At 66.6% G+C, this 56417-nt stretch carries 59 protein-coding genes, 1 tRNA gene and 1 pseudogene (2 of these 61 running past the window's edge); 39 read left to right on the forward strand and 22 right to left on the reverse strand.

Going from position 1 to position 56417, the window contains the following annotated elements; translation table 11 throughout:
• The 4 genes from cydD to MELE44368_RS20175 all read right to left on the reverse strand — a co-directional run.
• Positions 1 to 798 carry the 5' portion of a thiol reductant ABC exporter subunit CydD gene (gene cydD / locus MELE44368_RS20160; protein ID WP_128110222.1) on the reverse strand. 753 nt of this gene lie to the left of the window's left edge, so only the first 798 of its 1551 coding nucleotides appear in the window; it begins with the start codon at positions 796 to 798; its stop codon lies beyond the left edge, outside the window.
• 29 nt (positions 799 to 827) lie between these two features.
• Positions 828 to 1862, reverse strand: a complete 1035-nt coding sequence (gene cydB, locus MELE44368_RS20165) for a cytochrome d ubiquinol oxidase subunit II (RefSeq protein ID WP_128110130.1) — start codon at positions 1860 to 1862, stop codon at positions 828 to 830.
• Between the two features lie 14 nt (positions 1863 to 1876).
• Positions 1877 to 3334, reverse strand: a complete 1458-nt coding sequence (locus tag MELE44368_RS20170; RefSeq protein WP_128110131.1) for a cytochrome ubiquinol oxidase subunit I — start codon at positions 3332 to 3334, stop codon at positions 1877 to 1879.
• Between the two features lie 64 nt (positions 3335 to 3398).
• Entirely contained in the window at positions 3399 to 4010 is a 612-nt protein-coding gene (locus tag MELE44368_RS20175; protein ID WP_164890173.1) for an HdeD family acid-resistance protein, read from the reverse strand.
• Positions 4011 to 4233: 223 nt separating this feature from the next.
• On the opposite strand from MELE44368_RS20175, the gene MELE44368_RS26750 reads away from it, so the two are divergent.
• The 9 genes from MELE44368_RS26750 to MELE44368_RS20220 all read left to right on the forward strand — a co-directional run bounded on the left by MELE44368_RS26750 (position 4234) and on the right by MELE44368_RS20220 (position 11943).
• Positions 4234 to 4563: a DUF732 domain-containing protein gene (locus MELE44368_RS26750; protein WP_164890174.1), complete on the forward strand. Its 330-nt coding sequence runs from the start codon at positions 4234 to 4236 to the stop codon at positions 4561 to 4563.
• Between the two features lie 102 nt (positions 4564 to 4665).
• The gene (locus MELE44368_RS20185; protein WP_206613815.1) at positions 4666 to 5583 is read left to right on the forward strand and encodes an ABC transporter substrate-binding protein; all 918 of its coding nucleotides are present in this window, start codon (positions 4666 to 4668) and stop codon (positions 5581 to 5583) included.
• A gap of 10 nt (positions 5584 to 5593) precedes the next feature.
• Entirely contained in the window at positions 5594 to 6526 is a 933-nt protein-coding gene (locus MELE44368_RS20190; protein ID WP_046754271.1) for an amino acid ABC transporter permease, read from the forward strand.
• A gap of 5 nt (positions 6527 to 6531) precedes the next feature.
• Positions 6532 to 7284 (forward strand): amino acid ABC transporter ATP-binding protein, encoded by a 753-nt coding sequence (locus MELE44368_RS20195; RefSeq protein WP_206613821.1) that lies wholly within the window; start codon positions 6532 to 6534, stop codon positions 7282 to 7284.
• Between the two features lie 5 nt (positions 7285 to 7289).
• Entirely contained in the window at positions 7290 to 8417 is a 1128-nt protein-coding gene (macS, locus tag MELE44368_RS20200; RefSeq protein ID WP_206613816.1) for a MacS family sensor histidine kinase, read from the forward strand.
• Positions 8390 to 9055 carry a response regulator gene (locus MELE44368_RS20205; RefSeq protein WP_128110134.1) on the forward strand — a complete coding sequence of 222 codons (666 nt, stop codon included), beginning with the start codon at positions 8390 to 8392 and terminating at the stop codon, positions 9053 to 9055. Before macS ends, MELE44368_RS20205 begins: the two co-directional genes overlap by 28 nt.
• Before the next feature lie 45 nt (positions 9056 to 9100).
• Positions 9101 to 10879 (forward strand): DUF2339 domain-containing protein, encoded by a 1779-nt coding sequence (locus MELE44368_RS20210; RefSeq protein WP_128110135.1) that lies wholly within the window; start codon positions 9101 to 9103, stop codon positions 10877 to 10879.
• 55 nt (positions 10880 to 10934) lie between these two features.
• Positions 10935 to 11426, forward strand: a complete 492-nt coding sequence (locus MELE44368_RS20215) for a Dps family protein (RefSeq protein WP_128110136.1) — start codon at positions 10935 to 10937, stop codon at positions 11424 to 11426.
• Positions 11427 to 11490: 64 nt separating this feature from the next.
• Positions 11491 to 11943 (forward strand): SRPBCC family protein, encoded by a 453-nt coding sequence (locus MELE44368_RS20220; protein WP_128110137.1) that lies wholly within the window; start codon positions 11491 to 11493, stop codon positions 11941 to 11943.
• Here the strand turns inward: MELE44368_RS20220 and MELE44368_RS20225 are convergent.
• A complete protein-coding gene (locus tag MELE44368_RS20225; RefSeq protein WP_409366142.1) occupies positions 11915 to 13231 on the reverse strand; it encodes an adenylate/guanylate cyclase domain-containing protein in 1317 nt (438 codons plus the stop codon). The two genes, MELE44368_RS20220 and MELE44368_RS20225, sit on opposite strands and share 29 nt — an antisense overlap.
• Before the next feature lie 683 nt (positions 13232 to 13914).
• On the opposite strand from MELE44368_RS20225, the gene MELE44368_RS20230 reads away from it, so the two are divergent.
• The gene (locus MELE44368_RS20230; RefSeq protein WP_164890175.1) at positions 13915 to 15786 is read left to right on the forward strand and encodes a cellulase family glycosylhydrolase; all 1872 of its coding nucleotides are present in this window, start codon (positions 13915 to 13917) and stop codon (positions 15784 to 15786) included.
• Positions 15787 to 15826: 40 nt separating this feature from the next.
• On the opposite strand, the gene MELE44368_RS20235 is transcribed toward MELE44368_RS20230, so the two are convergent.
• Positions 15827 to 15900 (reverse strand) — tRNA-Leu (locus MELE44368_RS20235).
• 85 nt (positions 15901 to 15985) lie between these two features.
• Here MELE44368_RS20235 and MELE44368_RS20240 point away from each other — a divergent pair.
• The 6 genes from MELE44368_RS20240 to MELE44368_RS20265 all read left to right on the forward strand — a co-directional run bounded on the left by MELE44368_RS20240 (position 15986) and on the right by MELE44368_RS20265 (position 21899).
• Positions 15986 to 16609 (forward strand): two-component system response regulator PdtaR, encoded by a 624-nt coding sequence (locus tag MELE44368_RS20240; protein ID WP_128110139.1) that lies wholly within the window; start codon positions 15986 to 15988, stop codon positions 16607 to 16609.
• A gap of 197 nt (positions 16610 to 16806) precedes the next feature.
• Positions 16807 to 18018, forward strand: a complete 1212-nt coding sequence (locus MELE44368_RS20245) for a branched-chain amino acid ABC transporter substrate-binding protein (RefSeq protein WP_128110140.1) — start codon at positions 16807 to 16809, stop codon at positions 18016 to 18018.
• Positions 18019 to 18099: 81 nt separating this feature from the next.
• On the forward strand, positions 18100 to 19146 hold the full coding sequence (locus MELE44368_RS20250; protein WP_276050343.1) for a branched-chain amino acid ABC transporter permease: 1047 nt from the start codon (positions 18100 to 18102) through the stop codon (positions 19144 to 19146).
• A complete protein-coding gene (locus tag MELE44368_RS20255) occupies positions 19143 to 20348 on the forward strand; it encodes a branched-chain amino acid ABC transporter permease (RefSeq protein WP_128110141.1) in 1206 nt (401 codons plus the stop codon). The genes MELE44368_RS20250 and MELE44368_RS20255 overlap by 4 nt, the downstream gene beginning before the upstream one ends.
• Entirely contained in the window at positions 20345 to 21172 is an 828-nt protein-coding gene (locus tag MELE44368_RS20260) for an ABC transporter ATP-binding protein (protein ID WP_128110142.1), read from the forward strand. The genes MELE44368_RS20255 and MELE44368_RS20260 overlap by 4 nt, the downstream gene beginning before the upstream one ends.
• The gene (locus MELE44368_RS20265; RefSeq protein WP_128110143.1) at positions 21156 to 21899 is read left to right on the forward strand and encodes an ABC transporter ATP-binding protein; all 744 of its coding nucleotides are present in this window, start codon (positions 21156 to 21158) and stop codon (positions 21897 to 21899) included. The genes MELE44368_RS20260 and MELE44368_RS20265 overlap by 17 nt, the downstream gene beginning before the upstream one ends.
• Positions 21900 to 21984: 85 nt before the next feature.
• Here the strand turns inward: MELE44368_RS20265 and MELE44368_RS20270 are convergent, their stop codons facing one another.
• Genes MELE44368_RS20270 through MELE44368_RS20280 form a run of 3 tightly spaced genes read right to left on the reverse strand, consistent with a single transcriptional unit; the run spans position 21985 to position 23907 of the window.
• The gene (locus MELE44368_RS20270; RefSeq protein ID WP_128110144.1) at positions 21985 to 22245 is read right to left on the reverse strand and encodes a DUF167 domain-containing protein; all 261 of its coding nucleotides are present in this window, start codon (positions 22243 to 22245) and stop codon (positions 21985 to 21987) included.
• 28 nt (positions 22246 to 22273) lie between these two features.
• The gene (locus tag MELE44368_RS20275) at positions 22274 to 23473 is read right to left on the reverse strand and encodes a lipid-transfer protein (RefSeq protein ID WP_128110145.1); all 1200 of its coding nucleotides are present in this window, start codon (positions 23471 to 23473) and stop codon (positions 22274 to 22276) included.
• The gene (locus MELE44368_RS20280; protein ID WP_164890176.1) at positions 23470 to 23907 is read right to left on the reverse strand and encodes a Zn-ribbon domain-containing OB-fold protein; all 438 of its coding nucleotides are present in this window, start codon (positions 23905 to 23907) and stop codon (positions 23470 to 23472) included. Before MELE44368_RS20280 ends, MELE44368_RS20275 begins: the two co-directional genes overlap by 4 nt.
• A gap of 239 nt (positions 23908 to 24146) precedes the next feature.
• On the opposite strand from MELE44368_RS20280, the gene MELE44368_RS20285 reads away from it, so the two are divergent.
• From MELE44368_RS20285 to coaE, 5 genes are all read left to right on the forward strand, one after another.
• Positions 24147 to 24446: a hypothetical protein gene (locus MELE44368_RS20285; RefSeq protein WP_128110146.1), complete on the forward strand. Its 300-nt coding sequence runs from the start codon at positions 24147 to 24149 to the stop codon at positions 24444 to 24446.
• A gap of 65 nt (positions 24447 to 24511) precedes the next feature.
• Positions 24512 to 27244: a DNA polymerase I gene (gene polA / locus MELE44368_RS20290; RefSeq protein ID WP_128110147.1), complete on the forward strand. Its 2733-nt coding sequence runs from the start codon at positions 24512 to 24514 to the stop codon at positions 27242 to 27244.
• An 18-nt stretch (positions 27245 to 27262) separates the two neighbouring features.
• On the forward strand, positions 27263 to 28480 hold the full coding sequence (locus MELE44368_RS20295; RefSeq protein WP_128110148.1) for a threonine/serine exporter family protein: 1218 nt from the start codon (positions 27263 to 27265) through the stop codon (positions 28478 to 28480).
• 151 nt (positions 28481 to 28631) lie between these two features.
• Positions 28632 to 30077, forward strand: a complete 1446-nt coding sequence (gene rpsA / locus MELE44368_RS20300; protein WP_128110149.1) for a 30S ribosomal protein S1 — start codon at positions 28632 to 28634, stop codon at positions 30075 to 30077.
• Between the two features lie 9 nt (positions 30078 to 30086).
• Positions 30087 to 31247 (forward strand): dephospho-CoA kinase, encoded by a 1161-nt coding sequence (gene coaE, locus MELE44368_RS20305; RefSeq protein WP_128110150.1) that lies wholly within the window; start codon positions 30087 to 30089, stop codon positions 31245 to 31247.
• Between the two features lie 4 nt (positions 31248 to 31251).
• Here coaE and MELE44368_RS20310 read toward each other — a convergent pair whose 3' ends face one another.
• Positions 31252 to 31806, reverse strand: a complete 555-nt coding sequence (locus MELE44368_RS20310) for a hypothetical protein (RefSeq protein WP_128110151.1) — start codon at positions 31804 to 31806, stop codon at positions 31252 to 31254.
• An 82-nt stretch (positions 31807 to 31888) separates the two neighbouring features.
• Positions 31889 to 32395 carry a ribonuclease FAU-1 family protein gene (locus tag MELE44368_RS20315; RefSeq protein WP_164890182.1) on the reverse strand — a complete coding sequence of 169 codons (507 nt, stop codon included), beginning with the start codon at positions 32393 to 32395 and terminating at the stop codon, positions 31889 to 31891.
• A gap of 81 nt (positions 32396 to 32476) precedes the next feature.
• Here MELE44368_RS20315 and uvrB point away from each other — a divergent pair, with 81 nt between their 5' ends.
• From uvrB to MELE44368_RS20340, 5 genes are all read left to right on the forward strand, one after another.
• On the forward strand, positions 32477 to 34639 hold the full coding sequence (uvrB, locus tag MELE44368_RS20320; RefSeq protein WP_128110153.1) for an excinuclease ABC subunit UvrB: 2163 nt from the start codon (positions 32477 to 32479) through the stop codon (positions 34637 to 34639).
• 114 nt (positions 34640 to 34753) lie between these two features.
• Positions 34754 to 35215 carry a hypothetical protein gene (locus MELE44368_RS20325; protein WP_128110154.1) on the forward strand — a complete coding sequence of 154 codons (462 nt, stop codon included), beginning with the start codon at positions 34754 to 34756 and terminating at the stop codon, positions 35213 to 35215.
• Positions 35216 to 35289: 74 nt separating this feature from the next.
• Positions 35290 to 36075, forward strand: a complete 786-nt coding sequence (locus MELE44368_RS20330) for a ribosome hibernation promotion factor (RefSeq protein ID WP_128110155.1) — start codon at positions 35290 to 35292, stop codon at positions 36073 to 36075.
• A gap of 64 nt (positions 36076 to 36139) precedes the next feature.
• Positions 36140 to 37573 carry an MFS transporter gene (locus tag MELE44368_RS20335; RefSeq protein WP_128110156.1) on the forward strand — a complete coding sequence of 478 codons (1434 nt, stop codon included), beginning with the start codon at positions 36140 to 36142 and terminating at the stop codon, positions 37571 to 37573.
• Positions 37574 to 37837: 264 nt separating this feature from the next.
• Positions 37838 to 38098, forward strand: coding sequence for a hypothetical protein (locus MELE44368_RS20340; RefSeq protein ID WP_241566703.1), 261 nt, complete (start codon positions 37838 to 37840; stop codon positions 38096 to 38098).
• On the opposite strand, the gene MELE44368_RS20345 is transcribed toward MELE44368_RS20340, so the two are convergent.
• Entirely contained in the window at positions 38095 to 38760 is a 666-nt protein-coding gene (locus MELE44368_RS20345) for a UdgX family uracil-DNA binding protein (protein WP_128110158.1), read from the reverse strand. The two genes, MELE44368_RS20340 and MELE44368_RS20345, sit on opposite strands and share 4 nt — an antisense overlap.
• A gap of 368 nt (positions 38761 to 39128) precedes the next feature.
• On the opposite strand from MELE44368_RS20345, the gene MELE44368_RS20350 reads away from it, so the two are divergent.
• Entirely contained in the window at positions 39129 to 39572 is a 444-nt protein-coding gene (locus MELE44368_RS20350) for a universal stress protein (RefSeq protein ID WP_128110159.1), read from the forward strand.
• Here the strand turns inward: MELE44368_RS20350 and lnt are convergent.
• The 3 genes and pseudogenes from lnt to MELE44368_RS20365 form a co-directional block, all read right to left on the reverse strand.
• The gene (lnt, locus tag MELE44368_RS20355) at positions 39517 to 40947 is read right to left on the reverse strand and encodes an apolipoprotein N-acyltransferase (RefSeq protein WP_128110160.1); all 1431 of its coding nucleotides are present in this window, start codon (positions 40945 to 40947) and stop codon (positions 39517 to 39519) included. The two genes, MELE44368_RS20350 and lnt, sit on opposite strands and share 56 nt — an antisense overlap.
• A 26-nt stretch (positions 40948 to 40973) precedes the next feature.
• Positions 40974 to 41858 (reverse strand): fructose bisphosphate aldolase, encoded by an 885-nt coding sequence (locus MELE44368_RS20360; RefSeq protein ID WP_128110161.1) that lies wholly within the window; start codon positions 41856 to 41858, stop codon positions 40974 to 40976.
• A gap of 115 nt (positions 41859 to 41973) precedes the next feature.
• Positions 41974 to 42159, reverse strand: a pseudogene (locus tag MELE44368_RS20365) (hydrolase); the annotation flags it as partial.
• A gap of 15 nt (positions 42160 to 42174) precedes the next feature.
• Here MELE44368_RS20365 and MELE44368_RS20370 point away from each other — a divergent pair.
• The 11 genes from MELE44368_RS20370 (at position 42175) to MELE44368_RS20420 (ending at position 51065) form a co-directional block, all read left to right on the forward strand.
• A complete protein-coding gene (locus MELE44368_RS20370) occupies positions 42175 to 43611 on the forward strand; it encodes a recombinase family protein (RefSeq protein WP_128110163.1) in 1437 nt (478 codons plus the stop codon).
• A gap of 683 nt (positions 43612 to 44294) precedes the next feature.
• Positions 44295 to 44537 carry a zinc finger domain-containing protein gene (locus MELE44368_RS27605; protein ID WP_441338870.1) on the forward strand — a complete coding sequence of 81 codons (243 nt, stop codon included), beginning with the start codon at positions 44295 to 44297 and terminating at the stop codon, positions 44535 to 44537.
• Positions 44530 to 46659: an AAA family ATPase gene (locus MELE44368_RS20385; RefSeq protein WP_241566704.1), complete on the forward strand. Its 2130-nt coding sequence runs from the start codon at positions 44530 to 44532 to the stop codon at positions 46657 to 46659. The genes MELE44368_RS27605 and MELE44368_RS20385 overlap by 8 nt, the downstream gene beginning before the upstream one ends.
• 165 nt (positions 46660 to 46824) lie before the next feature.
• The gene (locus tag MELE44368_RS20390; protein ID WP_128110229.1) at positions 46825 to 47133 is read left to right on the forward strand and encodes a WhiB family transcriptional regulator; all 309 of its coding nucleotides are present in this window, start codon (positions 46825 to 46827) and stop codon (positions 47131 to 47133) included.
• The gene (locus MELE44368_RS20395) at positions 47082 to 47495 is read left to right on the forward strand and encodes a helix-turn-helix domain-containing protein (RefSeq protein WP_164890163.1); all 414 of its coding nucleotides are present in this window, start codon (positions 47082 to 47084) and stop codon (positions 47493 to 47495) included. Before MELE44368_RS20390 ends, MELE44368_RS20395 begins: the two co-directional genes overlap by 52 nt.
• Positions 47488 to 47727, forward strand: a complete 240-nt coding sequence (locus tag MELE44368_RS20400) for a hypothetical protein (protein ID WP_128110166.1) — start codon at positions 47488 to 47490, stop codon at positions 47725 to 47727. Before MELE44368_RS20395 ends, MELE44368_RS20400 begins: the two co-directional genes overlap by 8 nt.
• Positions 47728 to 47764: 37 nt before the next feature.
• Entirely contained in the window at positions 47765 to 48643 is an 879-nt protein-coding gene (locus MELE44368_RS20405) for a hypothetical protein (RefSeq protein WP_128110167.1), read from the forward strand.
• Positions 48640 to 48777, forward strand: a complete 138-nt coding sequence (locus MELE44368_RS26755) for a hypothetical protein (protein ID WP_164890177.1) — start codon at positions 48640 to 48642, stop codon at positions 48775 to 48777. The genes MELE44368_RS20405 and MELE44368_RS26755 overlap by 4 nt, the downstream gene beginning before the upstream one ends.
• Positions 48778 to 48927: 150 nt before the next feature.
• The gene (locus tag MELE44368_RS20410) at positions 48928 to 49344 is read left to right on the forward strand and encodes an HNH endonuclease (protein WP_128110168.1); all 417 of its coding nucleotides are present in this window, start codon (positions 48928 to 48930) and stop codon (positions 49342 to 49344) included.
• An 87-nt stretch (positions 49345 to 49431) separates the two neighbouring features.
• Complete coding sequence (locus tag MELE44368_RS20415) at positions 49432 to 49659, forward strand: hypothetical protein (RefSeq protein ID WP_128110169.1); 228 nt, start codon at positions 49432 to 49434, stop codon at positions 49657 to 49659.
• Between the two features lie 2 nt (positions 49660 to 49661).
• Positions 49662 to 51065 (forward strand): terminase large subunit domain-containing protein, encoded by a 1404-nt coding sequence (locus MELE44368_RS20420; protein WP_128110170.1) that lies wholly within the window; start codon positions 49662 to 49664, stop codon positions 51063 to 51065.
• A gap of 119 nt (positions 51066 to 51184) precedes the next feature.
• On the opposite strand, the gene MELE44368_RS20425 is transcribed toward MELE44368_RS20420, so the two are convergent.
• The 7 genes from MELE44368_RS20425 to MELE44368_RS20455 form a co-directional block, all read right to left on the reverse strand.
• Positions 51185 to 51676, reverse strand: coding sequence for a hypothetical protein (locus MELE44368_RS20425; RefSeq protein WP_128110171.1), 492 nt, complete (start codon positions 51674 to 51676; stop codon positions 51185 to 51187).
• A complete protein-coding gene (locus MELE44368_RS20430; RefSeq protein WP_128110172.1) occupies positions 51663 to 52130 on the reverse strand; it encodes a type II toxin-antitoxin system RelB family anti-toxin in 468 nt (155 codons plus the stop codon). The genes MELE44368_RS20425 and MELE44368_RS20430 overlap by 14 nt, the downstream gene beginning before the upstream one ends.
• Before the next feature lie 48 nt (positions 52131 to 52178).
• Positions 52179 to 52544, reverse strand: coding sequence for a hypothetical protein (locus MELE44368_RS20435; protein WP_064927572.1), 366 nt, complete (start codon positions 52542 to 52544; stop codon positions 52179 to 52181).
• 313 nt (positions 52545 to 52857) lie between these two features.
• Positions 52858 to 53070, reverse strand: coding sequence for a hypothetical protein (locus MELE44368_RS20440; protein ID WP_064927571.1), 213 nt, complete (start codon positions 53068 to 53070; stop codon positions 52858 to 52860).
• On the reverse strand, positions 53067 to 53432 hold the full coding sequence (locus MELE44368_RS20445; RefSeq protein ID WP_128110173.1) for a DUF6907 domain-containing protein: 366 nt from the start codon (positions 53430 to 53432) through the stop codon (positions 53067 to 53069). The genes MELE44368_RS20440 and MELE44368_RS20445 overlap by 4 nt, the downstream gene beginning before the upstream one ends.
• The gene (locus MELE44368_RS20450; protein WP_128110174.1) at positions 53429 to 53773 is read right to left on the reverse strand and encodes a hypothetical protein; all 345 of its coding nucleotides are present in this window, start codon (positions 53771 to 53773) and stop codon (positions 53429 to 53431) included. Before MELE44368_RS20450 ends, MELE44368_RS20445 begins: the two co-directional genes overlap by 4 nt.
• A 66-nt stretch (positions 53774 to 53839) precedes the next feature.
• Positions 53840 to 54511 (reverse strand): MBL fold metallo-hydrolase, encoded by a 672-nt coding sequence (locus MELE44368_RS20455; RefSeq protein WP_128110175.1) that lies wholly within the window; start codon positions 54509 to 54511, stop codon positions 53840 to 53842.
• Between the two features lie 91 nt (positions 54512 to 54602).
• Between MELE44368_RS20455 and uvrA the strand changes: the two genes are divergently transcribed.
• Positions 54603 to 56417: the 5' portion of an excinuclease ABC subunit UvrA gene (gene uvrA, locus MELE44368_RS20460; protein ID WP_128110176.1), read on the forward strand. 1089 nt of this gene lie beyond the right edge of the window; the window shows 1815 of its 2904 coding nt (coding positions 1-1815); the start codon lies at positions 54603 to 54605; its stop codon lies beyond the right edge, outside the window.

Raw genomic sequence — 56417 nt, forward strand, 5'->3', positions numbered from 1 at the left:
CGTCAGCCCCGCCGTCAACGACATCTCACCGAACACCAGGCGCAACCCGATGCCGACCGCGACCAGCGCCACCCCGAGCGTGGCCAGCAGTTCCAGCACGAGCGCCGACAGAAACGCCATCCGAAGCGTGGCCATCGCCGAGCGTCGGTGTGCTGCACCGAGTTCGGCGATTCGTTGCGCCGAACCGCCGACGCGCCCGAGCGCCCGCAGCGTCGGGATGCCGGCCACCAGGTCGAGCAGCCGCGACTGCAGCGTCGTCATCGCGGCCAGGGCCGCCGCCGAACGGTCCTTGGTCAGCAGCCCGATGAGCACCATGAAAATCGGGATGAGCGGCAGCGCGATCAACACGACGACGGCAGACGGCCAGTCGTAGACGGCGATCGTCAACACCGCTGCCGGCGTGAGGATGCCGGCCAGGAACGCCGCGGGCAGATAGGCGGTGAGGAACGGGCGCAGGCCGTCGAGGCCGCGGGTGATCACAACGGCCGCCGCATCCCGTTCGGCGGCAAGGCGGCGCGGGGGCAGATCGGTGACAGTGCGTAGCACCTGATCGGACAGGTCGGCGATCACCGCGGTGGCGCCGGCTTGGGAGAGACGGCCTTGGCCCCATTGGGCGAGCATCCGAACCAGCCACAGCGACACCAGGATTGCCAGTTCGCCGGTCCAGGTCGACAGGTTGCGCGACGCGGGGTCGGTGATCACACCGGCGACGATGCGCGCCAGCACCACCGCCGATGCGATGGTGGCGGCCGCGATGACGACGCCGCAGGCCACCGACGTGGCCAGGTAACGGCGCATGGCCGCGGACGCGCGCACGAGGTTCACGGCTACCGCCTCGGCAAGCCGGCGGGCGGCGGAATGTGGTGGGCCGAGATCCGTTTCCGGAACACCCAATATGTCCAGCCCTGATACAGCAGAACGAGCGGGGCGAACGCGAGCGCCGCCCAGGACATGATCGTCAGCGTGTACGGGCTCGACGACGCGTTGTAGATCGTCAGGCTCCAGTCCGGGTTCAGCGTGGACGGCATCACGTTCGGGTACAGCGCACCGAACAGCAGAACCACCACCGCGGCGACGACGATCGTGGTGTAGGTGAAGGCCCAGCCGTCGCCCGTGCCGCTGACCATGCGGGTGATCGCGGCCAGCAGGGCCAGCACCGCGAAGGCCAGCACGATCCAGGTCCAGTCCTTACCGTGGGCCAGCTGGGTCCACAGCCCGAAGCCGCCGACCGCCGCCGTGACGGGCAACGCGAGGATCGTCGCGAAGCGCAACGCGTCACTGCGCAGTGCGCCATCGGTTTTCAGCGCGATGAACGAGGCACCGTGCAGCAGGAACAGGCCGCAGGTCGCCAGCCCGCCGAGCAACGTGTAGGCGTTGAACAGGTCGCCGAACGAAAGCTGCAGTTGTTTGTCGGCGTCCACCGGCAGCCCCTGAACCAGCGCCGCGAACACCACGCCCCACAGGAGCGCGGGCACCCATGAGCCGGCGGCGATGCCGACGTCGGCCCACTTCTGCCAGACCGGATCGTCGATCTTGCCGCGCCACTCGATCGCGACCACGCGCAGGATCATCGCCAGCAGGATCGCCAGCAGCGGCAGATAGAACCCGGAGAACAAGGTGGCGTACCAGTCCGGAAACGCGGCGAACATCGCGCCGCCCGCGGTGATCAGCCACACCTCGTTGCCGTCCCACACCGGGCCGATGGTGTTCAGCGCCGCACGCCGGTGCTGCTCGGGGTCGCCCTTGGCGGCACGGCCGAACGCCGCCATCAGCATGCCGACGCCGAAGTCGAATCCCTCGAGGACGAAGAAGCCCAGAAACAATCCGGCCATCACGACGAACCACAGTTCCTGCAGCCACATGCGCCGACACCTCCTCAGTACGCGAACGACAGCGGCGCCACGTCGTCGTCGGCAGGTGGATGGGGTGGCACCGGTTCGGAGTCGTGTTCGGTCGGTCCCGCGACGACGTAGCGCCGGATCAGCCAGAACCAGATCACGGCCAGGACCGCGTACACCGCCGTGAACGTGACCAGCGACAGCACCACGGTGCCCGCCGCGTGCCCCGAGACGCCTTCGGCGACGGTCAACCGGATCATCGAGTCACCGGTCGGGTTGGGCACCACCACCCAGGGCTGGCGGCCCATCTCGGTGAAGATCCAGCCCGCGCTGTTGGCCAGGAACGGGGCCGGCAGTGTCAGCAGCGCGAAGCGGGTGAACCAGGGGGACCGCGGAATTCGGCCACCGCGGGTGAACCACAGCACGGCCAGCGCGAAAAGCGAAGGGATGGCGAGCAACCCGATCATCACCCGGAACGACCAGTAGGTCACGAACAGGTTGGGGCGGTAGTCGCCGGGCCCGAACTTCTCCTCGTACTGCTCCTGCAGATCCTTGACGCCTTCCAGGCGCACACCGCTGACCTGGCCCTCGGCGAGAAACGGGAGGACATACGGCATCTCGATGAGGTGAACGACGCTGTCGCAGTTGTTGTGCGTGCCGACCGTGAGGATCGAGAAGCCCGGATCGGTCTGGGTGTGGCACAACGATTCCGCGGAGGCCATCTTCATCGGCTGCTGCTCGAACATCAGCTTGCCCTGCACGTCCCCGGTGAACACCAGCCCGACGCTGGACACCAGCACGACCAGGCAGCCGAGCACCGCGGCGGGCCGGTAGAGGTGCTGCGCGTCGGCCGTCGGTTCCTGCCGGTGGGCCCGCACCATCCACCACGCGCAGACGGCGGCCACGAACGTGCCCGCGGTGAGGAAGGCGCCGAACACCGCATGCGCGAACGCGGCGATCGCGGTGTTGTTGGTGAACAGCGCCACGATGCTGGTCAATTCGGCCCGGCCGGTGTCGGGGTTGACCCGCGCCCCGACGGGATGCTGCATCCACGAGTTGGCGGCGATGATGAAGAACGCCGACATGTTCACTGCGATGGCCACCACCCAGATACAGGCGAGGTGGACCAACCGGGGGAGTCGACTCCACCCGAAGATCCACAGCCCGATGAACGTGGATTCGAAGAAGAACGCGGCCAGCCCTTCCATCGCCAGCGGAGCGCCGAAGACGTCGCCGACAAAGCGGGAGTACTCGCTCCAGTTCATGCCGAACTGGAACTCCTGGACGATCCCGGTGGCCACCCCGAGCGCGAAGTTGATCAGGAACAGCTTGCCGAAGAACCGGGTCAGCCGATACCACGCCGGGTTGTCGGTCACCAGCCATGCGGTCTGCATGACGGCGATCAGCGGCGCCAACCCGATCGTCAGCGGGACGAAGATGAAGTGGTACACGGTGGTGATACCGAACTGCCACCGCGCAACATCGAGCGCGTCCATCTGCCCTTCTTCCCCGTGGCTGTGCAACCAGCCTACGACAAGGCGTAGTAGACGTCAGTGTGCGTTAGCTCACCGGCGCTTCGGTGCCGGGCGTCTCGGGCGCGGCCGGCGGATTCTCGATTCCGAGGTCCTTGGACGCCTTACGGATGCCGAACGCGGACACCACCTCGAACACGCCGACGACGACCAGTGCGATGCCGGAGACCCACACGAGGATCGCGAGCGACTCGAACGGCAACGCCAGCATGACGACACCGGCGATCAGGCTGATGACGCCGACGATGATCTCCCAGGCGCGGCCGGGCAAGGTGGGATCGCTGATCGCCGACACCGCGGTGGCCACACCGCGGAAGATGAACCCGACCCCGATCCAGATCGCCAGCAGCAGGATCGACTCCTGCAGACTTCGGAAACACAGCACGGCCAGGATCAGCGCGGCGGCGCCACTGATGAACAGAAGCACCCGCCCGCCCGCCGACACGTGCAGGCTGAACGCGAACACCACCTGCGCGATGCCGGCGATCAACAGATAGGCGCCGAAGAAGATCGCCAAGACGATGATCGTGATGCCGGGCCAGGCGAGCACCAGAACCCCGAGGATGAAGGCGAGCACGCCCGACAGCAACGTGGCTTTCCAGAGATGCTGCAACAGGTTGGGTGGTGCGGGACTTTCCATGCGCGAAGTGTGGCACAAAGCAGCATCGAAAGCCCTGATTTCGCCGGTCGCCACGCCACGAATTGACGTGTGCGCAAATCATTGGGGTGACCACCCGCAAAGCAGTCGACGGAGACGCCGAACACCGATTTCGTGTAACACTGAGCGGATTCGGTACGATGAACCGTCGAACGCATCCGATGAGCACAGTCGCGTACCGCGCTTGAGCAAACAAGGAGTGACGATGACACTTACCGCCCTGCGCCGAGGCGCCGCCGCATCGATGGCGGCCTTACTCGTGGCGACGGGTGCGGGGATGGCCGTCGCTCCTGCGAACGCCGACGAGAAGGACGATCAGTTCATCGAATATCTCGACCAGAAGCGGGTGCCGTACACCAACAAGACTGAGGCCATTCGCCTCGCCAAGGACTTCTGTCTCGCGCGGACGCGGCAGAACGCGCCCAAGTGGCGCGCGGCCTATCATCTCGCCAACGATCAGGGCTGGACCGAGACCGAAACCGCGCACTTCGCCGAGGCCGCGATTCCGACGTACTGCCCCAAAGTCTGGAAATAAGCCGCGCGCCCGAGTTCTCCTGCCGCCGACCTGGCTCTCTACTACTGTTCCGTTACCGGTCCTTCGAACCGGTTCCCGCGAGGCAGAAAGTAGAGGCAAACCGTGTCAGGTGCGTGTCAACACCGTCGAGGGAAACTGTGGCGCATCGCCGCGGCGTTTGCTGCGGCAGGCGCTCTCGCGTTGTCGGGTTGTGCGAGCGACACCGCCACCGACGAAACCGCCAGCCCGACCCCCGCGGCGCCCGCGGAGAAGGTCAACGAGATCGCCAACACCGTGCCCGAGGCCATCAAGTCGTCCGGGGAGCTGGTGATCGGGGTCAACATTCCCTACCCGCCCAACGAGTTCAAGGATCCCAGCGGCAAGATCGTCGGCTTCGACGTCGACCTGATGAATGCGATCGCCGCGACGCTGGGCCTGACACCGGATTACCGGGAGTCGGATTTCGCCAAGATCATCCCGTCGATTCAGGGCGGCACCTACGACGTCGGCATGTCGTCGTTCACCGACACCAAGGAGCGCGAGGAGTCGGTCGACTTCGTCACCTACTTCAACGCCGGGATCCTGTGGGCGCAGCGCCCCGGTGATCCCATCGACCCGAACAACGCGTGCGGGAAGAAGGTGGCGGTCCAGGCCACCACCACCGAGGAGGTCGAGGAGTTGCCCGCCAAGAGCAAGGCCTGCACCGACGCCGGTAAACCACCGATCGAGATCGTGTCGTTCGACGGACAGGACGCGGCGACCAACGCGGTGATTCTGGGCCAGGTGGACGCGATGTCGGCGGATTCACCCGTCACCTCCTACGCCATCAAGCAGAGCAACGGGAAACTCGAGCCGGCCGGTGAGATCTTCGACTCAGCGCCGTACGGCTGGCCGGTACAGAAGGGTTCCCCGCTGGCGCAGTCCCTTCAGATGGCGCTCCAGCATCTGATCGAGACGGGCACGTATGAGCAGATCGCCAAGAACTGGGGCGTCGAGAACGGAATGATCGACAAGCCGGTCATCAACGGCGCCATCAACTGAGGATCGCGTCATGACGCACGTCGACACGCCGCCAACCGACAGCCCGGCCGCAATCGACGCGGTCCCGCTTCGTCACCCGTGGCGTTGGTTCGCGGCGGTCGTCATCGTCTTCCTGGTCGGTCTGTTCCTCTACGGCGCGGCGACCAACGAGGCCTACCGCTGGTCGACGTACTGGGAGTACCTGTTCAACGAGCGGGTCCTCAAGGTCGGCGTGGCCAACACGCTGCAGTTGACCGTCTATTCGATGGTGCTCGCGATCGCGCTGGGCGTCGTGCTCGCGGTGATGCGGTTGTCCCCGAACCCCGTGCTGAAAGCGGTTGCGTGGGTGTACTTGTGGATCTTTCGCGGCACCCCCGTCTACGTGCAGTTGGTGTTCTGGGGACTGATTCCGACCATCTACCAGAACGTCCGGCTGGGAGTCCCGTTCGGCCCGGCGCTGTTCGAGCTCGACCTGCAGAGCCTGTCCATCCCGTTCCTGCTGGCCATTCTCGGGCTCGCGCTCAACGAAGCCGCCTACATGGCCGAAATCATCCGGGCCGGAATCAGTTCCGTGCCCGAGGGGCAGGCAGAGGCGTCGACGGCGCTGGGCATGTCGTGGGGTATGACGATGCGCCGCACCGTGCTACCACAGGCCATGCGGGTCATCATCCCGCCGACCGGCAACGAGGTCATCAGCATGCTGAAGACCACGTCGCTTGTCACCGCGGTGCCGTTCACCCTGGACCTCTACGGCATCACCTCCCGCGAGATCGCCGCGCGCACTTTCGAACCCGTTCCGCTGCTGCTGGTGGCCGCGACCTGGTACCTGGTGATCACCAGCGTGCTCATGGTCGGTCAGTACTACCTCGAGCGGTATTTCTCCAGGGGCGCGTCGCGCAAGCTGACGACCAAACAACTCGAAGCACTGGCCAGGGCGCAGACCGCGGGCGAGGCGCATCCATGACGCCGATGGTCAAGGCCGAGCAGGTTTGCAAGAACTTCGGCGCCCTTCAGGTCCTCAAGGGCATCACCCTGGAGGTCGGCAGGGGCGAGGTGCTGTGCATGGTGGGGCCGTCGGGGTCGGGCAAGTCTACGTTTCTGAGGTGCATCAACCATCTCGAGCAGGTGAACGCCGGCCGCCTCTACGTCGACGGCGAACTGATCGGCTACCGCGAGCGCGGCAACAAACTGCACGAGATGGCCCCGCGAGACGCCGCCAAACAACGGCGCGATATCGGGATGGTGTTCCAGCACTTCAACCTCTTCCCGCACCGCACCGCGCTGGAGAACGTCATCGAGGCGCCGATCCACGTCAAACGGGTCAAGAAGGCCGACGCGATCGCTCGGGCAAGGGATCTGCTCGAACAGGTCGGCCTGTCGGCGAAGGCCGACGCCTATCCCGCGCAACTCTCCGGCGGCCAGCAGCAGCGGGTTGCGATCGCCAGGGCGCTGGCGATGAACCCCAAGCTGATGTTGTTCGACGAACCGACCTCCGCCCTTGACCCCGAGCTGGTGGGCGAGGTGCTCGGCGTGATGAAACGCCTTGCCGCCGAAGGGATGACGATGGTCGTGGTGACCCACGAGATGGGCTTCGCGCGCGAGGTCGCCAACCAGCTGGTGTTCATGGACGGCGGCGTCGTGGTGGAGAGCGGGCCACCCCGAGAGGTGCTCGCCAACCCGCAACACGAACGCACGAAGGCGTTTCTGTCCAAGGTGCTGTGAACACCATGCCGGAATCCGCGCCCGACCCGGCCACGCCATTGTGGCGCGCCGCCCAGGTGTTCCGGCTGCTGAGTTGCGTTTACGCGCTGGGCTTTCAGATCGCCGTCAACCCGGCGCTGGACCGGCCCGCGATCGGGTGGCTGCTGTTCGGCGTGCTGATCGCCTGGAGCGCGGCCTGCGCGGTCGCCTACTTGAGCGGCTTCGGCCGCCGCCGTTCCTGGGTGCTGGCCGAGATCGTCGTGGTGCTGGCGTTGATTCTGTCCACCGAACTGGTGGCCTCCGACCAGTGGGCGTTGGAGAACCAGTCATTGCCGACGACCCTGTGGGCCACCAACGCCACGATCTCGGCGGCCATCCTGATGGGTCCGATCGCCGGAATGCTCACCGGGGTGGCCGTGATGATCGCCGGCACGGTGGTGAAGGGCGTGGTCAACTACGATCTGGTCGGCAACGCGACCATCGTCATCGAACTCGCGGTCGGTCTCGCGGTCGGGATGGCCGCCCAGACCGCGCGCCGCGCGCACGCCGAGCTGGATCAGGCGGCCCGGCTGGCGGCAGCCCAGCAGGAGCGGGAGCGGTTGTCGCGCGAAGTGCACGACGGCGCGATCCAGGTGCTGGCGCTCGTGTCCCGGCGTGGCCGCGAGATCGGCGGCGCCACCGCGGAATTGGCGGAGATGGCCGGTGAGCAGGAGCGGGCGTTGCGGCGGTTGGTCAGTTCGGCCGATGCCGAACCGCGGGTGGGTCAGATGACCGACATCGGTGCGCTGCTGCGAACGCAGGCCTCCGACCGGGTGTCGGTGAGCCTGCCGGCCGAGCCGGTGCTGCTCGACGCGCACACGGCGAGCGAACTGTACGCGGCGGCGACCAACGCGCTGGACAACGTCACCGCCCACGCCGGACCGGGTGCCCACACCTTCGTGTTGCTCGAAGATCTGGGTGATGCGGTCACCGTCAGCGTGCGCGACGACGGCGTCGGCATTCCCGACGGCAGGCTGGCCGAGGCGGTCAACGAAGGACGCGTGGGCATCGCCAAATCGATTGTGGGACGCATGAACTGGTTGGGCGGCAGCGCGAAGCTCACCACCGGGGCGGAAAGCGGGACGGAATGGGAACTGACGGTACCCCGACGGTGATGGTGGTCGACGACCACCCGATCTGGCGCGACGCGGTGGCCCGCGACCTCGAGGAAGACGGGTTCACCGTCGTCGCCACCGCCGACGGCGTCGCGACCGCCCGGCGCCGGGCCGCCGCGGTGCAACCGAATGTGGTCCTGATGGACATGCGGCTTGCCGACGGCGACGGTGCGACGGCCACCGCCGAGGTGCTCGCCGTGTCGCCGTCGTCGCGGATCCTGGTGCTGTCGGCCTCCGATGAGCGCGACGACGTCCTGGAGGCGGTGAAGGCGGGGGCCACCGGATATCTGGTCAAGAGCGCCTCCAAGCAGGACCTGGGCGAGGCGGTGCGGGCGACGGCCGAGGGCCGCGCGGTGTTCACGCCCGGCCTCGCCGGCCTGGTGCTGGGGGAGTACCGGCGGATCGCGCAGAACCCCGCACAGGACCCGCAGGCGCCGAGCCTGACCGAACGGGAGACCGAGATCTTGCGCCATGTCGCGAAAGGGTTGACCGCCAAGCAGATCGCCGCGCGTCTCTCGCTGAGCCATCGCACGGTCGAGAACCACGTGCAGGCCACGTTCCGCAAGCTTCAGGTCGCCAACCGGGTCGAGCTGGCCCGATACGCGATCGAACACGGGTTGGACAAGGAATCCGAGTAGTCCTACTCATCCGGGATCGGTGCCGCAGCTGCGACGATTGTCGCCATGACCGAACCGCAGCATGCCGTCATCGCCCGACTGTCGGCTGACTTCGCCGCGATCTCGCAATACATGGCGAGGGTGTCCTCCGACCTGACCCAGCTGGACCGGCTGCTGGCCGAGCGACCGGCGGTCCAGGCGACGCCCGCGCCGACGGCGTCGTACTGGCCGCAGTACGCGCCACCGCAGTACGCCGCGCCGCATTACCCCCAGCCGCAACAGGCGCAGCCGATCCCACAGGCCCCACCCCGGCAACCCCGCGACGAGGGCTGGATCGGCAAGGTGCTCGCCGTGGCCGGTGTAGCGGTCACATTGATCGGCGTCGTACTGCTGCTTGTGCTTGCGGCGCAGGCCGGCATCCTGCGCCCGGAGATCCGTGTCGCGGCCGGCGCGGCGCTCGCTGCCGGCCTGGTCGGCACAGCGGGATGGTTGTGGACGCGGCCCGGTGGGCGCATCGGCGCCATCGCGTTGGCGGCCACCGGCATCGCCGCGGCGTACATGGACGTCATCGCCGTCACCACGATCTACGACTGGGTGTCCGCACCGGTGGGCCTCGTCGTCGCTGCGGTGATCGGCGGGGCGGGGCTGACGTTGGCGCGACGCTGGGATTCGCAGCAGCTGGGGCTGCTCGTGCTGATCCCGCTGCTGGTGCTGGCGCCGATCGTGGTCGGCGACATCAATCTGCTGCTGGTCGCGTTCATGCTCGCGCTGGCGGCCGCCTCGTTGCCGGTCCAGCTGGGCAAGGACTGGATCTGGCTGCACGCGGCGCGCATCGCCGCGGCCACCGTTCCACTGCTGCTGGCACTGGTCGCGGTCAGCTTCGACGACGGCCGCGACATGGCGCTGGCACTGGCGTGCGGCATCGCGGCGGTGCTGGCGATCGTCGCCGCGTTGATCCTGTCGCTGTGGACCGTGAACCGGGTCGCGATGGCGCTGCTCACCGCCGCCGGTGTGCTGCCGGTTCTGTGTGTGGGCCTGGCCGCGAGTCGGCTGGTCGCCGCGGCGATGGCGGCAGCCCTGTCGGCGGCACTGCTGGCGATCGTGCTCGCCGGTCGGGGGCTGCCTGCGGTCGCGGGCGCGGCGCGGCAGGTGTGGGCGGTGTTGGCGGCCGTCGCGGCGCTGATCGCGGTGCTGGTCGCGTTCGACGGGCATATCGCCGGGCCGGTGCTGTTGGCGATGGCGCTGGTGGTGGCGGTGGCCGGGCGCGCCGAGACGGTCGCGAGGTGGACAGCCGTCGGGTTCGCCATCGTGGGTGGTGGTTTCTACTTGAGCTACGCCCCGCCGGATTCGTTGATCGAAGCGACCGCGACGACGCCGGCCACGGGCATCTCCACGGTGATCGCGAGCCTGCTGCTGATCGCCTGCGCCGTGGTGATCGTCTGGTCGTTCCCCGGCCGGGACTCCACGGCGTGGGCCGGAGCCGCCATCGTGGTGGTCTATGCGCTCACGGCGCTCACCGTCACCGCCGGAGTGCTGATCGGCGGCGAGGGCGGCGGCTTCTTCGGCGGCCACATGGCGGCGACCATCTGCTGGATCGCGCTGGCCGCCGCGCTGTTCGGGTATGCCGCGCGGGTGCCGCGGGCGGACCGGTCGCTACCGATCGGCGGGGGACTGGCGCTGGTCGCGGCCGCGATGGCCAAGCTCTTCCTGTTCGATCTCGGGACGTTGGACGGGATCTTCCGGGTGGTGGTCTTCATCGTCGTCGGCCTGGTACTGCTGGGAATGGGAGCGGGTTATGCCCGGTTGCTCGAAAGGCAGGACCAGCAAAAAGAGCAGTCGGTGTGATATTCACCATCTATTAAACTGGATTGGATCCAATTTAGGAGGTGTTGAAGTAGACATGACTACCAACGCACGTCGAACCGAAGAGGAAATCCAAGAATTCGTCGCCTCGGCCGAGCTGAGCGCGAACCTGCAGCGGGTGCTCGTCGACCTGATCGAGCTGCACCTGCAAGGCAAGCAGGCGCACTGGAACGTCGTCGGGACCAACTTCCGTGACCTGCACCTGCAGCTCGACGAACTCGTCGACTTCGCCCGCGAGGGCAGCGACATCGTCGCCGAGCGCATGCGCGCACTGTGGGCCGTGCCGGACGGCCGAACCGACACCGTGGCAGCCACCACGACGCTTCCGCAGTTCCCGGCCTATGAGCAGAGCACAAGCGAGGTCGTCGACCTGATCGCGAGGCGCACCTATGCCGTCGTCGACACCATTCGCTCGGTGCGCGACGCCGTCGAGGCCGAGGACGCGGCCAGCGCCGACATCCTGCACGGGCTGATCGAGGGCCTGGAGAAGCAGGCGTGGCTGATCAAGTCGGAGAACCGCAAGGTCTGATCCCGTTGGCCTCACAACCGCATACGACCGCATCGTTTCGCACGGGGGTGGGTATCCCACCCCCGTGACTGTGAGAAGAGACGTCCACGCCTCGCGCCAGCAGGTGTGGGATGTGTTGGCCGACGGCTGGACCTATTCGCAATGGGTGGTCGGCAACAGCCGGATGCGAGCCGTCGACCCGAACTGGCCGGAGCCTGGCTCCAAGATCTGCCACTCCATCGGCGTCTGGCCGCTGGTGATCAACGACGTGACCGTTGTCGAGCACAGTGAGCCGCTCGAGGAGCTGGTGCTGCACGCCAAGGGCCGCCCCTTCGGTGGTGCCCGGATCGTGTTGCGGCTCAGCGATATTCCCGACGGCTGTCGGGTGGAGATGGAGGAGTTCCCGGTGAGCGGGCCGGCTTCCGTCCTGCCGAGCCGGCTCTCCGACATGGCGATGTGGCCGCGCAATCGGGAGACGTTGTGGCGGTTGGCCGCATTGGCCGAGCAGCTCAAGCCGACCGAGGTGTCGGACCGCTGACCGGTTGCAACTCGACGGCGTTGCGCACCGCCTCGTCGTCACGGCGGCCCACCAGATACCACGTGTGCATCAGACCCTTGCCCTTGACTTCGACCGGCCCGCGCTCCTCGAACAGAAACTTGTCCTTGAGCCGCTCGTAGACGTTCTGCGGGACCTGGATTCGGCCCTCCACGTCCGTGGTCTCCATGCGCGACGCGACGTTGACGGCGTCGCCCCAGACGTCGTAGAAGAACTTGCGCGCCCCGACGACGCCGGCCACCACCGGGCCGGCTGCCAACCCGATACGCAGCGGCACTTCGCGACCGCGCGGGTCGCGCAGGTCCGCGACCGCATCGGCCATGTCCAGGGCCATACAGGCCAGCGCCTGGAGGTGGTCTTCCCTCGGGTGGGGCACACCGCTGACCACCATGTAGGAATCACCGCTGGTCTTGACCTTCTCCAGACCGTGGCGGTCGACGAGCGCGTCGAGGTCGGTGTAGAGGCGGTCGAGAAAGCGGACCAGATCGCTGGGCGCGGTGTCGCTGGCGCGCTTGGTGTATCCGGCGATGTCGGCGAACAGGATCGAAGCATCGTCGTACTTGTCGGCGATGATGTTGCGGGTCGGATCCTTGAGCCGGTCGGCGATCGTGGTGGGCAGGATGTTGGCCAGCAGCCGTTCGGACCGGTCGTATTCGGCCTCCATCGCCAGCCGGGCACGCCGGATCTCACGCAGCGCATACCAGAGGGTCGCCACCAGCAGGATCCACGCGCTGATCACGGTCAGCACGAACGACGTCTGAAACGCCCACGGGGGCTGCCGCCCGGTGTCGTTGGGCACGAGAAACTCGAGCAGGATGACCGCGGCGGCGCCGATCGAGGCGAGCACCGCCGCCAGTACCAGGTGGTCGATGCCCAGGACCACAACCGTGATCGCCGCGGCGACCACGAAGTACAGCTGAAGGCCGGTGCCGGTGCCCAGATACACGCACAGCACGGTGACGACGGCATAGGCGACCGCGAAGAAGACCAGCGGTGCCACCAGTTCCCCGAACCTGCAGAGGAGCGGGATCATCAAGAATACGAGCGCGCAGCCGAGATTCAGCAGCGGAATCCACCAGATCTCCCGATTGACCAGCCACCCCTGGATCGCGAAGAAGACGATGATGGCCGCGCTGATCATCGCGGTCACGTTCAGCACCCGGCGACGACGTTCGGCCGAGGTGGTGTAGTGGCGCGCGCTGGCCGGGGCGCGACTGTCTAGCGCCAGGTCCGGCACGCAGACGGCTCGGAACTTCGCCACCACAGTCAAAGCGTAGCGCCGTGCGTCCGCGACAACCTGCGACTTTGACACCACCGGATGCAAACCGACTTTGCCCGCCGAATTCCGGTCGTCGCATCGCCGAAAATCGGAGAATTTGCCCGCCTCTCGGGCCTTCGGAATTACGGGCGAGCGGTCGAGCCCCGGGGCCAGACGGGTGCACCGTGTCCCGCCGAGGTCGATCGCAAACACGAGCGGCAGCGTGTACGACACCGGATTTCCCGATATCGACCACCACGCGCCCTCTCTCGTTGAAAATCACCGGCTTCGATAATTTCCACTTATATGGCGTTGCTTCTGTTAGAGCAAGCTAGTGGTGGGTAGACCTCAATTCGCCTTTGGTGACCGCTATTGATCTAGGCAATCGAGTTATTTGTGGATAGACTTCAATGGCTTTTTTGACATTGCAGCGATCTAACTAGATTTTGCTGTATTCGCGTAAACCCGCATGTCTGACGGAGGTGTAGGGGCGGGGTGACTTTTGTATCACGCCCTGTTCTCCAATCGCGCAATTGGCGCATCTTCGATGGGCTAATTTGAATGCATCGCGCAGGAACGCCGTAGCGCTGGTCGAGAACAGGAGTGCCATGAGGGCCGTCATCAACCGTCGTCTGCAGCGCTGGGCAATCGCATCAGTGATTGCGGCTGCACCGTTGGCTGTCTTGTGCGCGTATGTGACGAATTTGCTCGTGCCGACCGAGCCGTTACCGAAACCGAGCTATGACGCGGCGGCGCTTCACATCGTTCCCACGGCGACCATCAACGACGATTCCACGACGATCGGAATCGCCGATTCGGACATGTACGACCCGAACCTCACCGACGAGGAGATCATCAAGCGCTTCGACGACATGCAGGCGCTGGGGGTCAACACGGTTCGGGTGCTCATTCCGTGGGGGGCGATCCAGCAGGCCGAACCGGGAAGCCCGTTGGAAGTGCTGTTCCCGGAGGACTGGAGCCGGATCGACTTCATTCTCAGCCAGGCCCAGGAACGTGACATGGCCGTCCTCGGCGTGCTGAACTCCACCCCCTACTGGGGCGGGGCAGACGGCAGCGGATGCCTCGGATGCCCAGGGGTGGCGCCGGATCCGACGAAGTTCGCCGAGTTCGCGGGTGAAGCGGTCACCCGCTTCAACGAGCTGTACCCGGGCGTCGTCTCCGCCTACGAGGTGTGGAACGAGCCCAACTATTACCGGTCCTGGGTTCCGGTGGTCGACCCCGTCGGCTACACCGAGGTGCTCAAGGCCGCCTATACCGCGATCAAGGCCGCCGATCCCAACGCGACCGTCGTCGCGGGGGTGCTGGCCGCGGTCGTGTCGGCAGGCGGCTTCACGATGGATCCGGTGACCTTTGTGCGCACCATGTATGCCAACGGGGCCAAGGGATACTTCGACGCGCTGTCCTATCACCCGTATAGCTATGACCGGCCGTTCGGTGAGCAGAACCCCAACTTCATCTCGCCGCTGCGCACGCTGCTGGAGATGCGCCAGACGATGCTCGACAACGGGGACGAGCTGGTGAAGATCTGGGCAACCGAATACGGGCTGCCGACCTCGATGGTCACCTACCAGCAGCAGGCCGACTTCATCGAGGACTTCCTGAACACCTGGGCGTACGGCCTCACCGATGAGCAGATGGCGCAACTGCCCGCCCAGTTCCGCGAGCTGGCTGCGGACTGGAGAAATTGGATCGGCCCGGCGTTCATCTACACGCTGCGCGACCGACTGGCCGCCTCCGATAGCGAGCAGGGCTCGATGGGGCTCTACTACTTCGATGAGGTCAGCGGTGAGTGGAAGATGAAGCCCGCCGCCGAGGTCATCAAGTGGATCATCGAAGAGCGTACATCGAACAGTTTCGCCGAGGCGCTGGCCGCGTCGCTGCAGAAGCTCGTCCAGCAGGTGGCCGAGTCGGTGGCGGCGGCGGTGCAGACCGCGGTGGTGCCCGCGGTGACGCAGACCGTTGCGCAGGTCGGCGCCCAAGTCGCCGACGCGTTGGCGAACGCCCTCGCGGCCTGGCTGGGGTCGCTCGGGAAGCCGGCGCCGGTGGCGGCCGGCGTGACCGCGACGGACGCGCCGTCGCCGGTCGACCATGTCGTTCAGGACGGGACCGATGTGGTGGCCGAGCCCGAGGTCACCGAACCCGTCGCGCCCGCTGAGCCCGTCGAGTCGGACGTCGTCGACGAGGGCGATGTCGAGGTGCTCGCCGCCAGGGACGACGCGGACGAGGTCGACGACGCCACTGAGGTCGACTTCACTGAGGTCGACGTCACGGACGTCGACGTCACGGAGGTCGACGTGGATGAGGATGTGCTGGATGACGAGGACCTCGACGCGGACCTCGACGTGGACCTGGACGTGGACCTCGACGTGGATGACGTGACGGACACCGACGGCACTCCGAGCGGTGCCAGACACGCCCAAGGCGATGTCGAGAAGGCGACGACCGTCGACGCCATCAAGGACCGGCTGGCAGGCGAAACGGCCGCCTCAGACGCGGACACCGGAGGAAAGGCCGGGGGTGACACCGGCGCGGACGCGGCGGCCTGACGGAAACCGTTGTGCCACAGCGGCCGCAGAGTGCAAAGCGTGCCCTCGGTGGGATTCGAACCCACACTGTCTGGGTTTTGAGTCCAGTTCCTCTGCCAGTTGGGATACGAGGGCATCGGGACGAATGTTCCCGCGGCTTTCTACCTTAGAGGATGACCCGACGTCGCAGATCGCGGCCGCTACCGCCACAATATCCACCATGACCGGGTCACCGACCGACGCTCAGAAGTCACGCCGCGTTCTCGTCGCCGAAGACGAGGCGCTCATCCGCATGGATTTGGCCGAGATGCTGCGCGACGAAGGCTACGAGATCGTCGGCGAGGCCGGTGACGGCCAGGAAGCCGTCGACCTGGCCGAGCAGCTCAAGCCCGATCTGGTGATCATGGACGTCAAGATGCCCCGCCGGGACGGCATCGACGCGGCCTCGGAGATCGCAAGCAAGCGCATCGCTCCCATCGTCATCCTCACCGCGTTCAGCCAACGCGACCTCGTCGAGCGCGCCCGAGACGCCGGCGCGATGGCGTACCTGGTGAAACCGTTCACCGTCACCGACCTCATCCCGGCCATCGAAGTGGCGGTCAGCCGGTTCCGCGAGATCACCGCACTGGAGGACGAGGTCGCCACCCTGTCGGACCGGTTGGAGACCCGCAAGCTCGTCGAGCGTGCCAAGGGTTTGCTGCAGACCAAGCACCAGATGACCGAACCCGAGGCGTTCAAGTGGATCCAGCGCGCCGCGATGGACCGCCGGACCACCATGAAGCGGGTCGCCGAAGTGGTGCTGGAAAACCTCGACACGCCCGAGGAAGCTCCGCCGGCGAGCTGAGAAATCGTCCGCGTCCGGTAAACACTGCGTTTCCGAAGTCGCGGTTTGTCGTATTCGACAAGCCTGACCACGCGACGCGCGTGCCAACAGCACGCGCCACAGCCATGCGTTGGCTAAGGTCTTCCCGGGGCGTCGCCGCCTATCCGAACCCCTGGGCTGGTGTGATGCCGACGAGAACTTCGATCGGGAGGTGAAACGTGCGCGGTCGCGTAGCACGGAATGCAGTCGCTGTCGGTAGCGCGGGCCTGCTCGCGTTGGCGTTGGCGGGCTGCCAACAGTCCGAGCCCGGCGAGGACACGGGGCAGACCGACCTCAAGATCGTCGAGCAGGTGCAGATCGACCAGAACGGGACGGAGGTGCCGCCCGACGAAAGCGCCGCACCCGCCGATCCCGCCGGCGACGGGCAGGCGCAGTGCCCGCCGGTCTCGATCGCCATGGCCGGTGCGCTCAACGGGCCGGACGCCGCGCTGGGCATCAACATCAAGAACGGCATCCAGCTGGCGGTCGACAAACACAACGCCGCCAACCCGGGCTGCCAGGTACAGCTGAAGACCTTCGACACCGAGGGCGACCCGCAGCGCGCCACCCAGATCGCACCGCAGATCATCAACGACGCCTTCACGATCGGCCTGATCGGGCCGGCCTTCTCCGGGGAGACCATGGCCACCGGCGACGTGTTCAACCAGGCCGGCCTCGTCGCGGCCACTGCCTCGGCCACCAACGTGACGCTGTCCGACAAGGGCTGGCGCACCTTCTTGCGCGGTCTGGGCAACGACGGCGTGCAGGGACCCGCGGTGGCCAACTACATGAAGAACACCCTGGGCCACCAGAAGGTGTGCGTGGTCGACGACAGCACCGACTACGGTCTCGGCCTGGCGCAGACCGTGCGCGAGACGCTCGGCCCGGTCGCCGACCCCGCGTGCAACATCTCGGTGAAGAAGGGGGACAAGGACTTCTCGGCCGCGGTGACGCAGATCAACGGCGCCAGCCCGGACTCCCTGTTCTTCAGCGGTTACTACGCCGAAGCGGCACCGTTCGTGCAACAGCTCAAGGACGGCGGCTTCACCGGCACCTTCGTCAGCGCCGACGGCGCCAAGGACCCTGAGTTCGTCAAGCAGGCCGGCGACGCGGCGAAGGATGCCATCCTGTCCTGCCCGTGCGGTCCGTCCACGGGCAGCTTCGCCGAGGAGTACCGGCAGAAGTTCAACCAGGAACCGGGCACCTACAGCAGTGAGGGCTACGACCTGGGCACGATCATGCTGAAGGGCATCGACTCCGGTGCCATCACGCGGCCGGCGCTGCTGGAGTTCGTTCGCAATTACGACGGCCGGGGAGTGGCGCGCCAGTACCAGTGGTCACCCACCGGTGAGCTCACCTCCAGCCTGATCTGGATCTACAAGGTTCAGTAGCCACCTAGGCGGGACGCGTCCGAGACCGTATGGCTCGGACGCGTTTTCGCTAGAAGACCAGCCGCGAGGAGCCGCCACCGGATGACCGGGATTGTCGCCGAGTGCGTCGGCGAGGCTGCCTGCGTGGCCGCCAGCATCAGCTTCAACCTCGACGGGCTGCGAGACGGCTTCTGGCAGCTGACAATCGACGGCCTGTCGTGGGGCGCCATCTACGCCCTGGTGGCGGTCGGCTACACGCTGGTCTACGGGGTGTTGAAGCTGATCAACTTCGCCCATTCCGAGGTCTTCATGTTCGGCATGTTCGGCGCGTACTTCTGCCTGGACATGATCCTGGGCTTCACCCCGAGCGGGAACACGTACAACAAGGGCGTCGCCCTGACGGTGCTGTATCTGGGCATCGCGATGCTGTTCGCGATGATGGTGTCGGCAGGCACCGCGGTCGGTTTGGAGGCGGTCGCATATCGACCGCTTCGCAACCGGGGGGCCGAACGGCTGTCGTTTCTCATCACCGCGATCGGCATGTCGTTCGTATTGCAGGAGTTCGTGCACTTCATCCTGCCGAAGATCATCGAGGGGTACGGCGGCTCCAACGCGCAGCAGCCGATCCGGCTCGTCGCCCCCGAAACCCAGTTCACGGTGTTCGGCGCCGCGGTCTCCAACATCACGCTGATCATCGTCATCGCGGCGCTGATCCTGGCCCTGCTGACCGACCTGACGATCAACCAGACCAAATTCGGCCGCGGCATCCGTGCGGTGGCCCAGGATCCCGACACAGCGACGCTGATGGGCGTTTCCAAGGAACGCGTGATCATGATGACGTTTCTGATCGGCGGCCTGCTGGCGGGCGCGGCGGCGCTGCTGTACACCCTGAAGGTGCCCCAGGGCATCATCTACTCCGGCGGGTTTCTGCTCGGGATCAAGGCGTTCTCCGCCGCGGTGCTCGGCGGCATCGGCAACCTGCGCGGCGCGCTGCTCGGCGGCCTGCTGCTGGGCATCATCGAGAACTACGGGCAGGCCGTGTTCGGCACGCAGTGGCGTGACGTGGTGGCGTTCGTGTTGCTGGTTCTGGTGTTGTTCTTCCGCCCGACCGGAATACTCGGCGAGAGCCTGGGGAAGGCACGAGCATGAGGCCCAGCGAGAAGCCCACCGCGCCACACGCATCGAGGTGGTCCGGCAAGCTGCTGGCGCCCGGGGACGCGGTGCGGCACTGGTGGGATCGCCTGTCGCGGGTGCAGAAGTGGGGCTTCGGGATCATCGCCTTCGGGCTGCTGGCGTTTCTGCCGCTGTTTCCTCCGCCGTTCCTCACCACCCCGAACATCAGCTTCGGCGGCACGATGGCCCAGTTCGCCATGGTCGCGATCATCGCGATCGGGCTCAACGTCGTGGTCGGCCAGGCCGGCCTGCTCGACCTCGGCTACGTCGGCTTCTACGCCGTCGGCGCCTACACCGTCGCACTGCTGACCAGCCCCAACAGCCCGTGGAACAGGATGGGCCCCACCGGTTGGCTGCACGAGGACTGGGCCTGGCTGGCCTGCGTGCCGTTGGCGATGGCCATCACCGCGCTGAGCGGCCTCATCCTCGGCACGCCGACGCTTCGGCTCCGCGGCGACTATCTGGCCATCGTCACACTCGGATTCGGCGAGATCATCCGGCTGATGGCCGACAACCTGTCCGAGGTGACCAACGGACCGCGCGGGCTCAACGAGGTCGCCTATCCGCGGGTGGGGGCGAGCGAACGGCTGCCCGACGGGGTGTTCTCCAGCGGCAACTCCGCAGGCGACACCAACTACGGCACCTGGTGGTTCTGGCTCGGCATCGTCCTCATGGTCATCATCCTGGTGATGGTCGGCAACCTCGAACGCAGCCGCGTCGGGCGCGCCTGGATCGCCATCCGGGAGGACGAGGACGCCGCAGAGGTCATGGGCGTCAACGCGTTCCGCTTCAAGTTGTGGGCGTTTGTGATCGGCGCGGCGATCGGGGGGCTGTCGGGGGCGCTCTACGCCGGGCAGGTGCAGTTCGTCGCACCGCCGACGTTCAACATCATCAACTCGATGCTGTTCTTGTGCGCGGTGGTGCTGGGCGGGCAGGGCAACAAACTGGGTGTGGTGGCCGGTGCGTTCGTCATCGTCTACCTGCCGAACCGGCTGCTCGGCGTGGAGTTCCTCGGGATCAATCTCGGCGACCTGAAGTACCTGTTCTTCGGGCTGGCGCTGGTGATGCTGATGATCTTCCGCCCGCAAGGACTGTTCCCGGCGCGCCAGCAACTGCTGGCCTACAGTAAAGCCGCGCGCGATTTGTTGCGCTCGCCGGAGAAGGAGTCGGCGCGGTGACGATCGAGGAACTGGCAGGCGTCCACCGCGACATCCACGCCGCGGAGGGTGAGATCCTCTTGCAGACAAAGGATCTGACCATGAAGTTCGGCGGCCTGGTGGCGCTGGACTCGGTGTCGTTCGATATCCGTCGCGGCGAGATCCTCGGCCTGATCGGCCCCAACGGCGCAGGCAAGACCACCTGCTTCAACGCGATCACCGGCATCTACCGGCCGACGGCGGGCACCGTGCTGTTCGACGGCGCGCCGCTGGGCCGGATCAAGCGCCACCAGATCACCCGCCGCGGCATCGCCCGCACCTTCCAGAACATCCGGCTGTGGGGCGAGATGACCGCGCTGGAGAACGTGATGGTCGGCACCGACGCCCGGCACTTCACCTCGGTGCCCGGCGCGCTGGTCCGGAGCCCGCGCCACCGCCGCGAGGAACGCTCGGCGATCGAGAGATCGGCTGCCCTGCTTCATTTCGTGGGGATCGCGCACCGCGGCGAGGAGAAGGCGAAGAACCTGTCCTACGGCGACCAGCGGCGCCTCGAGATCGCCCGCGCGCTGGCCACCGAGCCCAAGCTGCTGTGCCTCGACGAACCGGCCGCCGGGTTCAACCCACGGGAGAAGGCCGCGCTGATCGAGCTGATCCAGAAGATCCGCGACGACGGCTACACCGTGCTGTTGATCGAGCACGACATGCGGCTGGTCATGGGGGTGACGGACCGTATCGTGGTGCTGGAGTTCGGCCGCAAGATCGCCGACGGGCTGCCGAGCGAGATTCGCGAGGACCCCAGGGTCATCGCGGCCTACCTGGGAGTGTCCGATGACGAAATCGAGTGACGACAAGCCGATCGTGCTCGAGCTGCGCGACGTCGTCGTGCAGTACGGGCGCATCCGGGCACTGCACGGCATCTCGTTGGTGGTCCGTGACGGCGAACTCGTGACCCTGCTGGGCTCCAACGGCGCGGGCAAGACGACGACGATGCGGGCGATCTCGGGACTTCGACCGCTCACCTCCGGATCGGTGTGGTTCGACGGCGCCGACATCACCAAGCTCAAGGCGCACCTTCGGGTTGCCCGCGGCCTGATTCAGGCGCCAGAGGGCCGCGGGGTGTTTCCCGGCATGACGGTCATAGAGAACCTCGAAATGGGTTGCTACGGGCGCAAGTTCGCGTCCCGCGCCGAGCACAGGGAACGGCTGGACTGGGTGCTGGAGTTGTTTCCGCGGCTCGCCGAGCGCCGCACGCAGGTCGGCGGCACGCTGTCGGGCGGCGAACAGCAGATGCTCGCGATCGGACGAGCGCTGATGGCCCGACCGCGGGTGCTGCTGCTCGACGAGCCGTCGATGGGGCTGGCGCCGATGGTGATCTCGCAGATCTTCAAGATCATCGCCGACATCAATGCCCAGGGCACCACCGTGCTGCTCGTCGAGCAGAACGCGCAACAGGCGCTGAGCCGTTCCGACCGCGCCTACATTCTGGAAACCGGTGAGATCACCCGGTCGGGTGACGCGCGAGAGTTGTTGGCCGACGACAGTATTCGGGCCGCCTACCTCGGCGTCGCCTGAACTGTTCCCGCTTGGTGGCGAGTGTGCGTGTCTGCGAGCGACACGCCGACAAGATCCGCGAGTTCACGCACGCTCGCGGCGGGCCCTAGTCGATCCGGAAGCGCTTGATCCGCGCCGTCCTACCCGACACCAGCCGCACCCGGCTCGGAGCCACGCCGAGGTGTCGCGCCAGCACCTTGACGACGGCCTCGTTGGCCTTACCGTCGACGGCGCGCTCCTGGACGTAGACCGTCAACGACCCGTCGGCGCCGGCCTCGACCAACGGTCCCTTTCGGCTGCCCGGCTTGACCCGTACGACGAGCGTGCGCGAACTCGCCGCGGAACCCGGTGTGTCGCCCTCAGACACGCACCCTCGCCGAAAGACGGGGAGGCCGCTAGCGGGCCACGATCACCGACGAGCCGTGGCCGAACAGGCCCTGGTTCGCGGTGACCCCGACCTTCGCGCCCTCGACCTGCCGACCGGTGGCCTGCCCCCTGAGTTGCCAGGTGAGCTCGCACACCTGCGCGATCGCCTGCGCCGGAATCGCCTCACCGAAGCACGACAGCCCACCGGACGGGTTGACCGGGACCTTGCCGCCGATGGTCGTCGCGCCGCTGCGCAGCAACTGTTCGGCCTCACCCTTGGCGCACAGGCCGAGATGCTCGTACCAGTCGAGTTCCAGCGCGGTGGACAGGTCGTACACCTCGGCGAGGTCGACGTCCTCGGGACCGATGCCGGCCTCGGCGTACGCGGCGTCGAGGATCTGGTCCTTGAACACCCGCTCGGGCGCGGGCACCGCCGCGGTGGAATCCGTTGCGATGTCCGGCAACTCGGGAAGATGCTGCGGATAGCGCGGCGTCACCGTGCTCACCGCCCGCACCGACGGCACCCCGTCGAGCGAGCCGAGATGCTTCTGCGCGAACGCCTTGCTCGCCACGATCAACGCCGCCGCGCCGTCGGACGTCGCACAGATGTCGAGCTGCCGCAACGGATCGGCGACCATCGGGCTGGCCATCACGTCGTCGACGGAGGATTCCTTGCGGTAGCGCGCATTCGGGTTCTGCAGGCCGTGCCGCGAGTTCTTCACCTTGACCTGGGCGAAATCCTCGGTCGTCGCGCCGTAGAGGTCCATCCGGCGACGGGCCAGAAGCGCGAAGTACACCGGGTTCATCGCCCCGATGAGGTGGAAGCGCTGCCAGTCCGGGTCGTTCTTGCGCTCTCCGCCGACGGGTGCGAACGCCCCCTTGGGCGTGGTGTCCGCGCCGATCACCAGCGCGACGTCGCAGAAACCCGCCAGGATGTGCGCCCGCGCGCTCTGCAGGGCCTGCGAGCCGCTGGCACACGCGGCATACGAGGACGAGACCGGAACGCCGTTCCAGCCGAGCTTCTGGGCGAACGTCGAGCCGGCGATGAAACCGGGGTAGCCGTTCCGGATGGTGTCGGCGCCCGCCACCATCTGAATCTGCGGCCACTCCAACCCGGCCTCGGCCAGCGCCGCACGGGCGGCGACCACGCCGTACTCGGTGAAGTCGTTGCCCCACTTGCCCCACGGGTGCATGCCCGCGCCAAGGATGTAGAGCGGTTCTGGGCTCATTGGGCGATCCTCCATGCGTACACGACGCGCTCGACGCCGTCATCGTCGACGTACAGGGTCATGGTGGTCAGCTCCATCTCCATGCCGACCTCGAGATCTTCGGCCAGCGTGCCTTCCACCACTTTGCCCAGAATGATCAGGCCTTCGTCGGCCAGCTGCACGGCTGCGATCGCGAACGGCTCGAACGGATCGGGCGCCGGATACGGCGCCGGCGGCGGATAGCGGTTTTCGGTGTAACTCCACAGGGCTCCGCGCCGGGACAGCGGCACCTGTGCCAACTCGTCGCCGTCACATGTGGGGTTGGGGCAATTGTTGGCGCGCGGGGGGAACACATAGGTTCCGCACCGATGGCATTTGCTGCCGATCAGATAGGGCGCGCCGGACTCGTCGGTGGCGAACCATCCGTCGATGGCTGGCTGAGTAGCTGCGGACACGTCGGTCAGCCTACCGACCCGCGAAACCGAGCTGAAACGTGTTCCAGTTTCGCCGCCCGAACGAGACGGCACCGAACCCCGCCGGACCGCCAACTCGGCGATTCCGCACCGTATATGCGGTTGCAAGGGTAGCGTCCGACCATACATCACGATCCGGGAGCGGGCAGATGGGGGCCGGCGGAGCGATGGGGCGTCGTGCCCGAAAACGGGAACCGGCGCCTCGTTCGTCGAGGACGACCATGGACGTACGCACCGCCGGACCGATCAACCTCGCGGCGACGGGCGGGCCCGCAATGCGTCCCCGTGATGCCGACGATCCGATCTGGCAGCCGATCAACGGCATCTCGTTACAGGACTACGCCAGGCTCGCCCGCGAGGCGCAGGCGCGTGGAATCGTCGACCAGGCCGGGATGGTCCGCGTCGCGAAGGAACTGGGCTGGAACCCCGCCGAGACCAAGGTCGCGTTCGACGGCTGGCTGGTGCGGATCGGTCAGTCAGCGGAGGTCGGTCAGCGGTTCCGCATGTTCCTCGGCTTTTGAGGGGGCTTTTGAGGGGCTTCCGAGGGTGCCTACTGCTTGTCACCCTCGGTGCATAGAGTAAGGCCGTGAGCCCAGCCAGCACCGCCACCGACAAGAAGACCGGTTCGGCTCCTGCAGCCGATCAGAAGCCGACATTGATGCTGTTGGACGGCAATTCGCTGGCGTACCGGGCGTTTTACGCGCTGCCCGCGGAGAACTTCAAGACCAGGGGCGGGCTGACCACCAACGCCGTATACGGCTTCACCGCGATGCTGATCAACCTGCTGCGCGACGAACAGCCCACCCACATCGCGGCGGCGTTCGACGTGTCGCGGCAGACGTTTCGGGTCGACAAGTACCCCGAATACAAGGCCGGCCGATCGACCACCCCGGACGAGTTCCGCGGCCAGATCGACATCACCAAAGAGGTGCTGGGCGCGCTCGGCATCACCGTGCTGGCCGAACCCGGTTACGAAGCCGACGACATCATCGCCACCCTGGCCACGCAGGCCGAGGAGGCCGGGTACCGCGTGCTGGTCGTCACCGGCGACCGGGACGCACTGCAACTGGTGAGCGACAACGTCACGGTGCTGTATCCGCGCAAGGGCGTCAGCGAGCTCACCCGGTTCACCCCGGAGACCGTGGTCGAGAAGTACGGGCTGACCCCACAGCAGTACCCGGACTTCGCGGCGCTGCGCGGTGATCCCAGCGACAACCTTCCGGGCATCCCCGGCGTCGGGGAGAAGACCGCGACGAAGTGGATCGCCGAATACGGCTCTCTGCAGGGGTTGGTCGACAACGTCGACGCCATCAAGGGCAAGGTGGGCGACGCGCTGCGGGCCAACCTGTCCAGCGTGGTGCTCAACCGGGAGTTGACCGACCTGGTCAGGGACGTGTCGCTGGCGCAGACCCCCGACACGCTTCGCATGCAGCCGTGGAACCGCGACCAGATCCACCGGCTGTTCGACGATCTCGAGTTCCGGGTGCTGCGCGACCGGCTGTTCGAGACGCTGGCATCCGCCGATCCCGAGGTCGACCAGGGTTTCGAGATCCGCGGCGGCGCGCTCCAGCCGGGCGAGCTGGCCACCTGGCTGACCGAACACAGCTCGGGCGGCCGGTTCGGGTTGGCCGTGGTGGGCATGCATCAGGCCTTCGACAGCGACGCCACCGCGCTGGCCATCGTCGCCGCGGACGGCGACGGCCGCTACATCGACACCGCCACGCTGACGCCCGAGGACGAGGCCGCGCTGGCGTCGTGGTTGGCCGATCCCGGCGTGCCGAAGGCGCTGCACGAGGCCAAGCTCGCGATGCATGACCTGGAAGGCCGCGGCTGGAAGCTCGAGGGCGTCACGTCCGACACCGCCCTGGCCGCCTACCTGGTGCGGCCCGGGCAGCGCAGCTTCACGCTCGACGACCTGTCGCTGCGATACCTCAAGCGCGAACTCCGCGCGGAAAAGCCTGAACAGCAACAACTTTCGTTGCTCGATGACGGCGACGGCGTCGACGACCAGGCGGTCCAGACCCTGATCCTGCGGGCCAGCGCGGTGATGGACCTCGCCGACGCGCTCGACGAGGAACTGGCGCGGATCGACTCGCTGGCGCTGCTGAGCAACATGGAACTGCCGGTGCAGCGGGTGCTGGCCGAGATGGAGACCGCAGGCATCGCCGTCGACCTGGACCGGCTCGGCCAGCTGCAGAGCGAGTTCGCCGACCACATCCGCGACGCGGCGGAGGCCGCGTACGCGGTGATCGGCAAGCAGATCAACCTCGGCTCGCCTAAACAGCTGCAGGTGGTGCTGTTCGATGAGCTCGAGATGCCGAAAACCAAGCGCACCAAGACCGGCTACACCACGGACGCCGATGCGCTGCAGAGTCTCTTCGAGAAGACCGGCCACCCCTTCCTGCAGCATCTGCTGGCGCACCGCGACGCCACCCGGCTCAAGGTCACCGTCGACGGGCTGCTGAACTCGGTGGCCTCCGACGGGCGCATCCACACCACGTTCAACCAGACCATCGCCGCGACGGGCCGGTTGTCGTCGACCGACCCGAACCTGCAGAACATCCCCATCCGCACCGAGGCGGGCCGGCGCATCCGCGACGCGTTCGTCGTCGGCAAGGGCTATGCGGAGCTGATGACGGCGGACTACAGCCAGATCGAGATGCGCATCATGGCGCACCTGTCCAAGGACGCCGGGTTGATCGAGGCGTTCCGCACGGGGGAGGACCTGCACTCGTTCGTCGCGTCCCGCGCGTTCGACGTGCCGATCGACGAGGTCACCCCGGAACTGCGGCGGCGGGTGAAGGCGATGTCCTACGGCCTGGCCTACGGGTTGAGCGCCTACGGGCTGGCGGCCCAGCTCAAGATCTCCACCGAGGAAGCCAAGGTGCAGATGGAGCAGTACTTCGACCGGTTCGGCGGTATTCGCGACTACCTGCGCGACGTCGTCGACCAGGCCCGCAAGGACGGCTTCACCTCCACGGTGTTCGGCCGGCGGCGTTATCTGCCGGAACTGGACAGCAGCAACCGGCAGGTCCGCGAGGCGGCCGAGCGCGCCGCGCTCAACGCACCGATCCAGGGCAGCGCCGCCGACATCATCAAGAAGGCGATGATCAACGTCGACAAGGCGATCAAGGACACCGGGTTGAAATCGCGGATGCTGCTGCAAGTGCACGACGAGCTGCTGTTCGAGGTCGCGCCGGACGAGCGCGACACCCTTGAGAAGCTGGTGCGTGAACAGATGGGCAACGCCTACCCGCTGGACGTCCCGCTGGAGGTCTCGGTCGGGTTCGGCCGCACGTGGGACTCGGCGGCCCACTAGGCGACGACCCAGAGACTCATGGAGAAGCCCGCCGACAGCCAGCAGATTCAATTCCTGGCTCGGCTGGGCTCGGCGATGGGGGCGGCGAACTACCCGGTCACCCTGATCCGGCGGATGCTGGAACGGTCATCCGCCGCCTACGGTGTGCCCAACGACTTCCTCGCCCTGCCCAACACCGTGCAGGTCGTCGGGCCGGCGACCGGCAGCGGCACGACGATGAAATCGGCTCATCTGGACACCGACCTGCGGTTCGATCAGACCTTTCCGTTGGCGCGGCTGGTGACGGCCACCATGCGCGGCCAGGTCGATCCGGTCGAGGGCAACGCTCAGCTGGACCGCGTCCTGGCCCTGCCGCCCCGGTACCCCGAGTGGGTGACCGTGCTCGGCTACGGCGTGTGGAGCGCGGGCCTCGGGCTGGTGCTGGAACCCACGCCGCTGAACCGGCTGGGCGCCACCGTGTTGGGGCTGATGGTGGGGCTGATCGCGGTTCTGGGGCGACGGGCGGGTGTCGCCGCCCAGCTGGTGCCGGTGGTCAGCGCCTTCGCGGTGGCCGCCGTCAGCATCGCGGTGGCCGAATACCTCGGCCTGGACCACATCGGGCTGCGCGCCCTGATCCCGCCGCTGGCGATGTTTTTGCCCGGTGCTGCCATCACACTGGCGGTCATCGAACTGACCTCACGCGACACGATCTCGGGATCCGGTCGTCTGGTCGGCGGGTTCATGCAGTTGGCTCAGCTGGTCTTCGGCATCCTGATCGCCGTCCAACTTCTCGGCGAGGACACCGCCAACCTCAGCTCCGTCGCGCTGAACAAGCTGGGGCCGTGGGCACCGTGGGCGGGGGTGGCGGTCTACGCCGTCGGCGTCATGCTGTTCCTCGGCCCGCCGAGGTGGTTCCTGCCGTGGCTGCTGGTCGTGTCCTACGCCGCGTACACCGCCCAATACCTCGGCGACCTGGTGCTTGGCAGCTACGCCAGCGGTTTCTGCGGCGGTCTGGTGCTGACCCTCAGCGCGTTGAGCCTGTCTCGGCGGCGGGCGGCACCGCCTGCCATCACGATGATCCTGCCCGGGTTCTGGCTGCTGGTGCCGGGCTCGATGGGCCTGATCGGGATCGCCGAGTTGTTCGGCGCGGACGGTGACTCCGCGCTCGGCGTCACGTTCATCTCCATGTTCTCCGTGGCGATCGGCCTGCAGACCGGCTTCGTACTGTGGCGGCTGATCCGGCGGCGTCACTTCTGACCGGGTTTGTCCAGCGTGGAGTCAGTCGAGTACCCTCGACGGGTACTCGCGTGGGTTTTGCGCATTGGCTTACGGATGATCCATAGCGGGTATCACAAATAACTCGAAGTCCCAGTCCCTACGACCAAATCTGTCCGGAGCAACCCACCACATGCCAAGTCCCTCCGTCACCTCGCCCCAAGTAGCCGTCAACGACATCGGCTCGAGCGAGGACTTTCTCGCCGCCATCGACAAAACCATCAAATACTTCAACGATGGCGACATCGTCGAAGGGACGATCGTCAAGGTTGACCGTGACGAAGTCCTGCTCGACATCGGTTACAAGACCGAAGGCGTCATCCCTTCCCGCGAACTCTCCATCAAGCACGACGTCGACCCCAACGAGGTCGTTTCCGTGGGTGATGAGGTCGAAGCCCTGGTCCTCACCAAGGAGGACAAGGAAGGCCGGCTGATCCTGTCCAAGAAGCGCGCCCAGTACGAGCGCGCCTGGGGCACCATCGAAGAGCTCAAGGAAAAGGACGAGGCCGTCAAGGGCACCGTCATCGAGGTCGTCAAGGGCGGCCTGATCCTCGACATCGGCCTGCGCGGCTTCCTGCCCGCGTCGCTGGTCGAGATGCGCCGCGTCCGCGATCTGCAGCCGTACATCGGCAAGGAGATCGAGGCCAAGATCATCGAACTGGACAAGAACCGCAACAACGTGGTCTTGAGCCGCCGCGCCTGGCTGGAGCAGACGCAGTCCGAGGTGCGCAGCGAGTTCCTCAACCAGCTGCAGAAGGGCGCCATCCGCAAGGGCGTGGTCAGCAGCATCGTCAACTTCGGCGCGTTCGTCGACCTCGGCGGTGTCGACGGCCTGGTGCACGTCTCCGAGCTGTCCTGGAAGCACATCGACCATCCGTCCGAGGTGGTCCAGGTGGGCGACGAGGTCACCGTCGAGGTGCTCGACGTCGACATGGACCGCGAGCGGGTTTCGTTGTCGCTGAAGGCGACCCAGGAAGATCCCTGGCGCCACTTCGCCCGCACCCACGCGATCGGCCAGATCGTCCCCGGCAAGGTCACCAAGCTGGTGCCGTTCGGCGCGTTCGTCCGCGTCGAGGAGGGCATCGAGGGCCTGGTGCACATCTCCGAACTGTCCGAGCGCCACGTCGAGGTGCCGGACCAGGTGGTGCAGGTCGGCGACGACGCGATGGTCAAGGTCATCGACATCGACCTGGAGCGTCGCCGGATCTCGCTGTCGCTGAAGCAGGCCAACGAGGACTACCTCGAGGAGTTCGACCCGTCGAAGTACGGCATGGCCGACAGCTACGACGAGCAGGGCAACTACATCTTCCCCGAGGGCTTCGATCCCGAGACCAACGAATGGCTCGAGGGTTACGAGAAGCAGCGTGAGGAGTGGGAGGCCCGCTACGCCGAGGCCGAGCGCAGGCACAAGATGCACACCGCGCAGATGGAGAAGTTCGCGGCCGCCGAGGCGGAGGAGGCGGCCAAGCCGTCGACCGCGAACGGCACCTCGCGCGGCGACGACGCACCTGCCGGAGGCTCGCTGGCCAGCGACGAACAGCTCGCGGCGCTGCGGGAGAAGCTCGCCGGCTCCGCCTGACACGGCACGATGCTGCGCATCGGTCTGACCGGCGGGATCGGCGCCGGCAAGTCGACGGTGTCCGCCGTGTTCAGCGAGTGCGGCGGCGTCATCGTCGACGGCGACGTCATCGCCAGGGAAGTGGTCGAACCCGGCACCGAGGGGCTCAAGCAACTCGTCGAGGCGTTCGGCGAGGACATCCTCCTGCCGCACGGCGCGTTGGATCGGCCTGCGCTGGCCGCCAAGGCGTTTCGGGACGACAAGAGCCGCGCGCTTCTGAACGAGATCGTGCACCCGCTCGTCGGAAAGCGGCGGGAGGAGATCATCGCCGCGGTGTCGGAGGACACCGTGGTGGTGGAGGACATCCCGCTGCTGGTGGAGACCGGGATGGCGCCGATGTTTCCGCTCGTCGTCGTGGTCACCGCCCCGGTGGAGACACGGGTGGCGCGGTTGATCAAGCGAGGCATGGACGAGGCGGACGCCCGTGCGCGCATCGCCGCACAAGCCACCGACGAACAACGCCGCGCGATCGCCGATGTGCTGCTTGACAACTCGGGTTCGCAGGGCGCACTCGTCGAGAAAGCCCGCGACCTCTGGTACAACCGCGTGCTGCCCCTTGCGCACAACATCCGCGTGCGGGCATGCGCCAAGGCCGTCCACGAGCTCACGCCGTACCGTCCCTCATGGCCCGAAGATGCGGCACGAATCATCAAACGCATCGAAATGGCCGGCGGTGCAAAGGTTTTGCGTGTCGACCACATCGGCTCCACGGCGGTGCCGGGGATGGACGCGAAGGACGTCATCGACATCCAGGTCACCGTCGCCTCCCTCGAGGACGCCGATGCGCTCGAGGAGCCGCTGACCCAGGTGGGCTTTCCGCGCCGGGAGGACATCACCGCCGATGTGGCGCACACCGATGATCCGCGGGTATGGCGCAAACGATTCCATTGCGCCGCCGATCCCGGCAGGCCCGCCAACATCCACATCCGCGTCGACGGCTGGCCCAACCAGCAGTTCGCCCTGCTGTTCACGGAGTGGCTCAGCGCCAATCCCGGTGTGCGCGAAGACTATCTGCGGGCCAAGCGGCATGCGGTGACGACCGCCGACTACGCGCAGGCCAAAGAGCCGTGGGTTCTCGACGCCTACCGGCGCGCCTGGGAGTGGGCCACCGCCACCGGGTGGCGCGCCTAGCCGGTCAGGTCGCCGGCGGCGGATCGACCGGCGGGGGACCGTCCTCGGCAGTTGGCGGCGCGTGCGGGTCCAGGGGCAGTGCGTTCGGCACCCCGTCCACCGGCGCCTCGCACACGAGCGCGCCGTAGTCGGGATCGTCGCGCTGGGGCAGCACGGTCGGCCCGATGAAGTCGTCGGCCTGGGCGGCGAGCTGGTCGTCGATCAGGATCTCGCAATGCAAATTCGCCGAGTACGGCCATTCGATCGCGACGCGCATCCTGGCGCTGCTCGACTCGGGCAGGACGGTGTTCACCTCGAAGACCCGCCCCGGCACCATGGTCGGGTCGGCGGACTGGATCTGGTTGCCCTGCGCGGTGTAGGTGATCGTCGCACCGCGGGACACCCCGTCGATGCGGGCGCGGTAGACGATGTTGTGCAGCACCTCGGCCTCGGCGGGCTGGTCCTCGGTCTGCGTGTCGGCCGTCGGGTCAGCCAGCGCGGGTGCCGGTGTCAACAGCGGGCCGGACACCACCGCCGCCACCGCTCCGACCGCAAGCCAGGTGCGTTCGGTGGGGCTCATGTGACCTGAGGCTACATCCCACCCCCGGGCGCGGCCATGCCGTGTCGTGTTCGCCATCACGATCAAGATCGTCCCAAACGGCTCATCCGTTACGCCAGGTGAGGGTCATGCCGTGACCGGCGAGCCACCGGCCGAGGTCGTATCCGTTCCTGGCCAGCCCGTCGACTGCCGACACGGCCGTCTGCACCGCCTGCTCCGCGGTCTCAGGGGTCAACAGCCCGTGGCGGACCGCGGTCAGCAGCTCGTCGACGTCGCAGAGTTCGACCCCGCGGCCGGTGCGCAGCACGAGGTCCAGATAGTGGTCTTCGGCCTGCCATGCTGTCGGGCCCGGGCTGATCTGCCCGACATCGAGGTAGAAGTCCTGGTCACGATCATGGCCGGGGTTGAAGTGGAACACCGTGGCCCGCAGCCCCAGCGACGGAAGCAGCCAAGACTCCAGGTAGTGGAACTGGGTGCGGCCGGGGGTGGGCCTGGCCATGTAGAGACCCCATGGCTTGACGGTGTAGACGTCGACCGCCCGCACGATGCCTTTCGGGTCGGTATTGGTGCGGGCGACCAGATCGAACGTCTCGTGTTTGGGAGCGTGGATGGGGTCAGCCTACTGTGGCGTCGCGGCCGCGTGAGCCGCCGGAACAGAATCTGTCGGTGGCGGGTTCTACCCTGGTGAATTATGGCCTTCGCGACCGAGCGCCCCGTGGTGGCGCATTCCGAGTACCGACCAGCCGGCGATGCCGTCGACGGCCTGGTGCGCGTCGGCGGCCGCTTCGAGGTGGTCAGCCCGTACTCACCCGCGGGTGACCAGCCGGCCGCCATCGACGAGCTCGAGCGCCGGATCAAGGCCGGTGAGCGCGACGTCGTGCTGCTGGGTGCCACCGGCACCGGTAAGTCGGCGACGACGGCGTGGCTGATCGAGCGGGTGCAGCGGCCCACCCTGGTGATGGAGCCGAACAAGACGCTCGCCGCCCAGATGGCAAATGAGCTACGGGAAATGTTGCCGCACAACGCGGTTGAGTATTTCGTCTCGTACTACGACTACTACCAGCCCGAGGCGTACATCGCGCAGACCGACACCTACATCGAGAAGGACAGCTCGATCAACGACGACGTGGAGCGGCTGCGGCACTCGGCCACGTCGGCGCTGCTGTCGCGTCGCGACGTGGTGGTGGTGGCGTCGGTGTCGTGCATCTACGGCCTGGGCACGCCGCAGTCCTATCTGGACCGCAGTGTCCAGATCAACGTGGGGGACGAGGTGCCCAGGGACGCGCTGCTGCGGCTGCTGGTCGACGTGCAGTACAACCGCAACGACACGGCGTTCACCCGTGGGTCGTTCCGGGTGCGCGGTGACACCGTCGAGATCATCCCCAGTTACGAGGAGCTCGCCGTCCGCATCGAGTTCTTCGGTGACGAGGTCGAAGAGCTGTACTACCTGCACCCGCTGACCGGCGACGTCGTCCGCAAGGTCGACTCGCTGCGGATCTTCCCCGCCACGCACTACGTGGCCGGGCCGGAGCGGATGGCACACGCGATCTCCACGATCGAACAGGAACTCGAGGAGCGGCTTGCGGAACTGGAGGGCCAGGGCAAGCTCCTGGAGGCGCAGCGGCTGCGGATGCGCACCAACTACGACATCGAGATGATGCGTCAGGTCGGCTTCTGCTCGGGCATCGAGAACTACTCACGCCACATCGACGGGCGCCCGCCAGGGTCGGCGCCGGCGACCCTGCTGGACTACTTTCCCGAGGACTTTCTGCTCGTCATCGACGAGTCCCACGTCACGGTGCCGCAGATCGGCGGGATGTACGAGGGCGACATCTCCCGCAAACGCAACCTCGTCGACTTCGGGTTCCGGCTGCCCTCCGCCGTCGACAACCGCCCGCTGACCTGGGAGGAGTTCGCCGACCGGATCGGGCAGACGGTGTACCTGTCGGCCACACCCGGCCCGTACGAGCTGAGCCAGTCCGGCGGCGAGGTGGTCGAGCAGGTGATCCGCCCGACCGGCCTGGTGGACCCGAAGGTGGTCGTCAAGCCGACGAAGGGTCAGATCGACGACCTGATCGGCGAGATCCGGCTCCGCACCGAACGTGATGAGCGGGTGCTGGTCACGACGTTGACCAAGAAGATGGCCGAGGACCTCACCGACTACCTGCTGGAGATGGGGATCCGGGTGCGCTACCTGCACTCCGAGGTGGACACGTTGCGCCGCGTCGAGCTGCTGCGGCAGTTGCGGCTGGGGGACTTCGACGTGCTGGTCGGCATCAACCTGCTGCGCGAGGGGCTGGACCTGCCCGAGGTGTCGCTGGTGGCGATCCTCGACGCCGACAAGGAAGGGTTCCTGCGGTCCACGCGCAGCCTCATCCAGACCATCGGCCGCGCCGCGCGCAACGTCTCCGGTGAAGTGCACATGTATGCCGACAACATCACCGAGTCGATGCGGGAGGCCATCGACGAGACCGAGCGGCGCCGCGCCAAGCAGATCGCCTACAACGAGGCCAACGGCATCGACCCGAAACCGCTGCGTAAGAAGATCGCCGACATCCTCGACCAGGTCTATCGCGAGGCCGACGACATCGAGATCGGTGGGTCGGGCCGCAACGCGTCCCGCGGCCGTCGCGCGCAGGGAGAGCCGGGCCGGGCCGTCAGCGCCGGCATCATCGAGGGCCGCGACACCACGAACATGCCGCGCGCCGAGCTCGCGGATCTGATCAAGGAGCTGACCGAGCAGATGATGGCCGCGGCGCGAGACCTGCAGTTCGAACTCGCGGCACGCATCCGCGATGAGATCGCCGATTTGAAGAAGGAACTCCGCGGCATGGACGCCGCCGGGCTCAAGTAGCCCGTCCGCGCGGCGGGCGATCAGGTGACGCAAGTCCCTCGGGCGGTCGACCTTCGGCCCTGTGCCCGGGATGCGGCGCGGTGATCGGATGGACGCATCCGAAGGGAGGAATCGATGACTGTCATGTCTCAACGGCGCACCCGGGCATTCGCCCGCGTGTTGGGACCGTTTCTCACCATAGCCGCCATCACGGTGGTGGTCCGCGCCAACGACATGCCCGCGCTCCTGTCGGAGTTCACCGGCAGCGCGGTCTGGCCCTGGATAACCGGTGCCTTCGGCTTGCTCGGCGGCCTCACCATCCTGGCCTTCCACCAGTTCTGGCGAGAGCCCGCCGCGATCATCGTCTCGGTGCTGGGGTGGTTACTGACGGCAGAGGCGATTTTGCTGATGGCGTTTCCGGGTGTGTTCGCCGACCTCGGCGATCAGATGATCGGTGCGGTCGGAGTCTGGCGGTTCGTCTACGCGGTGCTGGGTCTGATCGGGCTCTACCTCGCCTACGCGGGCTGGCGGCCCACGTCCGCGGGGCAAACGGACACTGCGGTGGAGTCCGGCGGTGAGATGCCGCGTGCCGCCTGATGTGTGACGCAGGTTGTGCGGTCGGGTGACCTTCGGCCCTCGCGCCGGGGCGCCCGGTCGCGTAGAACGAAGGCATGAGCGAATCAACCGATACCACGCGGGGCTTCGATGTCGAGGTGACGATCCGCGGTCAACTGCCCGGGGCCGCCGACTACGCGAAAGAGAAGATCTCGACCTTGGATCGGTATGCGCACCGGCCCATCAAGCACGCACACGTCAAACTCACCAAGCACGGCAACCCGGCCCAGGAGCACCCGGTGATCGCGCAGGCGAACCTCGACGTGGACGGCAGGCTGATCCGGGCCCAGGCGCAGGGCGACACCGCGCGCGAGGCGATTGACCGGCTCGACGATCGCCTGCGCCGTCGGCTGCGGCAAGCCGCCGAGATCTGGGAGGACCGACGCAACAACCAGCAGACGAGTGTCGCCCAGAACAACCTCGCCGAGCGGCCGCCCTATGTGGAGATTCCACCGGAGGAGCGCAAGATCATCCGGCGCAAGTCCTACACGCTCGCGGCCTGCACCGTCGACGAGGCGGCCACGGAAATGGAGCTGCTCGACTACGACTTTCACCTGTTCACCGAGAAGGGCACCGGGATGGCCAGCGTCATCTACCGCGACGGCGACGGCTACCGCGTCGCGCAGGTCGCCCCGGTACCCGCGGAGAAGCTGGCGCCCTTCGAGCGGCCGGTGACACTCAGCTCGACGCCGCCGCCATGCATCACCGTCGAACAGGCCACCGAGCGGCTCGGCCTGCTGGGGCTGCCGTTTCTGTTCTTCATCGACGCCGCCCAGGGCCGCGCGGGCGTGCTGTATCGCCGCTACGACGGCCACTACGGGGTGATCGCCCCCGCCGGCTGACCGCTCCACAGGCCCCGAAGCGAGGAGTTGACCTCAACTTGAGTTGAGCTCGTAACGTGACCACGTGACCGACGAAGCGCCGACCACTGCGGGCAGTTGGCGTGCATTGCTGGGCCAGGGCAACCTCGGCGCCTCGACCGTGCTCGCAGGCGGCGTCGCGTTGTATGCGACCAACGAGTTCCTGACCATCAGCCTGATGCCCAGCGCCGTCGCCGAGATCGGCGGGCACCGGTTGTACGCCTGGGTGACCACGGTGTATCTGGTGGCGTCGGTGGTGGCCGCCACCACCGTGCATTCGACCCTGTTGCGGTTCGGCCCGCAGCGGTCGTATCTGTTCGCGCTCACCGTGTTCGGCGGGGGCAGCGTGGCGTGCGCCGTCGCGCCGACGATGGAGGCCCTGCTCGTGGGGCGCACGGTGCAGGGTTTCGCCGGTGGCCTGCTCGCGGGTCTGGGCTACGCCGTCATCAACACCGTGCTGCCATACACGCTGTGGACCAAGGCGTCGGCGCTGGTGTCGGCGATGTGGGGGGTCGGCACCCTGCTCGGCCCGGCCGCCGGCGGGCTGTTTGCTCAATTCGGTTCGTGGCGTTGGGCGTTCGGTGTACTGGCAATCCTCACCGCCGCGATGGCGCTGCTGGTTCCCGTCGCGTTGCCGGTGCGCAACGACGCCGCCGACGAGGTCAACACGACGCCCGTTCCGGTGTGGTCGCTGGTGCTGCTCGGCCTTGCCGCGCTGGCGGTGAGTGTCGCCGGCGTGCTCCGCGACGTGCGGGCCACCACCGGGTTGCTGGTTCTCGCCGGCGCCCTCGTCGCGGCGTTCCTCTACGTCGACCGGCGGCGCGCCGCCGCGGTGCTGCCGCCGAGCGTCTTCCGCTCCGGGCCGCTGAAGTGGATCTACCTGACGCTCGGTGTCCTGATGGCCGCGACGATGGCCGACATGTACGTGCCGCTGTTCGGTCAGCGGCTAGCGCACCTGACCCCGGTCGCGGCCGGGTTTCTCGGGGCCGGCCTGGCGATCGGCTGGACCGCGAGCGAGATCGGCAGCGCCTCGCTGCGCACCGACCGCACCATCCGACGCACGGTGGCGATCGCGCCGCTGGTGATGGCCACCGGCCTGGCCCTGACCGCGGTGACGATGTCCGACGACGCGTCGGCCGGCCGCGTCGCGATGTGGGCGGTCGCGCTGTTCGTCACCGGGGCGGGGGTGGGCATGGCCTGGCCGCACCTGTCGGCGTGGGCGATGAGCCGTGTGGACGATCCGGCGGAGGGCCCGGCTGCGGCGGCTGCGATCAACACCGTCCAGCTGATCAGCGGGGCACTGGGCGCCGGGCTGGCCGGCGTGGTGGTCAACCTGACCGAGACCGGCGACGCGACACCGGCGCGCTGGCTGTTCGCGGCGTTTGCCGCGCTGGCGGCGTGCGGTGTCGTCGCGTCCGTGCGCAGCGGCCGACAACCGGGAGCACGCCTGTCCCCGCGAAATAGCATTCCGGGTTGCTAGCCAGCCGATTTCACCGCCCGGAATGCTATTTCGCGAACGATGGGCGACCCACGCATTCCCGCTCGCAAACTGCGCGATACGAATTGCCCTGCAGCACAGCGCTGTTCAGCACATGTCCGGGCGTGGGTGGGCGGCTTTGCTGATCGTTCTCCGCGACACGTCGGCGGGAAACCGCGTCGCGACGACGGACCGACGGCGTTACGATTGATCCGGGTCGGAAAGTGAATTTGACGCAGCAGTAAGGGATTTATCGTGAATGTGAGGATGCTCGGAGCCGGAGCGGCGATGGTCGGCGTGCTGGGCTTCACGGCCCTCGGTATCGGTGCGGGTGTGGCCAGCGCCGATCAAACGGTTCCCAATTCGCCAGGCGTGACGTGGAAGCTCGACCGGCCACATTGGGATGACGACTGGGACGACTGGCGTCACGAATGGCGGCACACGGGCTGGGACGGTCCGCGCTACGACGGTCCGTGCGCATGGGTTCCGCCCGCCGTCTCGATGTGGGTGCCGCCGGCCGTCTGCTAGCGGTCGGTCTGCGGTAGGAGTCCGGCGGCGAAACGCAGGTCGGACACCAACGCGTCGAACGCCTTCTCCCGCTCGGTCGGCGGTCCGCGCAGCACTGACGACGGGTGGACGGTGACCGTCACCCGCGGGTCGAAGTCAAGGATGTCGGTGTCCGCCCCGCGCGGCAGGCTCAATGCCTCACGGCGGTGTGCGGTCAGACGAAAAGTACTGCCCAGCAACGACTGTGCGGCGGTTGCCCCCATCAGCACGACCACATCGGGTTGCAGCGCCATCAGTTCTTGGATCAGCCACGGCCGGCACGCCACCACCTCGGTGCGGCTGGGCTTCTTGTGGATGCGGCGCTTACCGCGTTCGGGCAGCGTGAACTTGAAGTGCTTGACCGCATTGGTGACATAGAGGCGGTCGCGCTCGATCCCGGCGGCCACAAGCGCTCTGTCGAGAAGGCGCCCGGCGGGCCCGACAAATGGGGCGCCCGCCTTGTCCTCCTGGTCACCGGGCTGTTCGCCGACCAATACCATCTCCGCTTCGGCCGAACCGGCGCCGAACACCGCCTGGGTGGCGTCCAGGTACAGGTCGCACCCCTTACAGCCCTGCGCGGACGCCGCCAACTCGTCGAGGTCGGTGGTGTCGGGCACGAAATCCGCGGCGGTTGGGGCTGCCATGCCCACCGGGTTACCCGGCTGACGGCGCGGAAACCACCCCGGCGTTATCTGCCATCGAAAATTTGAATACCAAACCGCGCCCATCGAATTGAAAAATTTGTACTTCTGACGATTTTGGCGCGCCAACGAAATCGACCGGCTGGGTTTTGCCGGGCCGGTGTTTCGGTCCGCCGCGACACACGTTCTCCGACAGGGACATTGCCGGGTGTAGGGCAGGTCACGTGCACCGTCGCGAGGTGATTTTGCCGGCAAGAGCACACCACAATGGCAGTGCGAATGGTATTCATGTGTGGTGATTCGCACCCGTGTTCGGGTCCGAAAGGGTTACTGTCTCGGGTGGCGTTGAAATTGACACTGGGAGGATATGGATGAGCGCCTATCAGACCGTCGTGGTTGGCACGGACGGATCCGATTCATCGCTGCGCGCGGTGGAGAAGGCCGGCCATATCGCTGGAGAAAACGCCAGATTGATCGTCGCGACGGCGTATTTCCCGCAAGAGGAAGACCAACGCGCCGCCGACGTGCTCAAGGACGAGGGCTACAAGATGGCCGGCAACGCGCCCATCTACGCCATCCTCCGCGAGGCACGTGAACGCGCACAGCAGGCCGGTGCCAAGAACGTCGAGGAGAAGGCGATCGTCGGCGCGCCGGTCGACGCGCTTGTCGAACTGGCCGAAGAGGTGAAGGCCGACCTGGTGGTGGTCGGCAACGTCGGGCTGTCCACCATCGCCGGGCGGTTGCTCGGTTCGGTGCCCGCTAACGTGGCGCGCCGCGCCAAGACCGACGTGCTGATCGTGCACACCACGCCGTAATAATCAGCAACGCCATCACGATCACCCAGTCGCCGAAGCGCTGGTAGCCGGTGGTCCGCGAGTTCAGCGGAACATCGACGACGGCGACGCCGCGGTCAGCGGCCTCAAGCCAGCCCAGCCGGCGTCCGTCGGCGTCGAACGCCGAACTGACCCCCGACGTCGCGGCGTGCACCGCCGGATGCCCGACTTCGACGGCGTGGACGGCGATCATGCTCGCCAACTGCGGCTGGGCCCAGCTGTTCTGATAGGTCGACGTCGCGCTCTGGTACGCCAGCAGGTCGGCCCCCATGTTCACCAGCCGCCGCGGCAGGTCGGAGAACAGCGCCTCGAAGCTGATCAGCGGCCCGACCGCGAGAGCGTCCGTGTGTAGCACGACCGGTCCGCCGCCGCGGCGACGGTCTTCCGCGGCGGCGTCGGTGTGCCGGGTGGCCCAGCCGAGCACCGACCGAAACGGCACGTATTCGCCGAACGGGACCAGCCGCGTCTTCGCGTACGTGCCGCGCACGCCGTCGGGCTCGATCAGCGCCGCGGACTTGTAGATCCCGCCCGACGCAGCGCGCGCGTCGACGTTGACCAGCAGGCCGGCCCCGACCCGGCGGGACAGTTCGGCGAGCCGCGCGCCGACTTCGGGATCGCTGTTCAGGTCGACGACGACGCTGCTCTCACCCCAGACCACGAGGTCGAGCCGCTGCCCGGTGAGCTCCCGCGTCAACGTCTCGCCGGCGGCCTGACGTGCGGCGCCGTCGGTGATGTCGCCGGGCTGCACGAGCGCGACGCGCACCGCCGGTTGGTCCGCGGGCGCCGGGCCCGACCAGAACCACAGCGGGCCGGCGGCCACGATCGCGGCGGGCAACGCAACGGCCCGGACCGAGCGCAACAGCACCGCGCCCACGACCGCGGTGTTGGCGGCGACGATCAGGAAGCTGACCAGCCAGACGCCGCCCGCGGACGCCGGAGCCAGCGTCGCGGGCTGGTTCCACTGCGACGCCCCGAGCAACGCCCACGGCCCACCCAACCGGTCCCACGACCGCACGGCTTCGGCGAGCACCCACACGCTGGGCAGCACGACGACGGCGGCGAGCACCCCGCGGGTCGCGACCTGACCGCTGAGCAGGCGGTGCGCGGCCCACCCCCACGGCAGCCACAGCGCGCCGAGCGCCGCGGCCAGCACCACCAGCAGCGGTCCGGCGCTCGGCCACAGCCAGTACTGCGCGGCCAGCACGAAGCCGGACATTCCGGCCCAGGCGCGTGCGGCGCCCTGGACCGCGGTCGGCGCCGCGCGCACGACCAGCAGTAGCGGGACCACGCCGACCCACGCCAGCCACCACAACGACGGCGCGGGAAAGGCCAGGGCGAGCAGCGCGCCGGCGGGCAGCGCCGCTGCGAGGCCCCGAACCGAACTCAGGTGGCGGAGGCCTTGGCGATGGCGGCGATCGCCTGATCGAGGGTGGCGTTGAACTCCTCGTCGCTCTGCTGAGCGGTCAGACCCTCGGTCAGCGCCCGCGAGAAGCTCGCGATGACGCCGTTGTTGCGGGCCAGCTTCTCGTTGGCGACCTCGCGGCTGTAGCCGCCCGACAGCGCTACCACCCGCAGCACCTTCGGATGGTCGACGAGCTGTTTGTACAGGTTGTCGGTGTCGGGCAGGGTCAGCTTGAGCATGACCAGCTGGTCGTCACCGAGTTGGTTGACGCTGTCGAGCAGCGCGGCGTTGAGCTGGTCCTCGGCTTCGGCCTTGCGGGGGCTGTGGATGTCGATCTCGGGCTCGATGATCGGGACCAGCCCCTTGGCCAGCACCTGCTGGGCGACCTCGAACTGCTGCGCCACCACGGCGTCCAGACCGGCACCGGGCAGCTTGATGACCGAGCGCTCCTTGGTGCCGAAGATGCCTTTCTCGACGGCGCGGTCCAGCAGCTCGTCGAGGCCGGGCATCGGCTTCATCATCTGGGCGCCGTCCTTCTCCTCGGCCAGGCCCTTGTCGATCTTGAGGAACGGAACGATGTTCTTGACGTTCCACAGATAGTCCGCGGTCTGGCGCCCCTCGACTTCACGGTCCATTGTGTTCTCGAAGAGGATCGCGCCCACGATGCGATCGCCGTCGAAGGCGGGGCTGGTGATGATGCGGGTGCGCATCTGGTGCACCAGGTCGAACATCTCGTCTTCGCCGGAGTAGTCGTCCTCCGGAATGCCGTACAGCTTCAGCGCCTTGGGCGTGCTGCCGCCGCTCTGGTCCAGCGCAGCGATGAATCCAGTGCCGCTGCGCACCTTTTCCAACTGTGCGGTATTCATCCGTGTCTCCTCGCAACTGTCGCAATCGCCATCACGAATTTCGCTAGGTCGTGTGGCATCAGCCTAGGCCAACGCCGTCACCCATTGGTCCCGGGTCACAGGATGCGACCGCAGGTCACCAGCCGCGTTCGCGCCACTCACCCAGGTGCGGGCGCTCGGTTCCCAGCGTGGTGTCGTCGCCGTGGCCGGGATAGACCACCGTCGAGTCGCCGTAGACGTCGAACACGCGCGTGATGACGTGGTCGAGCAGCTGCTCGAAATCGCCTTCCTGCCAGGTCTTGCCGACCCCGCCGGGAAATACCGTAGGCTTTGAACCGTGAATACGTCAACGGTTGAGCGGGTAGCTCTCTACGCGCGCATCAGCCAGGACGCCACCGGCAAGGCTCTCGGGGTCGCTGACCAGCTAGAACACGCTCGCACCTTCGCGATAGCGCGCGGCTACAAAATCGTCGCCGAGCACTCTGACAACGACATCTCGGCGTTCCGCGGCGCGAACCGACCCGCGTATCAGAAAGTCCTGAAGCTGGCGCGTGACCGCAAAATCGACCGGGTGATCGTGTACCACCTGACTCGCATGACGAGAAATCGCCGCGAGCGCGCCGAGTTCATCGACGCGTTCCACGCGTGCAAGGTCAACGTCTCCGAGGCGCAGGGCGGCGACTACGACCTGTCCACGGCGGCCGGCCGAACTTGGGTGGACATACAGGGCGCGCTGGCGACGTGGGAGTCAGAGATCAAGTCGGAGCGCATTACGGCCGCTGCTGCGCGGCGTGCCCGGTCTGGTCGGCCATCCGGCGACCTCGGCTACGGGTGGATCAAACACGGCACCGGGTCCACAGCGACGTGGTCCGAGCACCCGCATGAGGCCGAGGTGGTACGCGAGATTGTCGACCGCCTGCTCGCTGGCGAGACTCTCCGGAGTATCACCGAGTCGCTAAACGATCGAGGGGAACCCGCACCGAAGGCCGCGCGGTGGGGCAAGACTAGCGTCAAGAAGCTCGCGATACGCGAATCCAACATCGCCCAGAGGGTGCATCATCGCGGCCAACCCGACGAGGAACGGTTCGACGGGTGCTGGCCGCCCATCGTCGACCGCGCCAAACACGAGAAGGTCGTGGCGCTGCTCACTGCGCCGACCAGAAGGACCAACGGTGTGGCACGCCCAGGGGCGCGGAAACATCTGCTGTCGTGGGGGATAGGCGCGTGTGGTGTGTGCGGGTCGAAGCTGCGCGCCGTCACCAAACGCGGCAAGCACGGCCGCCCGCTCGACCTGTACGTCTGCGACGACAAGGGATGCGTAGGGCGCTCTGAGCCGATGGTGGACCAGTTAGTCACCCGGCTGGTCATTGGACGCCTGGCGATGCCCGATGCCCTGGAATGGCTAATCGGCGACGACCAGGAAGCACGGCGGTGGTCCGAGCGGGTCGATGAACTGAACCGCAGACTGGCCGATGCCGCGGACGCGTTCGCCGAGGGCGCCATCACCGCAGAGCAGTTGCGGCGCATCACCGCGAAGCTTCAACCTGACCTCGACGACGCCGAGAAGCGCCGCGCGGAACTGGTTGTATCCCTTGACCTTGACTCGTTACGTCCGCTGGCAAGTCCTACCGCTCAAGAACGGTGGGACGAGATGACCGTGGCGCAGCGTCGAGCGGTGCTCGAAGCGCTCGGTATCCGCGTCATCATCGACCGGACTCGGCCCGGCCCCGGATTCGACCCTGAAAGCGTGCGCATCGAATGGAATCAGCGATGAGTGTCCAATCCGTCAAGCTCGTTTGCGCCCACGGAGTACAGGATGGCACTGCCGATTTCCTCGACAGGTTCCGGCTGCTGCGATCCTTTCCCGCAGCCCGCAAGTGGGTGCCGACCGACCCGCATGGGCAACAGCAGCTCGAGGGTGATGAACCAATCACATGGCCAGCAAGCCGGCAGGTAGAAAGCGACTTGTTGCGAGATCGGTATGACCGAAGGTGCGACAGGTGTGGGCGCACACTGCAACTGCGTCAAGAAAACCTGCAAGCGCTCCTGAATGCTGCAGCAGACCAGGGGCTCGACACGCTGTACCTCGACAACCTTCACTAACCCAGCCCTAGATTGGGGTAGCGTTACCCACTGCGAGCGCAAGCACTATCGGCTGCGTCTCCGCTTTCGACATTTTGTCCGGGCATCCTCGGGCAGCTGATTGCTGCCTCGGAGGCCGTGAATGTCCAAGCCCTGGACGAAAGCTCGCTCAGAGCACGCCAACCTTTGCAAGAAGCTCGGTCCTGATGACCCGCTGGTCATCGACAAGCGGGTCGAGCTACGCGCGCTTCGCCTAGAAGATTACGTGCAGCGCGTTCTCGCGGAAGCGCCGCCTTTGTCGGCAGAGCAGCGGGAGCGGATAGCTGAATTGCTACGCCCCGGACGGCGATCCGAAACGAGCGGTGGCACGGGTCGATGACGAAAAGCAGAAAGCCGGCCCCGCCGCAACAGGGCCGACCCTCTCCACAACACCGCACCAACGGATATGCCAAGTGTAATGGATACACAACGTTTACCGCGCCGTTCAACATCGCGTGCGCCGATTGCGGTGCCTCACCCGGTACGCAATGCATCAACGGTGTGACCGGCCAGCCGCTACGGCGGGCTCTCGCGCACCCTGGCCGTCTCCGCGATGCCGAGGCGGTGGCCGATGCCTAATTCAACCGCCTACGAGCGTCTAGTCGACGCGCTTCGCGACTACGGCAGCACTATCACCGAGAATGGCCACGGCAAGGCACAAGCCCAGTGTCCAGCTCACGACGATGGTCGAGCGTCGCTGTCTGTCACCGCGATTGACGGTTCGGTGCTGGTGTATTGCCATGCTGGCTGCCAGACCCCTGACGTCCTGGCTGCGGTCCGGCTCGAGCTGTGCGACTTGTTCGATGACCGCCGCGAATCGGTCTACGAGTATCCCGATGGTCGCCGGGTGCACCGCACCCCCGACAAGCGGTTCTTTCAGAAGGGTGAAACTCAAGGCACTGCCCTTTACCGCGCCGACCGCATCGGGACCGCCGAAACGGTTTACGTGTGCGAAGGCGAAAAGGACGTGCTGGCAGTCGAATCCGTAGGCGGTGCGGCCGTGTGCCCGGCGATGGGCGCCGGGAAGGCGCACAAGTTCGACTGGTCACCGCTGCGCGGTAAGCGTGTCATCGTCGTGGCCGATAGAGACGAGGCCGGCCGCAAGCACGCCGCCCAGGTGGCCGAGCTGCTGGACGGTATCGCCGCGTCAGTTGCGGTGGTGGAGGCGGCAACTGGTAAGGATGCTGCCGACCACATCGCCGCCGGGAAGACTCTTGAGCAACTGGTGTCGCTCACCGATGGCATGCCACGCCTGTGGCGGGCCACTGACCTACGGCCCGCCGCGCAAGCCCGATGGCTTGCCAAAGGCAGGCTGCCCCTGGCGTCGATCAGCCTGCTGGTCGGTGACGAGGGTATCGGCAAGTCGCTGCTGTGGGTGTGGATCGTCGCAGCCGTCACCACGGGCAAACCGCTTCCCGAGTTCGGCATCCCCGAGCGCGACCCACAGCACGTCATCCTCGTTTTCACCGAGGACGATTGGTCCCCCACCGTGCGGCCCCGTTTGGAGGTCGCGGGGGCAGACCTGACCCGAATCCAGGTCATCTGTACCGAGGACGACGGCAGCGGAGCGCCGACATTCCCGCGCGACCTCCACCTGATCGAACAAGCCGACCCGCCCCCCGCGCTAGTCGTGGTCGACGCTTGGCTCGACACCGTCCCACCCGGCCTACCGGTGCGCGACCCGCAACAGGCCCGCCAAGCCTTGCACCCATGGCGCGAACTGGCCACCGCAACCGACGCCGCGGTTCTGCTGCTCTGCCACACCAACCGTGTCGCCTCGGCCAACGCTCGTGACCGCTATGGCGCGACGGGCGAACTGCGCAAGAAAGCGCGCATGACGCTCTACGCCCAGATCGATGACGATGGCCGCCTGGTCGTCGGCCCCGAGAAGATGAACACCGCTGCGCCGATTCCGGCCTCAGCGTTCACGATCACCGCGGTTCAGCACTTCCCGGCCACCGAGGACGGCGACGGCACCGTGCCCTTGTTGACCTACGCCGGGGAGTCTGAGCGCACCGCCCGCGAGCACATCGCCGACGCTTACGACACCGACCACGGCACCGATTCCCAAGACCGCGCCGACGCCGAACGCTGGCTCCGCGACTACCTCGCCCAAGAGGGTCCACGCGCCCGTTCCGCCGACGCCAAACGGGAAGCCGCCAAGGCCGGAATCAGCGACAAGATGCTCCGCCGCGCCCGCAACCGCCTCGGCGTCACGATCAGCTACGAGGGAATGCCAGCAACGTCGGTCTGGTCCCTGCCCGAGCAGACCCGCGACGATGCACCAAACGGTCGCGCCCAGCCTTCCGTATCGGAGGGCACAACAGACACAACAGGCGACAGAGCGTCCATCCACGCAGGTCACGCCAGATATGCCCAGTTGTGCCCACACGATCCCAAAGGGCACAACAGGGCAAACCAAGTGCCACCTGCACAAACACCACCCGACAGTACGGTTGTGCCCACTGATACCGAGTTACGCCCCTCGAGGGCACAACAAGCGGCCCCCGGCGGGCTCACCCCATCGACACCCGGCCAGACCGAACGTGTCCAGCAAACACTGGCCAAGGTCCGCAACGGTGACCGTTCACCGCTGTGCCCCGAATGCTCACGCGCGCCGGCGCGCAGCGACACCGGGCGCTGTGACTTGTGCACCACCAAGGTCCGTCACGGCAACCTCGACAACGGCGGTGCATCATGAGGCGGCCCGCCAAAGTGATAGCCCGTCGCCAGCTCGGCGATGGCCGCCGCCTCTACCAGGTGGTCTGCCCGCTGTGCGACGGGCGGCACTGGCTACCCGTGGCCGCCACCGGGTGCTGCCCGCGCCGACCAGGTCGCTTCTCCCTCCCGGTTGGGGGTGGAAAACATGGCCGATAAAGGCGGTCCGCCGTGGGTCGAACTCTTGTCCGCGGTTCTGCGTCGCGCTCCGCGTCTGCCGAAAGCGTTGTGCCGTCGCCAGCCGTATCTGTTCGATGCGGACGACCCAGACCCAATCGAACGGGAAAACCAACAGCGCGAAGCGATGCGCCTCTGCAACGCCTGCCCACAGCTCGAGGAATGCCGCGCGTGGGTTGATTCACTGCCGAAGTCAAGCCGCCCGCATGGTGTTGTCGCGGGGCGTGTGTGGCCACCGCCACCCAAACCCGCTGGGCGCCCGAAGAAGGCAGCACTATGACGCCGCGCCGGGGCGAAGCCGTGGTGCAGCTTGATCACGAGCAGTTCCGAGCGGTGCGCTATTGCGTAGCGGAAACAGTGCGGCGCCGCTTGCTATGCGGCGCTCCGGTTCCCGCATGGCTGCGCAAGCTGCACCAACAGCTCACAAGTTCCGTGTGCGGAACCGATTCCACAGTGCCCCAACAAGAATCAATAGAAGCGATCGACACCGACGAAGCCGCAAAGATTCTCGGGTGCAGCACCCGCTACATCCGCCGAATCGCCTCCGACCTCGACGGCCAACGTATCGCCGGACGGTGGATCTTCAACCGCGCCACCGTCACCGAATACGCCGACGCGAAAAGGACACGAACAGATGGCTGAAACCGAGCAGGACACCACAGAGCGCGACCCCGTGATGGTGCTGCTGGACGGTGTTCGAGAGTTCGCCCGCACCCGCGACGAGCAGGCCGGCCGCGAAGTGCTGCTCGCGATGGTCAAGCAATACCTGGCAGAGCTTTCCGCTGCCGAGCTCGACGCGCTGCTCGAGGAAGTCCGCGAACCCGCCGAAACGGCCTACCCCGAGTCGTGGCGTCAGCCGAAAGCCCGCGACTAACCACCAAACGCCATAACACCTGAGAGGACCACCCACAATGGCATTCACCCGCACCGACGCCCGCGTCCTGAACCGCGCAGTCACCACTGCCGGTGGGACACTGCCCGACACCCTGACCAATCTGTTGACGGCCGCCGAGGAGATTCACGCCGCCGCCAACAAGCCCGCCGGCGACCCGCTGGCCGGACTAGCTGACGCCGCCGCAGCAGGCAAGGCCACCGCCGCCAAGATTCAGTCCGCGTTCGATCTGGCCGGAACACAAGCCGCCCAAGCCGATCACGCTCAGCGCACCCAGCGCGAAGCCGAAAGAGCAGTGATGTCGCGGTTCCGCAGAGAACTGGTCAACGGCGGCGCAGACCAGATCCTCGACTCGCTGCGCCCGGCATTCGATGAACACATCGCCGGTATCGCCGCCATCGCCGAGAACATCGACATTCACGGCCACACACCTGAGTCGTTCCTCAACATCGCCACCCCGAAGACGCTGGCACTGTGGCAGTCCATCGGCACCCACGTCGACGCCCTCGACCGTATCGCCGCGGTCACCGACCTACTCGCGCACAACAGCGAAGCCCGCGTGATCCCGCGACCCGATGGCGGCACGCGACTGACCACCCGCCTCACCGCGTTGCGTGGCCGCGCCCTCTACTGCGGCAGCGACCAACTCGCCGTAGATGACGCACACAACATCTGGCGCACCAACGGCCCACACCGACGCTCAGCCTGGTTCAAGCTCTACAGCAGCGCCGAACTACGCACCGTCGCCGAGGCCACCGAACGCCTCCGCACCTGGTGCGAAACGACATGGGACGCATTCGAGGACGCCCGCGCATCCCGACACACCACGGTCGACGGCGAGCTTGTCCCAGACCCGCCTCAGCCCAACCCGTTCCGCCGCGTTGAGGAGACCGTGTGACCAACCAACCTGATGCCACCGACCAAGACGAGCAGCCCACACCCACGGTGGCCAACCTCAAAAGCGGAGCAGCCACCGACGACCAAGGCCGCCACCGCCAACCCCTCTACCCCGAGCACTGGACACGACGATGAACTTCGCCGCGCGGTGATTCCTCCTGGGCCGCCGCGCGGGCGAGCCGACGCGCTGCAGGTGGTCCTCGCGCGTCACGCCCCGAGCCCGACACACGCGCGTCTTGCTTGCGCGCTCTCGGGCTCGGGGCACCACCGACAGGAACACACACGATGAACCCACGACCACGCCGCGAGAACGACGCTCGACGCAAACGTATCCGCGCCACACTCCGACGCGAGGCCAGACCGTGCCACCTCTGCGGCGGCGACATCGACTACCAAGCCCACCACCTCGACCCACTGAGCTTTCAAGTCGACCACCTCTGGCAAGTCGCCAACGGCGGCCCCGAACACGACCCCGACAACGTCGCCAGCGCACACAGAGCCTGTAACCGGCTGCGCTCCGACCGCATCGACGCCATCGCCATCGCCACCGCCGCCCGCTACGGCGTCACCCTCAAGCCCGACAATCCGCGCACACCAACCAACACGCCACGCTGCCCCCAAGGCGTGCCCTGCCCGCGCTGCAACGGCACCCACAACCCACGCCCCGGCGTCAGCTTCATCACCAACCGGAAGTGGTGGTGACCTCGATGAACACCAGGGTGGGGATGCACTCAGATCGGGCGCGTCACGTTCCACCTCTCGTCATAGGGATAAATCTGGAGGGTCGAAATGGCGCAGCCTGACAACGCGGCTTCTGACGGCGATAGGGCACGTCTGGAGGCGCTTCGCGACCGCCTCGAAGAAGTCTTGAATGATCCGCAGACCACGCCGCGTGACCTTGCGGCGGTGTCGCGTGAGTACCGGCAGACAGTGGCGGCGCTGGCGTCGCTGACACCCGTACAGGGCACGTCGAAGCTCGATGAGATCGCGGCACGGCGTCGGAAGCGGGGCGCCTGAAAGTGTCTGCTGCCACCGTCACGACCGAGCCGACGTTCTCGCGGGTGCCCGCCGGGGACGAGGCAACCGGGCAGGATTGCATCGACCTGGCCACCGGCTACGGGGTGCCGCTGGATGAGTGGCAGGCCGACATCATTCGCGGGGTGCTGCGCGAAACCGATGGCGGCTGGTCGGCGTCGCAGGCCGGTCTGGTGGTGTCGCGGCAGAACGGTAAAGGGCAAATCCTGATCGCGCTGGAGTTGTTCGGATTGTTCGAACTCGGCGAGCAGATCTTGCACACTGCGCATTCGGTGCGGACCTCAAGTGATGCGTTTCGCCGACTGTGGAACGTGATCCAGTCGCACCCCGATCTTGCGGGCCGGGTGCGACGGCACTCGCAGATGATCGGCGCGGAATACGTCGAACTGGACTCTGGTGCGCGGATCTCGTTTTCCACGCGCTCGGCCTCGGTGGGTCGCGGGCTGTCGCTGGATCGTCTCATCGTTGACGAGGCCGAGGACTTGCCGGCCGCCGAGGTGGGTGCGCTGGCGCCGACGGTGTTCTCACGCCCTAGAGCGCAGTCGATCTATTTCGGTACCGCGCCGGGAGTGACACATGACGCCGCAGCGTTCGGTGCGATGCGAGCCACCGCCCACAGCGGCCTCAACCCGCGGCTGGCGTGGTGGGAATGGTGCGCCGACTGGGGCCACGACGTTGACGACCAGGCTATGTGGGTGCGGGTCAATCCCGCTGTCGCGGCGGGACGCATCCCGCTGCAGGCCATCATTGATGACCGGGCGATTCTGCCCGTCGAGCAGTTTCAGGCTGAGCGGCTGTCGATGTGGCCGCCCACCACCGCGCGGCATGTTCCGATCATCACGGAATCGGCGTGGGAGAAGCTGCGCGCCGATAGCCCGGGTTTAGATGTGTCGCCGGATGCGTTCGGTGTCGACATGTCGCACTCGCTACACATTTCGGTGGTCGCGTGCTGGATGGTCGATGACCGGGCGCACGTCGAGGAATTATGGGCCGGAACCGATGTCGCTAGCGCCGTGGAGTGGATCGTCGCCGCAGCGACCGATACCTGCGAGGTAGTCATTGACGACTACTCACCGGCGGCGCAGTTGATTCCCGAGCTGAAGCCACGGCGAATCGAGTTGCGCCGCACCAACGCCCGTGACATGGCCAAGGGCTGCCTGCTGTTCGAAACCCGCATGAACGCAGGGACCCTAACCCACCGCGGGCAGCAGTCGTTGACCAATGCGGTGATGGGAGCCCAGAAACGGCCGATCGGCGACGCTGGCGGCTGGGGGTGGGACCGCCGCGATTCCTCGGTGGCAATCCATCAGGTAGTGGCGGCCACCCTCGCGCTGCTCGGCGCGACCTGGGCCGGCGACAAACCCACCGGCGAAGCATTCTTCCTATGACACAGATCAGAGCGGGTGGATCACCTCGCGGCCGCCTGGGCTGGCGTGTTACCAAAGGCGCGCCCGCGCGGTTGGCCGTTGACATGTGTGGGCACCGAGGAACGGCTAGGCGTAATTCGTCATTTCGGTTCTGGCGATGTCTCGGAGTTAGGGTCATCACGCATTAATACGTCCCACTGGCCCGTAGGGGCCAGCAACATGGGTGACTGCGGGTCAAGCTGTATGGACGTCGTGTGCAGCGACTGTCGTAAGAATGGAAACAGATCGTTGGCGGCGTGGTTCGCAATCCCGGAGCGGTAGTCGTCCGGTATCCGGGCAAGAATCCCGTCTGTATCGTCCTTCGATAGGAGTGCGGGCGATTTCGGGTCTATTTCGTAGAGCCCTTGCATGCTGATTTCGATTCCAATCAACTTGTGCGTGAATGTGGCTGTCAATTCAACGACGAGGTTCCCGTCGTCAAGGCTTTTGAGTTTCACGTTGCCACTGTCGTTTTTCGCCCATTCTGGCTGTTCGCGGTCCCTACCCCATGCGAGAGCGTTGATGCGAACAGTCCTGACGTCTCGAAGTCGAAAGGCGATGCCGCCGGACAGCGGCGGTTTAGACTCGCCCACGGCTCACCACATCCGGCATCCATGGAAAGGATGCTTCGTCTTCGTGGACCGTACTAATTCCCTCCCACCTCGAAATGAAGTCGGACTCCGACTCTGCCGACGGCCTGATGCTTAGAATCACGTTCGCTAGCTGGGGCATTGCAATCGTCACATCCCAGCGGGGTTCTGCCGTCCGAGAACCGGCGAACTCCGTTACGCGGTGTTCGATGAGCGCACCGACAGCTCGCGCATATCGCCGCACCGTCGACAATCGAGGGTCGGAGTCGAGTCGCTCGAAGCGGCTTACGGCGCTCTTATCCCGGCCGATTACCTTGGCGACGTCTTCTTGTGTCAGACCCAACTCCTGGCGAAGCCGGACGAGATCAGCAAGCATCTCGAGATCGTTATGGGCGAGAGCCTTGGCGTTGCGCTCCTCGTGGGTCAGGTCATCTGGATTGAACGGATCATTCGACATGGGTCGGCCTCTCCATCCCAATATGTTGCGGTATTCCGCAACAACAGTCTAGGCGCCGCTGGTCATGCCCCGGGCTTTCAACCACTTCATGAACCGGTCGCGAGCCTTCCGAATATCGCTATCTTGTGCCCTTGACGTGGCAAAACGTAGGGAAAATGTCCGTTTGCCGGTGACCGAGACCCCGGCGGCGAGGTTATCTTGCTGATCGGGCTCTCCGTAGTACATCCGATACATCTGCCGGCCATCGGCACCGCGCGACTTCAATTCACCCATCACGTGCTGAGAGGGAACACGTAGCGGCGATTTATGGTGCCCGATCAAGAGCCCGCCGGGGTCTTTCGACATGTCGATGAGTTCCGACAGGAACGACCAGGCGTCGAGATCGTCTACTCGGAGATTAGACAGCTCGTCCACGCACTCGTCGGTGTAATCCCATTCGCAGTTCCCCCGACGTAGACGGCAACCGCCGGCGGCGCACTGGGGGCAATCATCGTCGGGCGGCAGTCAGTCCTCCTGATGGTGTGGATGGTTACCCACTCATCGAGTAGTCCATCGAAGTTGACGGGCCTTGGGCTCACGCCATTCTCGCTAATTGCAACGCAGACCGTGGACAATAACCCGCAATTCATCTGTCCTCGCGCGTCACGCATCACGCGCATACGTGCCGCGTCCTATACCAATAAAACGGCCACCGAGCTGTAGCCCGGTGGCCGCCGTGCGGCACGCGCTATGAGCGCAGCAGTTGCAGAGGGCTCCGAAGGGTGTCCGTGGTCGTGGACGCCCCTGGACCCGGCGGTAGGGGAGTGCACGCGATCTTGCGCCCGTAGGCCGTGCCCAGGATGGTTACCAGTTGGGCGACTTCCTCGGGAAGCAGGTCATCGAACTCAAGGCAGCCGAGAAGGTCTTGTACTTGCCAGCAGTGGTACATGTACAGGCTCATCGGGTCTCCTCGATTGTCTCTGCAGCCCTCACCAGCTCCGCTGCGAGCTTCCTTGCCTCAGCGGCCGTCAGGTGAACGCCGACGTCGATGCCGCCCTGCACCAGATCGGCGTGCAGATACACCTGTAGGGCCGCGTCGCCACCCGGCCGATGCGCCGCCACCCCAAGCCGAGACGGATACGGGCCACCCAACACGTCCACGCCCACTGGCTCCAGCTCCAGCTCCAGGTAGTCGCTCTCGCTCCAACATGACTGATCGTCACGGTGGAAACAGTTCGGGTGCCCGTCGCCGTACTCGCACCACGGCGCGCAGACAATCGGCGGGACCAGTTCGAATCTCGGCACTAGCCGCAGCGTGGTCATCGGGTCACCGCCGGGTCGCGCTGGGCCATCAGGTCGGCCTCATCGGCCGCCGCCCGTAACGCATCGGCCAGATCGCGAGCCTGCCCTGGGGTGAACGGGTCACCGTCAACGACGATGAACCGCTCCACAGTGCCCTCGGCGGTCTGCTCACCGTCAACGGATACACGCACATCGCCCTCATCGTCTCGCTGCACCGTCCATTCCCTGCCGACGAAGAAACGCCGCGACCCCGGCTCGCCATTCGACTCGCCGCCGAACGGCTTGTCGGGGTGGTACCACGGCTCGACGCGGACAGCGCCGGCCGGGAAGGGCAGACCGTGTGCGGTTGATGTGGTGGACATGGGGCTACCTCTCTCCTGAAATTCCCCGCCACGCCGTTTCGTGACGGGTAGGCAGCCCTGTCGGCGTTACCAGCCGCGCGCCCGCCATTCGGCTAGGTGCGGGCGCTCGACCCCAAGCGTCGTGTCGTCACCGTGACCGGGGTAGATCACTGTGTCGTCCCTGTACCGTGAGAACACTCGGCTCTCGAGGCCATCCATCAGAGACTTGAACTCATCAGGGTGTGTTGTCCGGCCAGGACCGCCTGGAAACAGGCAGTCGCCGGTGAACAGATGGGTGGACTCGTCGGCGCCGTCCAGCGCCAGCGCCACCGAGCCTGGGGTGTGGCCCTGCATGTGGATGACGTCGAACTTCAGGTCACCGATCTCGATGGTGTCGCCGTGCTCGAGGATGCGGTCCGGCTTGACCGGCAGTGGCTCCACGTCGAGGCGGTGCGCGGCGGTCGGCGCCTTGGTGGCCTTGGCGACCGCTTCGAGGCCCTGCCAGTGGTCGAAGTGCTGGTGGCTGGTCACGATCAGCGACAGCTTCGGGGCATGCTTCTCGATCAGGTCGAGCAGGATCTCGGGATCGTTGGCGGCGTCGATCAGCAGCGTCTCGCCGGTCCGGGAACACGTCACCAAGTAGGCGTTGTTGTCCATGGGGCCCACCGAGACCTTGATGATCGATGCGCCGGGCAGCGTGCGCCGGGCCGCGGTCCGCGGGTCGACATGGCCGGTGTAGTTCTCAGCGACGACGGTCATGACGCCACGGTATCGGGCTTGTCGGTGCCGGCACATAGCATGGGCGTGAACGATTTCTCCGGGAGGACTGTGGCGTTGAAAGATAACGGGCGTGGCTGACCGCCTGATCGTCAAGGGGGCGCGCGAACACAACCTGCGAAGTGTTGATCTTGATTTGCCACGCGATGCTCTCATCGTGTTCACCGGGCTGTCCGGGTCGGGCAAGTCGTCGCTGGCATTCGACACGATCTTCGCCGAGGGCCAGCGCCGCTACGTGGAGTCGCTGTCGGCGTATGCCCGCCAGTTCCTGGGCCAGATGGACAAACCCGACGTCGATTTCATCGAGGGCCTGTCCCCCGCGGTGTCCATCGACCAGAAGTCGACCAACCGCAACCCGCGGTCGACGGTCGGCACCATCACCGAGGTCTACGACTACCTGCGGCTGCTCTATGCCCGTGCGGGCACCCCGCACTGCCCGGTGTGCGGTGAGCGCATCGCCCGGCAGACCCCGCAACAGATCGTCGACCAGGTACTCGCCATGGACGAGGGCCTGCGGTTCCAGGTGCTCGCGCCGGTGGTGCGCACCCGCAAGGGCGAGTTCGTCGACCTGTTCGACAAGCTCAACACCCAGGGCTACAGCCGCGTGCGGGTCGACGGCGTGGTGTATCCGCTCACCGATCCGCCCAAGCTCAAGAAGCAGGAGAAACACGACATCGAGGTGGTCGTCGATCGGCTGACCGTCAAGGCCACGGCCAAGCAGCGGCTGACCGACTCGGTGGAGACGGCGCTGAACCTCGCCGACGGCATTGTGGTGCTGGAATTCGTGGATCGTGAAGACGATCATCCGCACCGCGAACAGCGGTTCTCGGAGAAGTTGGCGTGCCCCAACGGCCACCACCTGGCCGTCGACGACCTGGAACCGCGGTCGTTCTCGTTCAACTCGCCCTACGGCGCCTGTCCGGAGTGCACCGGGCTCGGCATCCGCAAGGAGGTCGACCCCGACCTGGTCATCCCGGATCCGGAGCTGACGCTGGCGGAGGGCGCCATCGCGCCGTGGTCGATGGGGCAGACGGCCGATTACTTCACCCGGATGCTCGCCGGTCTCGGTGATGCGCTCGGGTTCGACGTCGACACACCGTGGAAGAAACTGCCCGCCAAGGCCCGCAAGGCGATCCTGGAGGGCTGCGACGAGCAGGTGCACGTGCGGTACAAGAACCGCTACGGCCGAACCCGTTCGTACTACGCCGATTTCGAAGGCGTGATGGCGTTTCTGCAGCGCCGCATGGAGCAGACCGACTCGGAGCTCATGAAGGAACGCTACGAGGGCTTCATGCGCGACGTGCCCTGCCCCGAGTGCCAGGGCACCCGGCTCAAGCCGGAGATCCTCGCGGTCACCATGGCGGCGGGGGAGTTCGGTGAGAAGTCGATCGCCGAGGTGTCCGAACTCTCGATCGCCGAATGCGCGGAGTTCCTGAACGCGTTGACGCTCGGGACCCGCGAGCAGGCCATCGCGGGCCAGGTGCTCAAGGAGATCCAGTCTCGGCTCGGGTTCCTGCTCGACGTGGGACTGGATTACCTGTCGTTGTCGCGGGCCGCGGCGACGTTGTCCGGCGGTGAGGCGCAACGGATCCGGCTGGCCACCCAGATCGGCTCCGGCCTGGTCGGGGTGCTGTACGTGCTCGACGAGCCGTCGATCGGCCTGCACCAGCGGGACAACCGCAGGTTGATCGACACCCTCATCCGGTTGCGGGATCTGGGCAACACGCTGATCGTCGTCGAGCACGACCTCGACACCATCGCCCACGCCGACTGGGTCGTCGACATCGGGCCGGCGGCGGGGGAGCACGGCGGCCAGATCGTGCACAGCGGCCCGTACGAGGATTTGGTGAAGAATCCCGAATCGCTCACGGGCGCTTACCTTTCGGGC

This window comes from Mycolicibacterium elephantis DSM 44368, assembly GCF_004014805.1.
In the GTDB taxonomy this organism is placed as follows: domain Bacteria; phylum Actinomycetota; class Actinomycetes; order Mycobacteriales; family Mycobacteriaceae; genus Mycobacterium; species Mycobacterium elephantis.

Bases quoted from the DNA above. Each gene is read 5' to 3' on its own strand.
- MELE44368_RS20440 (WP_064927571.1), bottom strand. From the start codon at position 53,070: ATGAGCCTGTACATGTACCACTGCTGGCAAGTACAAGACCTTCTCGGC.
- MELE44368_RS20325 (WP_128110154.1), top strand. From the start codon at position 34,754: ATGACTGTCATGTCTCAACGGCGCACCCGGGCATTCGCCCGCGTGTTG.
- MELE44368_RS20405 (WP_128110167.1), top strand. From the start codon at position 47,765: ATGGCATTCACCCGCACCGACGCCCGCGTCCTGAACCGCGCAGTCACC.
- MELE44368_RS27605 (WP_441338870.1), top strand. From the start codon at position 44,295: ATGACGAAAAGCAGAAAGCCGGCCCCGCCGCAACAGGGCCGACCCTCT.
- MELE44368_RS20385 (WP_241566704.1), top strand. From the start codon at position 44,530: ATGCCTAATTCAACCGCCTACGAGCGTCTAGTCGACGCGCTTCGCGAC.
- MELE44368_RS20345 (WP_128110158.1), bottom strand. From the start codon at position 38,760: ATGGCAGCCCCAACCGCCGCGGATTTCGTGCCCGACACCACCGACCTC.
- rpsA (WP_128110149.1), top strand. From the start codon at position 28,632: ATGCCAAGTCCCTCCGTCACCTCGCCCCAAGTAGCCGTCAACGACATC.
- MELE44368_RS20210 (WP_128110135.1), top strand. From the start codon at position 9,101: ATGACCGAACCGCAGCATGCCGTCATCGCCCGACTGTCGGCTGACTTC.
- MELE44368_RS20240 (WP_128110139.1), top strand. From the start codon at position 15,986: ATGACCGGGTCACCGACCGACGCTCAGAAGTCACGCCGCGTTCTCGTC.
- MELE44368_RS20295 (WP_128110148.1), top strand. From the start codon at position 27,263: ATGGAGAAGCCCGCCGACAGCCAGCAGATTCAATTCCTGGCTCGGCTG.
- coaE (WP_128110150.1), top strand. From the start codon at position 30,087: ATGCTGCGCATCGGTCTGACCGGCGGGATCGGCGCCGGCAAGTCGACG.
- MELE44368_RS20175 (WP_164890173.1), bottom strand. From the start codon at position 4,010: ATGGAAAGTCCCGCACCACCCAACCTGTTGCAGCATCTCTGGAAAGCC.
- MELE44368_RS20415 (WP_128110169.1), top strand. From the start codon at position 49,432: ATGGCGCAGCCTGACAACGCGGCTTCTGACGGCGATAGGGCACGTCTG.
- MELE44368_RS20430 (WP_128110172.1), bottom strand. From the start codon at position 52,130: ATGTCGAATGATCCGTTCAATCCAGATGACCTGACCCACGAGGAGCGC.
- MELE44368_RS20445 (WP_128110173.1), bottom strand. From the start codon at position 53,432: ATGACCACGCTGCGGCTAGTGCCGAGATTCGAACTGGTCCCGCCGATT.
- MELE44368_RS20170 (WP_128110131.1), bottom strand. From the start codon at position 3,334: ATGGACGCGCTCGATGTTGCGCGGTGGCAGTTCGGTATCACCACCGTG.
- MELE44368_RS20340 (WP_241566703.1), top strand. From the start codon at position 37,838: ATGCTCGGAGCCGGAGCGGCGATGGTCGGCGTGCTGGGCTTCACGGCC.
- MELE44368_RS20205 (WP_128110134.1), top strand. From the start codon at position 8,390: ATGGGAACTGACGGTACCCCGACGGTGATGGTGGTCGACGACCACCCG.
- MELE44368_RS20255 (WP_128110141.1), top strand. From the start codon at position 19,143: ATGAGGCCCAGCGAGAAGCCCACCGCGCCACACGCATCGAGGTGGTCC.
- MELE44368_RS20190 (WP_046754271.1), top strand. From the start codon at position 5,594: ATGACGCACGTCGACACGCCGCCAACCGACAGCCCGGCCGCAATCGAC.
- MELE44368_RS20215 (WP_128110136.1), top strand. From the start codon at position 10,935: ATGACTACCAACGCACGTCGAACCGAAGAGGAAATCCAAGAATTCGTC.
- macS (WP_206613816.1), top strand. From the start codon at position 7,290: ATGCCGGAATCCGCGCCCGACCCGGCCACGCCATTGTGGCGCGCCGCC.
- MELE44368_RS20410 (WP_128110168.1), top strand. From the start codon at position 48,928: ATGAACCCACGACCACGCCGCGAGAACGACGCTCGACGCAAACGTATC.
- MELE44368_RS20275 (WP_128110145.1), bottom strand. From the start codon at position 23,473: ATGAGCCCAGAACCGCTCTACATCCTTGGCGCGGGCATGCACCCGTGG.
- MELE44368_RS20330 (WP_128110155.1), top strand. From the start codon at position 35,290: ATGAGCGAATCAACCGATACCACGCGGGGCTTCGATGTCGAGGTGACG.
- MELE44368_RS20455 (WP_128110175.1), bottom strand. From the start codon at position 54,511: ATGACCGTCGTCGCTGAGAACTACACCGGCCATGTCGACCCGCGGACC.
- MELE44368_RS20195 (WP_206613821.1), top strand. From the start codon at position 6,532: ATGGTCAAGGCCGAGCAGGTTTGCAAGAACTTCGGCGCCCTTCAGGTC.
- MELE44368_RS20310 (WP_128110151.1), bottom strand. From the start codon at position 31,806: ATGAGCCCCACCGAACGCACCTGGCTTGCGGTCGGAGCGGTGGCGGCG.
- uvrB (WP_128110153.1), top strand. From the start codon at position 32,477: ATGGCCTTCGCGACCGAGCGCCCCGTGGTGGCGCATTCCGAGTACCGA.
- MELE44368_RS20285 (WP_128110146.1), top strand. From the start codon at position 24,147: ATGGACGTACGCACCGCCGGACCGATCAACCTCGCGGCGACGGGCGGG.
- MELE44368_RS26750 (WP_164890174.1), top strand. From the start codon at position 4,234: ATGACACTTACCGCCCTGCGCCGAGGCGCCGCCGCATCGATGGCGGCC.
- MELE44368_RS20400 (WP_128110166.1), top strand. From the start codon at position 47,488: ATGGCTGAAACCGAGCAGGACACCACAGAGCGCGACCCCGTGATGGTG.
- MELE44368_RS20390 (WP_128110229.1), top strand. From the start codon at position 46,825: ATGGCCGATAAAGGCGGTCCGCCGTGGGTCGAACTCTTGTCCGCGGTT.
- MELE44368_RS20265 (WP_128110143.1), top strand. From the start codon at position 21,156: ATGACGAAATCGAGTGACGACAAGCCGATCGTGCTCGAGCTGCGCGAC.
- MELE44368_RS20350 (WP_128110159.1), top strand. From the start codon at position 39,129: ATGAGCGCCTATCAGACCGTCGTGGTTGGCACGGACGGATCCGATTCA.
- MELE44368_RS20250 (WP_276050343.1), top strand. From the start codon at position 18,100: ATGACCGGGATTGTCGCCGAGTGCGTCGGCGAGGCTGCCTGCGTGGCC.
- cydB (WP_128110130.1), bottom strand. From the start codon at position 1,862: ATGTGGCTGCAGGAACTGTGGTTCGTCGTGATGGCCGGATTGTTTCTG.
- MELE44368_RS20360 (WP_128110161.1), bottom strand. From the start codon at position 41,858: ATGAATACCGCACAGTTGGAAAAGGTGCGCAGCGGCACTGGATTCATC.
- MELE44368_RS20450 (WP_128110174.1), bottom strand. From the start codon at position 53,773: ATGTCCACCACATCAACCGCACACGGTCTGCCCTTCCCGGCCGGCGCT.